Raw genomic sequence first — 56,393 nt, forward strand, 5'->3', positions numbered from 1 at the left:
TCGATCACCTCGAACCCCGCGCCCTCCATCATCATGGAGACGAGGTTCTTGCCGATGTCGTGGATGTCGCCCTTGACCGTGCCGATCACCATCTTGCCGATCTTGGGCGCGCCCGTCTCGACCAGCAGCGGCCGCAGGATCGCCATGCCGCCCTTCATGGCGTTGGCGGCGAGCAGCACCTCCGGCACGAACAGGATGCCGTCGCGGAAGTCGTTGCCGACGATACGCATCCCCTCGACCAGCGCCTTGGTGAGGATGTCGTAGGGCTCCCACCCGCGCTCCAGCAGGATGTTCACCGCCTCCTCGATCTCCTCCTTGAGGCCGTCGTAGAGGTCGTCCTGCATCTGCTGGACAAGCTCGTCGTCGTCGAGCGTGCCGAGATCGAGATCGTCGTCCTGGTCATCCGCCATGGGTCATCTCCTGCCGTCCTGCAGACGTACGTCCGCTTAGTTAGAGGGTTCCGGGGGAAATTTCCGCCATCGTGTGCGACATGGCCGCCAACGATTGCGACATGAAGGGGGCTGCCCTGCCGATCCGGGCCTTGGCTGCCGCTGCGGTATGCGTGCTAAATCGCGGAAAACCCCCACGGAGAGATACCCCATGCCGATTCCGCCCGCCCTGTCGCGCAACCTGGCCCTGCCCGCGATCGCCTCGCCCATGTTCCTCGTCTCGGGGCCTGAACTGGTGCTCGCGTCCTGCAACGCCGGCGTGATCGGCACGTTTCCGGCGCTGAACCAGCGCACGACGGAAGGTTTCGCCGAATGGTGCGACATCATCGAGGGCGGGCGCACGCCCGATGCCGCGGCCTGGGGCGTCAACCTGGTCGTCCACCGCAGCAACACCCGCATCGACGCCGACCTCAAGGTCGTGGCGGACAAGAAGGTGCCGCTGATCATCACCTCGCTTGGCGCGGTGAAGGAACTCGTCGACGAGGTGCACGCCTATGGCGGCGCGGTTTTCCACGACGTCATCAACCTGCGCCACGCGCGCAAGGCGGCGGAGGCGGGCGTCGACGGCCTCATCCTCGTCTGCAACGGCGCGGGCGGCCACGCGGGCACGCTGAACCCCTTCGCCTTCGTGTCGGAGGTGCGGCAGATGTTCTCCGGCACCATCGTGCTCGCGGGCTGCCTCAACACGGGCCGCGACGTCGCCGCCGCCCGCGTCATGGGGGCGGACTTCGCCTATCTCGGCACGCGCTTCATCGCGACGCAGGAGAGCCGCGGCCCGGACGACTACAAGCAGATGATCATCGAGGCGGAGGCCAAGGACATCGTCTACACGCCCGCCATCTCCGGCGTGCACGGCAGCTTCATGCGCCAGAGCATCGTCGAGGCCGGTCTCGACCCCGACAATCTGCCGGAGGGGCATCAGATCGACTTCAGCAAGGAAGGCCGGGAGGCGCGCGCCTGGAAGACCGTGTGGTCGGCGGGCCAGGGCGTCGGCGGCATCCACGACAACCCGACCACCGCGGAACTCGTCGCCCGCCTGAAAGCCGAGTACGATGCCGCAATCGCCGAGGCAGGGCGCCCCTTCTGAACCTGCGCCGACAGCCATTCAGGCCCGCCTGCGTCCGCGGCGGCGGCCGGCACGCGCCTCGTCGTCTCCCGCCGCGGGTGCGGCGCCGCCCGCGCGCGCAAGTTCGGAGATCTCGCCGAGCCGGGCTTCCACCTCCTCCGGCGTCGGGCGCGCGCCGGGCGTGTAGCCTTCGAGCGCGTCGCGCATCGCCTTCAGATGCTCGGGCTTCGTGCCGCAGCAGCCGCCGATGATCCGCGCGCCCGCGTCGAGCGCGAGGCGGGCATAGTCCGCCATCAACTCAGGCGTGCCGGTGTAGGCGATCTCGCCGTCGACGAACTTCGGCACGCCGCAATTGGCCTTGGCGACCACGACCGCCCCGGGCCGTGCGCTGGAGATGCCGAGCACGGTGCACACAAGCTCGCTCGCGCCCACGCCGCAGTTGGCGCCGATGGCGCAGGGTTCGGGGTGCAGATGGCCCGAAAGCTCCCCGAGCGCTGCGGGGGTGATGCCCATCATGGTGCGGCCGGCGGTGTCGAAGCTCATGGTCGCGACGATGGGAACGCCGGCGCGTGCCGCCCCTTCGATCGCCGCGCGGACCTCGTTCTCCGCCGACATGGTCTCGATCCAGAGCGCGTCCGCCCCGCCCGCCTTCAGGCCCTCCGCCTGCTCGGCGAAGGTTTCGACCGCGTCCTCGTAGGCAAGTGCGCCCACAGGCTCCAGCAGTTCGCCGGTCGGCCCCATGGAGCCCGCGACGACCACCGGGCGGCCGGCGGCGTCTGCAACCTTGCGGGCGATCGCAGCGGCGGCCGCGTTCAACTCGTGCACGCGGCCCTGCGCCTGGTGCAGCTTCAGCCGGTGGCGGTTCGCGCCGAAACTGTTGGTCAGGATGATGTCTGCGCCCGCCTCGACGAAGGCGCGGTGCAGCGCCTCGACGCGGTCCGGGTGGTCGACGTTCCAGAACTCCGGCGGGTCACCGGATTCCAGCCCCATCGCGAAGAAATTCGTGCCCGTCGCCCCGTCGGCCAGAAGCCAGGGACGTTCGTCGAGCAGCGTCTGCAAGAGCGAGGTCATGCGTCATCTCCTTGAAGATAACGATATGTAGAAAACTTTATATCCCCTTGCAACCGCTGTCTGCGCCCACGGCAGCGGCGGGAGCGTTAACCATACCAAATTGAATTAACTATATTTTCTGGTCCGAATCGGAGCAGGTGCCCCTTGCGGATCGTTTCATTTCGATTAAACTTTGATCGAATTCGGGACGGGGAAACGTGACGGCCAGCCATGACCCTCACATTGTTCGAACGGTTCTTGTGCCTTCAGGTCGGGTTTGCGCTCGATGCGCTGCTCGCCGCGCTGGAACGGCTCGCCTGAGGCCGCCCCGCCTCCAACCCCTCGCTTCACAAACTTCATGCCAGGTCAGTGAAGGCGCCCATGTACCGGGCGCTCCCCGCGCGCATAGGCCTGCACATAGCGCACCATGGAGGCGAGGCCGTTCGATCGCTGCGGCGTCAGGTGCTCGGTCAGGCCGAGCCTGGCAAGCGCGCCCTGCGCGTCGATTTCGAGGATCTCCGCCCGCGTCCTGCCGGAATAGAGCGCGAGCAGGATTGCCACCAGCCCGCGGACGAGATGGCTGTCTGAATCGCCCCGGAAGACCAGCACGTCGCGCGCCTCGTCGAGGTCTGCACGCAACCAGACCTGGCTGACGCACCCCTCCACCTTCGTTGCGTCCGAATGATCGGCGGGGTCGAGCGGCTCAAGCTCTTTCCCAAGCTCGATCACATAGCGGTAGCGGTCTTCCCAATCGTCGAGAAGTTCGAAGTTTTCGACCAGGTCGTCGAGTGTCGGCAGGCTGCTCATGGGGCGTGATGTAGCGGGCAGGACTGTCTGCGTCACCCCCTCCCGGACCTCCCGCCCCGATTTTTCGGGGGGATCCGCTTGACACATGGCCGCCCATCCTGACAATCTGCAAATGCAAACTCTTTGCAATATGGATTGAGCCATGCCCCTGCCCCGCCGCTACACGATTCCCGTATCCGACCGCAGATGGATACGCGACCTGACCGAGGCGGAGCGTCTCGTCATCTGGTCGATCCGCCGCTGGGCTTCTGGGCGCGAGCATTGGCCGCTCGTCTGGCGGGAGCATGGGAAGCTGCTGGGCGCCTATCACGGACATGCGACTCTCGCCGCCCTCGTCCGCTACCTCGGCGCGATCTGCAAGGATGCGGGCCGCACCGTCGGCCACCACGCCGCCTGCTGCCCTTGCGTGGGGCGGGACGAGGCGCTGATGCTCAGCCTCGCGGCCGCCGCGCACGCAGGACACCACGGCCTTGCGACTGCGCATGCCGCCACGCTCCTGTCCCCCGATGGCATGATCCTGGCCGACCGCACCCGCGCGGCGATTGCTGCCGGCGCCGCTCTCGCCGCGGCGATGGAGGCAGCGGGCTGGCCGCTCGCCTATCGTGGGGACTGGCGCGTGCGTGATATCGCCCCGGCCGGGAACCGCGACGCGGCCCCCTCGATCTCGGCCGACCCGCCGGTGCACACCGTCCCGCGCTTCCCACGCGCGTGACCCTGGCGGCCGGGGAAGGCTTCCTGTCCCCCTTCCCCGGCCGCGTTTCTCCTACATGCCCGCCTCGACGATGGCCTCGTAGGCCGGGGTCGTCAGGAAGGCCGGGAAGTCTTCCGCCACGCACATCTCGTGGAACAGCTCGATGGCGCGGTCGAACGCGCCGCCCGTGAAGCGCGAGGTTTCCTGCTTGTAGATCGTCTCGAAGAGCGAGGGCGAAAGCTCCACCCCGTCGTCGAAGCGCGCCTTGTGGCGAAGCTGCTGCCAGATCTGGGCGCGGCTGATCTCGGCCGTCGCCGCGTCCTCCATGAGGTTGTAGAGCGGCACGCAGCCAAGGCCCCGCAGCCATGCTTCGAGATATTGCAGGCCGACGCGGATGTTGGCGCGCAGTTCCGCTTCCGTCCGCGGCCCTTCCGGCAGCGCCAGCAGGTCGGCCGCACTCACCTCGACGTCGTGGCGCGGTTTCGCCGCAATCTGGTTGGCGCCGGGCATGATCTCGTCGAACACCGCCTTGGCGATGGGCACGAGCGCCGGATGCGCGACCCAGGTACCGTCGTGGCCGTCGGTCGCCTCGCGCGTCTTGTCGGCGCGCACCTTGTCCATCGCGGCCTTGTTCGCCGCCTCGTCGCCCTTGATCGGGATCTGCGCCGCCATGCCCCCCATCGCGTGCGCGCCGCGCCGATGGCAGGTCTTGATGCACAATTGAGAATAGGCGCGCATGAAGGGCTGCGTCATGCCAACCGCCGAGCGGTCCGGAAGCACGAACTCAGGTCTGTTCCGGAACTTCTTGATAAAGCTGAAAATATAGTCCCAGCGCCCGCAGTTCAGCCCGACGATGTGGTCGCGGAGTTCATAGAGGATCTCATCCATCTGGAAGGCCGCCGTGATCGTCTCGATCAGAACGGTGGACTTCACCGTACCCACCGGCAGGCCCAGATGCTCCTGCGCCATTGAGATCACGTCGTTCCACAGACGCGCCTCCAGGTAATGCTCCATCTTCGGCAGGTAGTAGTAAGGGCCGGAGTGCCCCTTCTTCAGCGCGGCGTGATTGTGGAAGAGATAGAGCGCGAAGTCGAAGATGGACCCTGAAACCCTTGATTTATCGACAAGAACATGCGCCTCGTCCAGGTGCCATCCGCGCGGACGGACCAGCAGGACGGCATGGTTCTCGTTGAGCTTGTAGGCCTTGCCCGTCACCTCGTCGGTGAAGTCGATCTCGCGCCGGTTGGCAGCGCGCAGGTTGATCTGGCCGCCGATCATGTTGTCCCAGGTCGGCGTCGACGCATCCTCGAAGTCCGCCATGAAGCACGACGCGCCGGAGTTGAGCGCGTTGATGACCATCTTGCGGTCGACGGGGCCGGTGATCTCGACCCGGCGGTCCTGCAGGTCCTCCGGAGTGCCGCGGATCGTCCAGTCGCCCTTCCGGATCTCCGCCGTCTCGGGCAGGAAATCGAGGCCCAGCCCGCGGTCGAGGTCGACCTGCCGGGCGGCGCGTTCGGCCAGCAACTCCTTGCGGGTGCCGTCGAAGGCGCGGTGCAACTTCGCCACCAGCTCCAGCGCCTCGCGCGTCAGGATGGTCTCGTAGCCGGGCTTGATCGGCCCCGTGATCTCCATGCCGTGCGGCAGGTCGAGCGTGCTCATGGACATGTCCTCCGTCCTGGGTCTTTAGGGCCGGTCGTGGCGGTGCCGGCGTTTCGCGGGAAAGAAGGAAACAGACCGGAGGCTTCTTTCCAAGAGCGAACGAATGCGAATGTTCTTCAACGCTGCGGAAACAATGCGGCCATGTCCCCGGCAGAGGTGGGAACGCCCGACAAGGCGGGCGCCCCGATCTCGCGCACCAGCTTCTCCACGATGGCGTTCGCAAAGTCCTCGTAATCGTTGGCAATCTCGGCAAATGCGCCGGGTCCGCCGATCACGTTGCCCCGATAGTAATAATAGAGGAAGCGGTCCTCGTTGAGGATCGGCAAACCGTTGATGCCGATGCCCTGCGCCACGATGGCATCGCGCACGCTGGCAACGTCGCCGCCCCGGTTCTCCCGCCCGTCGCCGGAAAGGTCGATCACCCGTCGTTGACCGTCGAAGCCGTTGCCCGCAAACAGGGCCGCCGCATGGGTCAGCGCCGCGGCAATCCCCGTCCCGCCGCCGATATACGCCCGCTCCAGCCCCGCAAGCCGGGCCGCCAGTGCCTCCGCATCCGCCTCCCCCCGCAAGTGCGTCCAGGCGATGGAGACGGTCTGCTCGCGGAAACCTGCCCATTGCGTCACCGCGATGGCGACGCCGCCCTCTCCCGCCCGGGCGATGGCCTGCTGCACGCGCGGATGGACAAAGGCGGCGGCGAGGCCGCGCGCCTGCAGGGCGAACTCCTCCGCGTTCACGCTCTCGGAGGTATCGAGCGCCAGCACGAGCTCCAGCGCGACCGGCGTCTCCGCACCCGCGGGCGCCACCCAGAGCCCGGCCGACACGCCAGCCGCGAGAAGACTGCGAAGGATACCCATGACGGAAACTCTAGGGCGCATGGGTGCCGCGGGCCAGATGGTGCGCGTGAGCCGTTGCCGTCGGCCCTCCGAATGGCTAGCTTTCGCGGGCGAGGGAGAACCGTCGCGCGCCCGCCGCGTGCCGCCGAACGAACAGCCCTGAGGGAGAGCAGATGACCACGTCCAGCCCGTACGACCTCGACCTGCCGAAGACGCCCGCGAACCATCAGCCGCTGACCCCGCTGAGCTTCCTCGACCGGTCCGCACGGGTCTTCCCGACGCACACGGCGGTGCTGCACGGCAACATGTCGATGACTTACGAGGAGTTCTACGTTCGCGCCCGCAAATTTGCGTCTGCGCTCACGAAAATCGGAATCGGCAAGGGCGACACGGTCACCGTGATGCTGCCGAATGTTCCCGCGATGCTGGAGGCGCACTACGGCGTGCCGATGACGGGCGCTGTGCTGCATTCCCTGAACACGCGCCTCGACGCGGACATCATCGCCTTCCAGCTCGACCATGCCGAGAGCAGGATCGTGATCGTCGACGGGGAGTTTTCGGAGGTGATGCGCGCCGCGCTCGCCAAGGCGAAGGTGCGGCCCATCGTGATCGACTACGACGATCCGGAGTTTCCGCAGGACGGATCCCGCATCGGCCAGCACGATTACGAGGAATTCATCGCAACCGGCGACGCCGACCACGAATGGGCGATGCCGGACGACGAGTGGGAGGCGATCAGCCTCAACTACACCTCCGGCACGACGGGCAATCCCAAGGGCGTCGTCTATCACCACCGCGGCGCGCACCTGATGGGCTATGCGAACGTGGCCGCTGCAGGGATCGGGCGGCATCCGGTCTATCTCTGGACCCTGCCGATGTTCCACTGCAACGGCTGGTGCTTCACCTGGACGATCGCGATGGTCGCGGGCACGCACGTGTGCCTGCGCCAGGTCCGCGCCGGCGCGATGTACGAGGCGATCGCGCGCCACGGCGTCACGCACCTGTGCGGCGCGCCCATCGTCATGTCGACGCTGCTCAACGCGCCCGACGAGGACAAGCAGCCACTTCCCCATCGCGTCCACTTCATCACCGCCGCCGCGCCGCCGCCGGAATCGGTGCTGGCGGGCATGAGCGACGCGGGCTTCGACGTGACCCACGTCTACGGCCTGACAGAAACCTACGGCCCTGCCGTCGCAAACGAGTGGAAGGCGGAATGGGACGCGCTGGAGCCCGACGCCCGCGCGACCCGCAAGGCGCGCCAGGGTGTGCGCTACACCGCGCTCGAAGGGCTGACCGTGATGGATCCCGAGACGATGGAGCCCGTGCCCGCCGACGGCGAGACGCTGGGCGAGGTCATGTTCCGCGGCAACATCGTGATGAAGGGGTATCTGAAGAACCGCAAGGCCACGGAGGAGGCATTCGCCGGCGGCTGGTTCCATTCGGGCGACCTGGGCGTCATGCACCCGGACGGCTACATCCAGCTCAAGGACCGATCGAAGGACATCATCATCTCGGGCGGGGAGAACATCTCCTCCATCGAGGTGGAGGACGCGATCTACAAGCACCCGGCCGTCGCCGCGGTGGCCGTGGTCGCCAAGCCGGACGAGAAGTGGGGCGAGACGCCCTGCGCCGTGATCGAGCTGAAGCCCGGCAAGTCCGCGACGCAGGAGGAAATCGTCGCCTGGTGCCGGGAGCGGCTCGCGCACTACAAGTGCCCGCGCCATGTGATCTTCGACGAATTGCCAAAGACTTCAACGGGCAAGATCCAGAAGTTCGCGCTGCGTGACAAGGTGAAGGGGGCGTAGGCCCCCTCTCTTCCGCCCCGCCTAGTCTTCCAGCTCCCACAGGACGCTGACGGATATGCCGAGCGTCTGCTCGCCGGGCGCGACGGGCGTGTCGGCGCGCATCGCCTCCGACGCCATGGCCATCGCGCGGTAGACGGGCTGCGGGCCGCCGCCGCGCGCCTCGTCGATCCGCAGCACCTTGCCCAGGCGCACGCCCGCGGCCTTCGCATAGATCTCCGCCTTGCGGCGCGCGTCCGCCACGGCCTCGGCGCGGGCGGTGTCGAGCAGCCTGTCCGCCTCCGACACGCTGAAGCTTATGCCGTGGATCGTGTTCGCGCCCGCCTCGACGGTCGCGTCGAGCACCTTGCCCACGCGGTCCATCTCGGTCACGCGGACCTGCACCATGTTGGAGGCGCGGAAGCCCACCAGGCGCGGCGGGCCGTTCCGCCCCTGCTGGTGCGGGTAGTCGTAGACCGGCTGCAGCGAGAGGCCCGTAGTGCCGATCTTCTCGCGCGCGACGCCCGCGGCGGTCAGCGCCTCGAACACCGCCGACATGCGGCGCGCATTCTCCGCCATGGCCGCCGCTGCCGTCTTGCCCTCCGCATCGACCCCAAGCGTCACGTCGGCGCGATCGGGCACGGCCGTGACCTCCGCCCGCCCCGTGATGGCGATCCGGCGGTCGTCGTCGTCTGCCAGCGCGGGCTGGACCGCCCCGAGGGTCAACAGCCCGAGGGCAAGCCCTGCGGCGAAGTGTCGGAACTGCATGACGGACATGGTCGGAACCTCCTTGCGACGGATACGGAACTGCGGGCAGTGTGACCGGCGCGTCCGGTTCTGTCACATCCCCCTTTGCAGGTGGCCGACGCTGACCGGCGGCAAGGGCGGCTTGCGGGCGAGGAGATGGCGGGAGCATGGCAGACACGGCCAACACGGCCAGTTCGGGCAGGCGCGACGGCATACTCGTCGCCCTGAGCCCCATTGTCTTCGTGCTCCTGTGGTCGACGGGTTTCATCGGCGCGCGCTATGCGATGCCCCATGCGGAGCCGATGACCTTCCTCACGCTGCGTTTCGTGCTGGGGGCGGCGCTGCTTGCGGCCTTCACGCTGGCGACGGGGGGCGGGTTCAGGCTCGGCCTGCGCGACATCGGGCACCTGGCCGTCGCGGGCATCCTGATGCAGGCGACCTACCTCGGCGGCGTGTTCGCGGCCATCGCGCATGGGCTGGAGGCGGGAACCTCGGCCCTCATCGTCGGCGTGCAACCGATCCTCACGGCCGCGCTGGCCGGCCCCCTGCTGGGCGAGCGGGTGCGGCCGATGCAATGGCTGGGCCTGGCGCTGGGCCTTGCCGGCGTGACCATGGTCGTGGGCGAGAAGCTGGGCGCAGGGCTCGGCACACCGCTCGCGGTCGGGCTCAACGTGCTGTCGTTGCTCGGCATCGCCATCGGCACCATCTACCAGAAGCGGTTCTGCCAGGACCTGCCGATGCGCGCCGGGATCGTCGTGCAGTTCGCGGCGGCCGCCCTGGCATGCGGGGCACTTGCCCTCGTCTTCGAGACCGGACGGATCGAATGGACGGGAGAACTGGTCTTCGCGCTCCTGTGGCTCACGCTCGTGCTGTCGCTGGGCGCCGTCAGCCTGCTCTATGTCCTGATCCGGCGCGGGGCTGCGTCGAACGTGGCCAGCCTCTTCTTCCTCGTGCCGCCCAGCACCGCGGCGATCGCCTGGCTCCTGTTCGCAGAGCGGATGCCGCCGCTTGCGCTTGCCGGGATGGGCGTCGCCGTGACCGGCGTGCTGGTCGTGACCCTCTCCCGGCGCGGCTGATCTCCTTTTGCGCGAGCCGTTAGCCCTCCATTAACGCTGTGAGGCGATCTTGGCCCACATGCAATCGTGCACATCCCGCGGAGGACTACCCATGCGCCGACTGTTGCCCGTCATCGGCATTCTCGCCAGCCTGGCCGCTGCGCCGGCCTTTGCCAACCGGATCGAAGTTCAGAACATTCCCGAAAAGGAAGTCGTCACCACCAACGCGCAGGGCGAGAAGGTCGTCACCCGCGTGCCGGCGACGCGGGTCGTGCCGGGTGAGGAAGTGATCTACACGATCCGCTACAAGAACGCCGGCGACAAGGCAGCCGAGAACATCGTCGTCACCAGCGCGGTGCCCGAGCAGATGACCTACCGCGACGGTACCGCGGAAGGTGCCGGCGCGACGGTGCTGTTCTCCGTCGACGACGGCCGCACCTTCGGGCCATGGAACACGCTGTTCGTCAAGGGCCCGGACGGCAAGGACCGCCAGGCCACCGCGGAGGATTACACCCACATCCGGTTCATCCTGACCACGCCGGTTCCGGCGGAGACGGCAGGCGCGGTTAGCTACCGGGCCGTATTGAACTAGACAGACCGCTGGTCCGGCGCCGCACGCGGCCTGCCCGGCGACATCGCTGGCCACCTGGATCTCAAGGGGCGCGACCGGTTTTCCGGCCGCGCCCCTTGCTTTTGTCCAGGCATGCCCGGCCAAGGCGTGCGGGCAGCCACCGGTCCGCGTGGCGCCTATACAACCTGACACATGTATGCACCTTTGAGTTGCAATTTTAGCCAAAAATAGCGCGTCCTTGAAACGAATCCCACGGAAGTAACGCTCTGTTTAAACTGCTCCCATACACCTGTGTGTCCCTGGAGGGCACTTAGAGGTGTGGAACATGTGCGAGTTGAGTTTTTCGGCCTTCTCCAAGGTCGCGTGCCGTGGGGCCCTTGCGGGCGGTCTCGGCATGGCGGGCATCCTGCTCGCCGCGTCTCCTGCGCTGGCTATCGGAACCGAAGCGGGCACAACCGTTTCGAACACGGTGTCGGTCGCCTACAACGTCGGCGGTGTCGCCCAGACGGCAGCCAACGACACGGCTGAGTTCGTCGTCGACCGGAAGATCGACGTTACCGTCGCGACCGCCGGCACCAACCAGGTGATCCCCGGCCAGACCGCGGAGGTCCTGGCCTACACGATCACCAACACCGGCAACGGCGAGCAAGGCTACGACATCGACGTCGCAGTCGCCGGCGGGGGCACGGCGATCGGCCTGACGCTCGGTGCAGGCGCAAGCCCGGCATCGGGCGAGTACGTCGTCTACGTCGACGCCAACGACAACGGCGTCTTCGATCCGGGCACCGACACGCAGTATGCGCCTTCGTCGGGCTCGACCACGCTGGCCTTCAACCTCGGCCACGCCACCAACACGACGAACTACGCGGCGTCGACGACCGTGTTCATCGTCGCGAACATCCCCGCCTCGGCAGCTGACGGCGCGATCGACACCTTCACGGTTTCGGCCACGACGCTCGACGTCGGGACGACCACGGTGACGACGGAGAGCGCCACGAACGACCTCGCCACCGAGGAAACCGTGTTCGCCGACGGCGCCGGCACGGCGGATGCGGCCACCGACGGTGTCCACTCCAACGAGGGCGTCTTCGAGGTGGTGACCGCCACGCTCGTCGTCTCCAAGACGATGCAGGTGATCAGCGAAAGCCCCTCGAACTGCGTGACCGACGCCGTCGTGGCGAGCCAGTACGCCCTGCCGGGCGCCTGCATCGAGTACACGATCACGGTGACGAACAACGGCACCGCGAACGCCGAGAACGTGGCCCTGACCGACGTGCTTCCCACGGAAGTGACGTTCTCGGGCTTCCACAGCTCGACCTCGACGTTCGACACCGGCCCGTCGGAAGCTGCCGGGACCGTCTCTGCGACGGCGAACAGCATCGCGTCGGGCGGCGGCAGCGTCCAATTGGTGATCCGGGCGCTGATCAACTGACGCCAGGCGCACTCCTGACCAACTGAAACAGGGGTGCGGGGAGGCAAGCCTTCCCGCACCCGCCTTGCGATGCAGCCCTTGCGGTGCACGGCGCGGCAAAGACCGCCGTGTGCGCCAACGGGAGAGGCATGCCCTGAGAGCCGCTTCGGCGGCACCACGCAGCGAGGCGCGATTTCCAAATGAAGCTTGCGGGCAACATCGGTGCGCTGATGGCGCGTGCCGCCCGGGCCATGGCCCGGGATTTCGCCTCGCGCGCGCCTGCGGGCACGCACGCGAAGGCGCCCGCACGCGCATGCCCCGCGCGGGCCCGCTTGTCCCGCCTGCTTCCGGTCCTGGCCTGCATCCTGCCGATCGCCCTGCCGGCCTGGACGGCCGCCGCGCCGGCGCTGCCGGGAACACGGGTCGAGAACACCGCCCGGGTGGACTTCGCGATCCGGGGCGAGGCGCAGAGCCAGGCCTCCAACACCGTCACCTTCACGGTGGTGCCGCCGCGCGCAGCGGCACGGATGACGCTGATGCGGCACAATCCGGCTGGCACGCCGGTCACCCTCGTGAACAGCAGCTACGCGACGGCGTTCGGGGGGACCGCTCCGACGGCGCCGTCCGTTCCGCTCGCAGGCGCCCCGGCCCTTCCCGCCACGCTCCCGCTGACGCCGACGAACGCGCTGTTCTCCGGCGACCTGCTCTTCATCCTCGTCGAGGACCCGAGCCGCAACCTCGATCCGGCCGGCACCGACACGGTACGCGTTGCGCTGAACGCGCGCGGCAGCGGTGACACCGAAACGCTGGAGCTTTACGAGACCGGCCCCGGAACCGGCGTCTTCGCGGGCTGGATCCCGGTTGCCGACGATCCCCTTGGCACCGGTTTCGACGGCACGCTCTCGAGCCCTCCGCACGGCACGGTCTCGGCAACCTACATCGATCCCTTCGACACGGCAGACATGGTCGAGGCTCTGGTGCTGGTCGATCCGTTCGGCCGGGTCTTCGACAGCGCCACGGGCCAGCTTCTGGACGGCGTGACGGTCCGCCTCGTCGACGCGATCACGGGCGCACCTGCCGCCGTGTTCGGCCAGGATGGCGTCTCGGCCTACCCCTCGACGGTCGTCACCGGCAGCGGCGCGACGGATGCGGGTGGCCAAACCTATGTATTCCCGCCGGGCGAGTACCTGTTCCCGCTGGTCGCGCCGGGCACCTACCGGCTCGAGGTCACGCCGGGTCCAGACCATGTGGGCCCCTCGACGGTGCCCGCCCCAGCACTTCAGCTTCTGCCCGGGGCACCCTACCAGATCGTTCCCGGATCGCGTGGCGATCCCTTCTCCATCGTGGCCGGCCCGGCACTCGAGATCGATATCCCCCTCGACCCCCGCCGCGCCCTCGTCCTCGCCAAGTCCGCTAGTGCCGAGGCCGCCGATGCGGGGGACTTCCTGTCCTACACCCTGCGGCTCACCAACAGCGACGCCGCGGACGCGGTGAATGTCGAGATCGCCGACACGCTTCCCTTCGGGCTTCGCTACCAGCACGGCTCGCTCGCGATCAACGGCACCCGGACCGGCAACCCGGCGATCGGGCCGGACGGACGCACGCTGACCGTCTCGCTGGCGCTGCTGCCTGCGGGCAACACGGTCGAGATCAGCTATGTGGCCGAGGTGACGGGCGCGGCACGCCCGGGAATGGCCATCAACCGGGCGACTGCGGCAGCCGACGCCGGGTTCCGCTCGAACGTCGCGACGGCGGCCGTGCGGATCCGCGACGACCTGTTCCGCTCGCAGGCCATCATCGCCGGGCGCGTCATGATCGATGCCTGCACGCCCGGCGATGCATGGCCGCGCGAGGTCGTGGCGACAGAAGGTCTCGGCGGGGTGCGGCTCTATCTCGAGGACGGCCGCCACGTCACGACCGACCGCGATGGCCTCTACCACCTGGAGAACGTCGGCCCCGGCACCCACGTCCTCCAACTGGATACTGCAAGCCTCCCGGATGGATATGAAGTCGTTTTTTGCGAGGAAAATTCGCGCTTTGCGGGCACACCCTACAGTCAGTTCATAGATGCGGCGGGCGGCAGTGTGTGGCGCGCGAACTTCCATGTCCGCCGCACGGCGCGCACGCCTCCGTCCGGGGCCGACAGCCGTCTGGCCGCGCTGATGGCCAAGACGGGGGCGGCGGCGCCCACCGCATCCGGCGCTGCACCCGCCGCCGCGCCGGCAAGGTCCGCAGGCGCGAAGTTGCATCCTGCACTGCGTCCGGACTGGATCGAGGGGCAGCCGGCAACGCCGGAATGGGTCTATCCCCCGGATGGCGAGACGCCGGCCATCCCCTCCCTCGACCTCGGCATCCGGCATGCCGCCGGCGACAAGGTGGCACTCACGCTCAACGGCACGCCTGTGCCGCGGCTGAATTTCGTCGAAACCGTCCGTGCCCGGTCGAGCACTGCGGCCATCAGCCATTGGCGGGGTATCGACCTCGTCGAGGGCAGGAACACAGTCATCGCTGTCGTCACCGGGCCTGACGGCACGGAGAAGATACGTATCGAGCGCCAGGTTCACTATGTGACTAAAGCCGCGCAAGCCCATGTCCTGATTGATCAATCCACGCTTGCAGCGGATGGCAGGACGGCGCCGGAACTGGTCGTCCGGATCACCGACCGTGCCGGGCGGCCGGTTCATGCCGGGCGGCTGATCGAGGTGGCGGTACTGCCGCCCTTCGCCATGCAGCGCGACGACGATCCGCTTGCCCGCATCCCGCGCGCCCCGGCGCAAGGGGCCAGCGCGGCCCGCGTGGCCGTGGGGACCGACGGGCTCGCGCGTATCCGGCTGCAGCCGACGCTCGCGACGGGCGAGGCCACGGTTCGCCTGACGCTGGACGGCGGCCAGAAGGATCTGAAGGCGTGGATCCGCCCGCAGGCCCGCGACTGGATCGTCGTCGGCCTCGCCGAAGGCACCCTCGCCCACACCACGGTGCGCGGGAACATGACCTCGCTCGCCGCGCTGGGCGGCCGCCAGGGCATGTCCGCGGACGGGCGGATCGCCTTCTTTGCCAAGGGCATGATCAAGGGCGAATGGCTGCTGACCGTCGCGCTCGACTCAGACAAGCCCCGGCGCAAGGCGGAGCGCGCGCTGTTCGGAGAGATCGACCCGAACGCCTATTACACCGTCTATGGCGACGCCTCGGAGGAAGGCGCCGAGGCGGAGAGCAGTTATCCGTTGTTCCTCAAGCTCGAGCGTGAGCAGTTCTACGCCCTGTTCGGCGACTACGACACCGGACTGGGCGCGACGGAACTCGCCAGATTCGAGCGGCGGCTTTCCGGCCTGAAGACAGCGTATGAGGACGAGAACGTCTCGCTCGTCCTGTTCGGGGCCGAGACCCGCCAGCGGTTCCTCAAGGACGAGATCCGCGCGAACGGAACCTGGGGTCCGTTCCGCCTCTCGGAGCGGCCGATCGTGCGCAACAGCGAGAGCGTGACCGTGGAGACCCGCGACCGGTTCCGCGCCGACACCGTGGTCGCGCGGCAGACGCTCACGCGCCACATCGACTATGACATCGACTATGACACGGGCGAGATACGCCTGCGCCGGCCCGTCCCGGCAACGGACGTCCAGTTCAATCCCAACATCATTATTGCGTCCTACGAATCGGATGGGACTGGAAAAAGCGGTCTTGTGTATGGCGGACGCGCAGCCGTCCGGCTGCTCGACGGATGGATCGAGGTCGGTGCGAGCTACCTGCACGAGGATGCCACCGCCAATGGCGCGGGACGCACCAGCGACCTGGGCGGAATCGACGTGACGGTGAACCTGGCGGAGGGCACGCAGCTGCGCGCCGAGGCCGCACGCTCCCGCGCGACGGGAGGCGGCCCCGCCAGCAACGGCGCTGCCTACCTGGCGGAAATCGCGCACGTGGATGCCGACGTCGCAGCACGCGCGTATGCCCGGCAGGAAGATGCGGGCTTCGGCCTGGGCCAGCAGACGGCCGCGACGGGCGGCAAGCGGCGTGTCGGGGCCGAGGCGAGCTATATCCTCGCCCGGCGCACCGATGCCGAGGACACGGTCCTTCCCGGCGTGACGCGGATCGAGAGCCAGGCCTATCGCGAGGAAGACCTGGCCACGGGCGCATCGCGCGGCGTCGTCGAGGCGACGCTGGCGCAGACCGGGCAGGGTTATGCGCTGAGCCTCGGGCTGCGCAGCCTGGCGGAAGGGCTGGCGGGGGGCCTGGACCGGCGCACGACCCAGTTGCTCGCGTCGGGCGAGATCGCCCTGTTCGAGCGGCAGCTGACCTTGCGCGCCGCCCATGAGCAGACGGTCGCAGGCGACGAGAGCGGCGACTTCCCGACCCGCACCCTGATCGGCGCGGACTGGCGCATCGCGCCAGGTGTCGTGCTCAGCGCCTCGCAGGAGATCCGGTTCGGGGCCGAGTTCGAAACGCTCAACACCAGTCTCGGCCTGACCGCCGAGCCCTGGGAGGGAGGGCGCATCTTCCTCGGCGGCGACCGGGCGTTCGGCGGCGCAGGCACCCGGCTGGGCGCACGGGCCGGGCTCGGCCAGACGATCGCGCTGGACGAGAACTGGTCGCTGTCGGGCGGCCTCGAACGCCAGCAGATCCTCGAGCGCAGCGGCGATGCCTTCGCCCTGCTCGACTTCGCACCCGACCAGCCGGCGGAGAGCTTCACCGTTGCGCACGCCGGGGTGTCCTTCCGCAACGATGACTGGACCATGTCGACCCGCGTCGAAGTGCGCGACGGGGAGCGGGAGCGGACCTATGGGCTTTCCGGCGCGATCGTCGGCGAGGTGAGCGAGGCGCTGACCGTCTCGGGCCTCGTCAACGCCACCTATGCGGACCGTGCGGGCGCGCCGGACACGACGCGCACGGACCTGCGCCTAGGCCTTGCGTACCGGCCGCTCGACGAAGGACCGATCCTGCTCGACCGCCTCGACCTCGTGCACGAGAAGGACGCAGCCGGCATCCGCCAGTTCAAGGTGGTGAACAATGCCGCGCTCAACCTCCGCCTCGGGCGGCGCCTGGAGGCAGCGCTGAGCCACGGTGCGAAATATGTCGAGACGGACGTCCTGGGAGCGACCTATTCGGGCTTCACGCATTATGCGGGCGGCGAGGTGCGCTTCGACCTGACGCGCCGTATCGATCTCGGGGCACAGGCGGCTGCGCTACACAGTGTCAACGCCGACACGGTCGACTATTCGGCCGGCGTGTCCGTGGGCGTGCAGGTTTTCGACAATGCGTGGGTGAGCCTCGGCTACAACGTGCTCGGCTTCCGCGACGAGGATTTCGCCGGCGCCGAGACGCGCGCCGAAGGGCCCTATGTCCGCTTCCGGCTGAAGCTGGACCAGCACAGCCTTGGGGGGCTGCTCGACAGATTCCTGGGGGAGTGAGGCACAGGCCGATGCCGGCGCTTCAGACGGCTGCGGGGCCCGCCACGACCTTCAGCGCGATGGTCGAGAAGCCGCCGAACAGCATCAGGCTGAGAGCGGCGGCGACGAGATAGGCGGACAGGTCCGCCTCCTGCTGCGGCGTCTCCGCCCCGAGATCCTCCTCGAGGAAAAGCGCGGTCAGCGTGCCCACGAACGTCGCCGTCATGGCGCTGGCAGCGAAGACGCTCGTCACGCCGAGCAGGAAGACGAGCAGCACGGGCACGCCCGGCGGGAGCAGCGGCAACGCCGTCACCAGCCAGCCCATGAAGCCGGCCATCGCCAAAGTTGCGGTGCGGTCCATCCGTACGCTCGGCATCGCGCCTTCCTCCCTCGCCGGGCAGGCTTCCGGGTTCGTGATCCGCGCAGTATCGGTCCCGCGGGTTAATGCTCTCTTTGCCATCCCGCCATCATGGCGCCCGCATTGGAGAAAAGGTTTGGCTTCCGCGCCCGCATGGGATGTATTTCAAAATCACGATCTCTGCTCGCGGGTCTTCATGCCGCCTACCCTCGCCTTCGCCCTCTGCCTTCTCGCGACGCTCGGGCCGTTGTCGGTGGACATGTACCTGCCCGGCCTTCCGGAGATCGGGCGAAACCTCGGCGCGGACGAAGGCGCGGTGCAGTTGACGCTCAGCGCCTATTTCATCGGCTTTTGCCTCAGCATGCTCGTCTACGGGCCGGTCTCGGACCGGACGGGCCGCAAGCCGGTGGTTCTCGCCGGGCTCGCGATCTTCACGGTGGCCGGGGCCTATTGTGCGTTCGCCGCGGATATCGGGCTGCTGACCGCTGGCCGCTTCCTGCAGGCTGTGGGCGGAGGGGCTGGCGCGGTCATCGCGCGCGCGATCATCCGCGACGTCAGCACCGGGGATCGGGCGGCGTCCACCATGTCGATGCTGATGGCGTCGGTTGCGCTTGCTGCCATTCTCGCACCCGTGATCGGGGGGTTCGTGATCGAGTTCGCCGGTTGGCGCAGCGTTTTCCTGATCCTCGCTGCCTGCGGTGCGGCGGCATTTCTCACGGTGCTCGCCCTCGTGCCGGAAACCCTGCCCCGCGAGCGGCGCCTGTCGGGCGGGATTGGCCGGGTGATCCGCGGATATGGCGACATCCTCCGGGACCGGCAGGTGATGACCTTCATCTGCGCCGGCGGCGCCGCCTATGGCGGGCTTTTCGCCTATATCTCCGGGTCCCCCTACATCTTCATCGAGCTTTTCGGCTTTGCGCCCCGCGACTACGGCCTGCTGTTCGCGGCGAACGCGATCGGCATCGGCATCTGCTCCATCCTCAACCAGCGCCTCGTTTGGACCGTCGGCTACCGGCGGCTGCTGACCGTCGGCTGCGGGATCATGGCGGCGTCGGGCCTGGTGCTTCTGGCAACCGCCACGCTCGAGATCGGGGGCGTCCTCGGCATCGCCCTGCCGATCGCCGTGTTCGTCTCCATGATGGGCGTCGTCGGGTCGGACGCCGTGGCGGGGGCGCTCGATCAGCATGCGGCGCGCGCCGGGGCGACGTCGGCTCTCTACGGCGCGATCCAGTTCGGCCTGGGTGCGGTCGGCGGCACGCTTGTGGGCCAATTCTACGACGGAACGCCCGTCCCGCTTGCGGCGGTGATGTGTGCGGCGGGTCTGCTGGCGCTTCTGGCAGAGCGCGCCGCCCCGCACGTCCGGCTCGCGGTGCCTCCGGCGGCCGGCGTGTGAGCCCCGCACTCCCCGGCGGCGGATCCCGCCACCATATTCCCCGCATGAAGCGGACCCTGTGTGCCATTCTTGCCGCAAGCTTCCTCCTCGGTGCGCCACGCCCCGGGGCAGCCGAGGGTGTCCGCTGGTGTGCCCCGGTCGCCCCCGATCTCGCCGCAGCGGGGTGGGAAACCCTGACCTTCGACGGCAAGCGGCCGAACCGCTTTGCGGGCACCCCCGAAGGCACGCTGGAGGTCGCGGGCGACGGCACGGTTTCCTTCCTCTTCGCGCCCGTCCCGGCGGATGCCGGAGCGAACGCGCAGGTTCTGCGCTGGTCCTGGAGGGCCGAAGCTGCCGCGCCGCCGACGGATCTCGCCGCAAAGGGCGGAGACGACCGCACGCTGGCGCTCTATGTGGCGTTTGCCTGGGACCCGGGTGCGGCCACGTTCGGCGAGATGCTGCGCCGCCCGCTGGTCGAGATGCTGCAAGGGCCCGACGCGCCCGGCCGCATCCTCGCCTACACCTGGGGCGGGACGCAGCCGCGCGGTGCGCGCTTCGAAAGTCCCTATGCGGCGGGCTCGTCGGAGGTCGTCGTGCTGCGGACGGCCAGCGCCGAAACGGGTAGATGGCACAGCGAAGAGGTCGCCCCGCAGGCAGACTACGTGCGTGCCTTCGGCGGCAGCGCGCCGCCCGTGACGCAGATAGCTGTCGTCTCCGACAGCGACGATACCGGCAGCGAGGTGCGCGCGGCCGTCAAGGACGTCTGCCTGGGACCCGGCTGAGCTGCACGCCGGTCAGCCGCGCCAGGTGCGCACCGGTCCGACGTCGAGATGCACGAAATCGGAGCGCGGGTAAAAACCGACGCCGCCTCGCTCCATCGCCAGCGCGGCCTTGCGAACCATCGCCGTGCTCCGCCCCGGAAGACGCAGGTCGGACGCGAGCCCGCGCATGTGCAGGCTGTTCTTCGCCACCTTGCGCGACTTGCTGCGCAGCATGCTGTTGGTTTGCGGCGAGCGGTAGCCGCCGAGCACGGCATACGCCTCTCGCGTGTCGAGAAGCTTGCGCAGGTCGTGCAGCAGGTCCACAAGCTCCGGCGCCATCGGGACCGCCTCGTCCGTGCGGAAATCCCGCATCAGGTGGCTGACGGCGTCGAGCCCCTCGTCGATGTATTGCCCCTCGGCCCAATAGACCGTGTTGACGGATTCGCCCGTGTGCAGATGACGCAGCGCGATGCGCTTTTCGCCGGTGCCACGTACGATGCGCGGCGCATCTGGAAGCGCCGGCTTGGCGCGCGGCACCGTGCTCTCGCCCGAACGCAGGACGGTCGTCGTCCATGCCGCGGATGCAGGCGTCGCGCCCAGCGCGCCGAGCCCTGCCAATCCTGCCAGGATGCCGCGCCGCGAGAAGGTTCGCGCAGAAACGGTCAGGCCGTCCGCGGAATGGGACGGCGTTTGAATGTCGGTGTGATGATGATGGGTGATGTGCTGATGTTCGGAATCACATGCCCCGCACATGCGGTTTCCCCTGCCTGTTTCGCCGATCCTGCCAGCCTGTGAACGGGTTTCCCGTCCGTCCACGACCCCTCGTCGCGGAAGGCTAGCGATACATGCAGGAAATTCAAGCCGCGATTTGGTTAAGACGGGGTGAGGAGAGAGGGTTAATCTCCCCGGCCCCGCCACTTCCATTGCGGGCCGCGGCCGAGAGCCCCGTGCCTGCTAGTCGAAGCGGCGCGCGAGTGCGTCGATCAGGCGCGCGTCGCGGCTGTAGATATCCTCCCGGAAGGCAAGCTGACCATCCCCGGCCACCCAGGCCGTACGGTAGACGAGCGAAACCGGCACCGCGCGCGTCAGCCCGACCGTGCGTGTCATGTCCTCTGCGAACAGGGTGTCGATCTCCTCCGGCGCAAGGCGGTCGCCGAGCAGCCAGTAGGCGAGCTCCCGCGGCTTGGCCACGCGCACGCAGCCGGAGCTGAAGGTGCGTTTCGGCTTCCAGAACAGGTTCTTCGTCGGCGTGTCGTGCAGGTAGACCGCGAACCTGTTGGGGAACATGAATTTCACCGAGCCCAGGGAATTCGCCGGCCCGGGCGCCTGCTCCAGACGGTAGCGGAAATTGCCCAGACGCACGCGCGACCAGTCGATCGCCTGCGGATCGACGACCGGCGCATCCGGCGCCCAACCGTCATAGACCGTGATGCCCTTCTTCGCGATATAGAGCGGGTCGCGGACCATCGCCGGCGCGATGTCCTTCACGGCGATGGACGTCGGCACCGTCCACGTCGGGTGGAATTCCAGATAACGGATCCGGTCGTGAAAGAGCGGGGTCGCACGCTCTTCCCGTCCGACGATCACGTCCATCTCCAGCACCGCCGCCCCGTTCTCGAAGGCGGCGAGGTGATAGGCCGGTACGTTCACGAGAATCTGGCGGGGATGCTGATCCTCCGGCTGCCAGCGCTCCCGCTCGAGATTTGCGACGACCTGCGCGATGCGTGCGTCCCGCCCGACATTGAGCGCGGCAACGGTGCGCGGGCCCACCACGCCATCGACGCCGAGGCCGTGACGCGACTGGAAGCGGCGCACGCTCTCCTCCAGGGCGGGATCATAGCTCAGCAGTGCGGCCGCCTCCCGCTCGCGCATGGCGGCGTCCGGCTGGGGTGCGTCTGCCGCCGGGGCCGCCTGTTCGGCATAGGCGACCTGGAGGCGCGGCCCGGCCAGAGGCATGTCGGCGGCATGGTCGCCGAGCCAGATCAACCGCTCGCGGATCGCCGGGATCCGCGCATCCACATCGCCCGGATGCAGGGACGGCCCCTCCGGCACGGCGGGCGGCTCCTGCTGCGGAAGCGCGCGGACGAGCGCCAGCGCGTGGACGAGATTGCGGTAGGCGGGTGTCTGCGGCGGCAGATCCGCGAGCCCCCGCGCCGGCGCGTCCGCCACCCGCGCCATCAGTGCCGGCAGGTCGATCGTCTTCGGCGCGATCTGGGCGTCTTCGTCGTTGCGGTGTTCAGGGACGACGCCCGTGCGCACATCCCGCGCGTAAGCCATGAGCGCGCGGGCCACCACAAGTTCGGCAAGCATCTGCCGGTCGGCGCCCATGCCGCTGTCGCTGGCGATATCCTCCGGCAGAGCATAGGCGGAGGGGGCAAGCCCCTGGCGGTCGGCGGCGGCCAACGTGCGCGCGATCGCCAGCCCGGCCGGGGACAGGCCATAGGGCGTGGTCCACGCGGGCCGGAACTGCCGCGCGGCATAGAAAGCGCGCAGGTCGGAGAGCACAGCACGCTCGGCGCCCGCACCGGCGCGTGTCAGTTCGCCCGCAAGGCGTGCCGCGACGGGATCGGATTCGCCGGCTTGCGCCTCTCCGCTGGTGGACGGCGGCGTTTCCGCCGCCGCCGCATAGCCCGCGATGAGAAGTGGGGCCAATGCCACCAGCACGAGCAGCGCGCTGCGCACGAAGCGCCACGCAATGCTTTCGCCTGCTGCAACGCGGGGCGAACGTTCCTGCCCCATGACATCCGATGCCGACATACCTACATGCTCCCGTCTGAACGCCGGTCGTCCGCCTGTCCCGCTGCGGAACATGGCGACCGGCGGCAGACACCCGCAAAGCAAGCCGCGCGCCAAGGCGATTCCCGCCCGTTTGACGGCAGTTTGCCACAAGGCCCGCCCGCCGCGCAGCCGGGGGAGGTACCGGATGCGGCGAGGTGTGATGCTTCTGCCACTGCACATCCCGGGGAAAGCCGCGCGCCGGGGCTACCGTTCCACGTTTGCCTGAGTTACAAGCCCGCACCATGACTGCACCGCTGACAACACTAAGCCCGGAAGAAGAATCCGCCCTGCCGCCAGAGGTGCGCCGCAGGCGGACCTTCGCGATCATCTCGCATCCGGACGCCGGCAAGACAACGCTGACGGAAAAGCTGCTGCTCTACGGCGGCGCGATCCAGCTTGCGGGCGACGTGCGTGCGCGCGGCGAGCGCCGCCGCGCCACCTCGGACTGGATGAAGATCGAACAGGAACGCGGCATCTCCGTGACCGCGTCGGCGATGGCCTTCGACTATGAGGGTCACATGATAAACCTGCTCGACACACCGGGCCACGAGGACTTCTCGGAGGACACCTATCGCACGCTGACCGCCGTCGACAGCGCGGTCATGGTGATCGACGCCGCCAAGGGGATCGAGCCGCAGACGCTGAAGCTGTTCGAGGTCTGCCGCCTGCGCGACGTGCCGATCATCACCTTCGTCAACAAGATGGACCGCGAGGCGCGCGACCCGTTCGAGATCATCGACGAGATCCAGGAGACGCTGGCGCTCGACGTCACACCCGCGTCCTGGCCCATCGGCATGGGGCGCGAGTTCCTCGGCGCCTACGACATCCTCAACAAGCGCGTGATCCTGATGGACCGCGCCGGCCGGCACGAACGGCAGGAGGGCATCCAGGTGTCCGGCCTCGACGACCCGAAGCTCGCGGACCTGATCCCTCCGGACAAGCTCGCCACTCTGAAGGAACAGATCGAGATGGCGGAGGGGCTGCTGCCCCCCTTCGACATGACCGCCTACCGCGAGGGGCACCTGACGCCGATCTATTTCGGCTCGGCGCTCTGGAGCTTCGGCGTGAAGGAACTGCTCGACGGCCTCGTGCGCTTCGCCCCGCCGCCGCGCCCGCAGCCAACCGCGACGCGCGCGGTCAACCCGGGCGAGGACAAGGTCACCGGCTTCGTCTTCAAGATCCAGGCGAACATGGACCCCAAGCACCGCGACCGCGTCGCCTTCGTGCGGCTGGCGAGCGGGCACTTCAGGCGGGGCATGAAGCTTCTGCACGTGCGCGCGGGCAAGCCGATCGCGGTATCGAGCCCGATGCTCTTCCTCGCCCAGGACCGCGCGACCGCGGACGAGGCGTGGGCAGGCGACATCATCGGCATCCCGAACCACGGAACGCTCAGGATCGGCGACACGCTGACCGAGGGGGAACAGCTTCAGGCCGTCGGCATCCCCTCCTTCGCGCCGGAGGTGATGCAGGTCGTGCGCGCCGACGACCCGCTGAAGGCCAAGCACCTGCAGAAGGCGCTCACACAGTTCGCAGAGGAGGGCGCGGCCTCCGTATTCAAGACGGAGATCGGCGGCACCTTCGTCGTGGGCGTCGTGGGCATGCTGCAGTTCGACGTTCTGCGCGAGCGTATCCGGCAGGAGTACGACATTCCCGTGCGGTTCGAGCCCGCGCCCTATACCGCCGCGCGCTGGATCGACGGCGAAGACCCGAAGCACGTCGAGGAGTTCAAGGCCCGCCACAAGGGCAACCTCGCGGCCGACCACGCCGGGGCGCCGGTGTTCCTCGCCCGATCGAGCTGGGACCTGACGAAGGTCGAGCGGGACTGGCCCGACATCCGTTTGCAGAAGACGCGCGACCACACCGGCTGACGCCGGCCCGCCCGGCTTCTACCCGGACGCCTGCGGCAGGAAATTATCCCCGCGGGCGACGGAACCGGTATGCTGTGCGCGTGTTACGGGAACACCCCGGTGAGGCACCGCGCGAAAGGGAGACCGCCCATGCAACCGATCGCCGCCATCCGTTCCGCGACCGTGCCGGTCGCCGCCGCGCTGCTGGCGCTGCTGCTGGCCGCCTGCGTTCCGACCGCGCGCCCCGGCACGCCTTTGCCCCAGCCGCAGCCGCGCGGTTTCGTGATCGAGGGTGAGCTTGGCTACCGGGAGCGTATCGCCCTTCCGCCGGGCGTGACGGCGCTCGTCACGCTGACGGAGGAGCGCACCGGCCGCGTTGTCGCGGAACGGCGCTGGCGTCCAGGCCGGCAGGTTCCCCTGCCCTTCGCGCTGGAGATCGACCCGGCACGTCTCGACCGCGATGCCTTCTACGTGCTCGAAGGCGGCATCCTCGAGAACGGAGGCGCGATCTGGATCACCGACGAGATCCCGGTGGAGTTCGGCCGCGCAGCCACCCGCGGGCGCATCGACGTCGGCACGCTGATGATGGAGCGCCCGCTTCCCGGCGGCTTCGCGAGCCTGATGCGCTGCGGCGCGGACGAGGTGCGCATCGCCTCGGGCCGCGACCGGCTTCTGATGACGCACCGCAACCGCACGTACGAGATGGTGCGTGTGCGCAGCGGCTCGGGCGCGCGCTACGAGGCCGTGAACGATCCCTCCACGACCTATTGGAGCAAGGGCGAGCGCGCGACCGTTGCCATCCGCGGGCGCACCCTGCCCGAATGCACGATCGTCCGCGACGACGCACAAGCCTCCGTGAGCGGCCCCGCGCTGCCCTTCCGCGCACAAGGCAACGAGCCGGGGTGGACGCTCGACATCACCCGGCGCGGCATGACCTATTCAGGCGACTACGGCCAGACGCGCGTCTCGACCCCGCTGCCGGAGCCTGTGCGGATTCGCGGCGGCGTGCGCTACACCGCGCGGACGGAGGCGGGCACCCTCTCCGTCAGCATCCTGGAGCGCGCCTGCAACGACAGCATGAGCGGCATGCCCCACCCCTACTTCGTGCGCGTCGCAGTGAACGGCCGCTGGCACGACGGCTGCGGAGGACGCCCGATGGACCTTCTGACCGGCGACTGGATCGTGACCGAGCTTGCCGGGCGCGGCGTGTCGGCGAGTGCGCAGGGCACCATCAGCTTCGGCACGGACGGCCGCGTCTCGGGCCGCGCCTTCTGCAACCGCTACAATGGCAACTACCGCCTGACGGGCGAGACGCTGACCTTCTCCCGCCTCGCGGCGACGAAGATGGCCTGCCCGCCCGCGCAGATGGATCTCGAATCCCGCTTCTTCGGCCTACTGGGAGAGGTGCGCCGCTTCGGCATCGCCAGCAATGGCGCGCTGGTCCTGCATACCGACGGCGGCGGGCGCATCGTGGCGCGCCGCGCGGACTGAAGCCTGCGTCAGCCGCCGTCGCCGGGCGGTTTTCCGCGCAGGCTCTTCACCGCGCCGCGCTTCTTCTTCGTTTCGATGCGGCGGCGCTTGGAGCCGAGCGTCGGCCGCGTCGGCACCCGCCGCTTGGGTCGTTCCAGCGCGCGCAGGATCAGGGCCTTGAGGCGTTCGCGCGCGGCTTCCCGGTTGCGGGGCTGGTCGCGGTGCTCCTTCGCCTGGATGACGATCACCCCCTCCTTCGTCGCCTTCTGACCCGCGAGCCGCAGCAGCCGGGGCACCGCCCAGTGCGGCAGTCCCGTGTCGGCGCGCACGTCGAAGCGCAGTTCGACCGCGCTCGCGACCTTGTTCACGTTCTGCCCGCCGGGCCCGTCGGCGCGCACGAAACGCTCCTCGAGCGCCGCCTCGTCGATCACGATCTCGTCATTGATACGCATGGCCTCGTCCCGCGCGGGAAGTGTCCGTTTTCAAGCCTCGCGCGCGACACTACCATCCCGGCAGGATCCGCGTCAGGGAGTGAAGGGCATGAGCGCAGATACCGAATCCCCCTCCGGCACCGGCCCGCGCCGCGTGGTGGCGTGGGACCTGCCGACGCGGCTTTTCCACTGGGCGCTCGTCGCCTGCATCGCCGTTTCCTGGTTCTCGATCGAGACGGACCGCACCGACCTTCACGTCCAGGCGGGCTATGTGGCGCTGGGCCTGATCGTCTTCCGGATCATCTGGGGCATCGTCGGCAGCCGCACGGCCCGCTTCGCCGACTTCGTACGCTGGCCGGGGGCGGCACTTGCCTATCTGCGCGACACGTTCGCCGGACGGGCGCGGCGCAGCCTGGGACACAACCCGGCGGGCGGCTGGTCGGTCGTCCTGCTGCTGGGGCTGGTGGGCGCGCAGGCCACGCTCGGCCTGTTCGCGAACGACGACATCTTCACTGAGGGACCGCTGGCAAAGTACGTCTCGGGCGCGACCTCCGACCTTGCGACCGAGATCCACGAGACCCTGTTCAACGTGCTGCTCGCCTTCATCGCGCTGCACGTTATCGTGGTGATCGCCTACAGGCTGAAGGGCGAGAACCTGATCGCGCCCATGGTCACGGGCCGCAAGTCGTGGGACCCGCAAAAGGACGGCGAGGCACGTCAGCGCCTCGCCCCCCTGTGGCTCGCGGCCGCGGCGGCAGGATGCGCCGCGGCCCTTGTCTGGTATGTCGTGACGCAGCTCTAGGAGCGAAGGCCGCCCCTACTTCGTCCGGTAGTCGTCGTGGCACGCCTTGCAGGTACCGCCGAGCGCCTTGAGCTGCTCGCCCCCGGCATTGCCCGCCTCTGCCGCCGACGCGAGGTTGCGGGCCGCGACGACGAGGTTTTCCATCTTGCCCTCGAAACCCGCCCAGTCGGTCCAGATCGCCTCCGTCGCGGTTGTCTTCTCCGCGCCCTGGCCGTGCGTGTTCTGGCGGAACGCCTCGAGCGCCGTCATCGCCGACATGTAGAGCGCGGGCGCATGCTTCTTCAGGTCTTCCGCCGTGCCGGCCTTGCCGGTGATGATCGCGGCGGACGCCTTGGTGTGGCCGCCGATCGCCTGCATCACGGCCTTGCGGTACTTGATCGCCTCGTCCGGCTCGGCCTCGGCGAGTGCGACACCCCCCGCAAACGGCACGAGCATCGCACCGGCAATCGCAAGTTTTGTCCACATGCGCATGGATGGCTCTCCCTTTCCCCTGTCAGGCGGCCGGATTCGGACCGCACCCGATGAAAACGCTAGCAGCACCAATCCATTCCCGCCGGTTCACATTTCCGTGAGGTGAGACGCAGCGCCCGCAGCCGACAGCGCTTGAGTTGCGTCGCGCGCGGGGCTACATCCGGCGGATCATGGCACCACCCCTTCTCCAGCTTCGCGGCCTCGGTCTCAGTTTCGGCGGCAAGCCGCTGCTCGACGGCGCCGACCTTTCGGTCGAGCCGGGCGCGCGCATCGGCCTCGTCGGGCGCAACGGGTCGGGAAAGTCGACGCTGCTGAAGATCGCAGCGGGCCTCGTCGACGCGGACGCGGGCGAGGTGTTCCGCGACCCCAAGGCGACGATCCGCTATCTGCCGCAGGAGCCGGACCTCAAGGGCTACCCGACCGTCATCGCCTATGTCACCTCCGCGCTGGGCCCGGTGGACGATCCCTCGCGTCCCGCGATGCTGCTGGAGGCGCTGGGCGTCGACGGCAACGCCGACCCGAAGACACTGTCGGGGGGCGAGGCGCGCCGCGCCGCGCTGGCCCACGTCCTTGCGCCCGATCCTGACGTGCTGCTACTGGACGAGCCGACGAACCACCTCGACCTCCCCGCCATCGAATGGCTGGAAGGGGAGCTTGCGCGCGCCCGCGCGGCCATCGTCCTCATCAGCCACGACCGCCGCTTTCTGGAGCGTCTGACGAGGGCGACCGTCTGGCTCGACCGCGGGCAGACCCGGCGCATGGAGCAGGGCTTCGCGGGGTTCGAGGACTGGCGCGACCAGGTGCTGGCGGAGGAGGAGCGGTCCGCCCACAAGCTCGACCGCAAGATCGCCATGGAGGAGGACTGGGTCCGCTACGGCGTCACCGCGCGGCGCAAGCGCAACATGCGCCGGATGCGGGAGTTGCAGGACATGCGCACCGCCCGGCGCGAGATGCGGCGCGCGCAAGGCACCGTCGCCTTCTCGACCGCGGATGCCGAAACCTCCGGCAAGCTGGTGATCGAGGCCGAGGGCATCTCGAAAAGCTGGCCGGGCGTCGACGGCGCGCCCCTCGCCGTCGTGCGCGACCTCAGCCTGCGCGTGATGCGCGGCGACCGGCTGGGCATCGTCGGCCCGAACGGCGCGGGCAAGACGACGCTGCTGAACCTTCTGACCGGCGCGCTCGCCCCCGACGAGGGCAAGGTGAAGCTCGGCACGAAGCTGGAGATCGTGACCCTCGACCAGCGGCGCGAGAGCCTTGCGCCCGACACGACGCTCGCCGACGCGCTGACCGGCGGGCGCGGCGACCAAGTGGCGGTCGGCGGCGAGATGCGGCACGTCACGGGCTATCTCAAGGACTTCCTGTTCCAGCCGAACCAGGCGCGCCAGCCCGTGAAGTCGCTGTCGGGCGGAGAGCGCGGGCGGCTGATGCTGGCGCGCGCGCTGGCGCGCCCGGCGAACCTTCTGGTGCTGGACGAACCGACGAACGACCTCGACCTCGAGACGCTGGACCTGCTGCAGGACCTGCTGGCCGAGCATCCGGCGACCGTGCTGCTGGTCAGCCACGACCGGGATTTCCTCGACCGCGTGGCGACGTCCGTGCTGATGGCGGAGGGGAACGGGCGCTGGGTCGAATATGCAGGCGGCTATTCCGACATGGTGGCGCAGCGCGGCGCGGGCGTGACGGCGAAGGCCGCTCCCCGGGACTCAGGGCGCGAGACTGGGCGCGACACCGCCGCCCGGGCCGAGCAGGCGGCGGAGCGTCCCCGCGAGAAGCCGCGCACGGCGAAGCTCAGCTTCAAGCAGAAGCACGCGCTGGAAACGCTTCCCCGCCGAATCGAGGCGTTGCAGGCGGAAATCGCGGCCCTTCAGACGGCGCTGGCCGACCCCGCCCTCTTCACCCGCGACCCGGACGGCTTCGCGGCGAAGTCGAAACGGCTGGAGGCCGCCCAGACCGACCTCGACGCCGCCGAAACCGAGTGGCTGGAACTGGAACTCCTCCGCGAGGAGATCGGGGGGTAGGGTCCAGTCCTAGCCCGCAGCGGCTGAGGGTCTGCGATGAAGAAGGAAAACGCCTCCAATCCCTGCGATCACGAGTCCCAGCGGCACAGCTTCATTCACGCGTCCAGGAACGGTCGATTGATCGAGCACCCACAAACCTCGCGTTTCGCAGGGGGCGCCTGCCGCAGATGGACAAATCTGCCCAGGAAATTCGTCAGACTCGAAATAGGAAATCGACCAGATAGGCGTGCCGGAACTTGCCATTATGAGAGTGCCGAAATCCGCCGAGAACAGAATGCTCCCCTGAAGAAGGGGGTCAAAAACGCCAGAAAACTGAAAGTCCCCGGAACCGTTCGAGGCAGAGTGAGAGAAAACCTCATCGCCAGGAGCAAGTCCGCCAATGCAGCCAGTAAACAGCCCCGCACAGTCACCCCTATAAGTACTCTCCGAGCGAAAGGTGAACTGGAGGACGGGCGATATGTCGATTGGTACGGCAAGCGCAGGACTACCGGAGATCGAGACAGCCCCACTGCCTGAAAGCCATGCAGCATCGGAGATTTCAATCTGCCCAGTCATGGGCCCATAGCGCGCATCCGTATCAATTTCCTGCCAGTTGTAGATAACACCAGCCTGAACGGAACCTGCACAAAATGCAGAAGCCATCGATGCTGCGCAAAGAAAGGCGTACTTCAGCATATGTTCTCCTCCCACAAGGCCTACCCTTGTGGGCAAGCAACATTCGCGCCAATTCGTTAATCATATTTTGCCCGAGAAATCAGAACCCCGAGCCGACAGGAAAGCTAGAATGATAAAGACGCCTTACAGCGAGTAGAAACTCATTACACCTCAACGCAGAAGGGGCTCAGCCTCCCCGGCCAAGCCCCTCGTTCGCTCTGCGGTTGCGTGCGTGCGGGCGGGCGTGCGCGCCCCGCGAGAGTGACGCCCGCCGCCGCGCCTAGTCCTTCACGTCGGCCGCGACCTTCATGGAGACGATGCGGTCCGGATCGGTGACGAGGCCGTTCTGGCGGCTGTCGCCCTTCTTGATCTGGTCCACGTGCTCCATCCCCTCGACCACCTGGCCCCAGGCCGTGTACTGGCCGTCGAGCCAGTCGGCCTTCTGGAACACGATGAAGAACTGGCTGTTCGCGCTGTTCGGGTTCTGCGAGCGCGCCATGGAGAGCACGCCGCGGTCGTGCTTCACGTCGTTGAACTCGGCCCGCAGGTCCGGCAGGTCCGACCCGCCCATGCCCGTGCCGGTCGGGTCGCCCGTCTGCGCCATGAAGCCGTCGATCACGCGGTGGAACACGATGCCGTCGTAGAAGCCGCGCCGCGCCAGCGTCTTGATCCGTTCCACATGGTTCGGGGCCTTGTCGGCGAACAGCTCGATCACGACGCGGCCGGTCTTCAGTTCGAGGTAGATCGTGTTTTCAGGGTCTTTCATCTGGAATGCCTCCGCAGCGGTAACGGTTAGAAACATGAACGCCGCGAGGGCGGACACGAGGGACTTCATGCTGGGCAACTCCCGGCTGTCAGGGGGATGGCGTCATCTCTGCGCCGCGACGCGGGCCGTCAGGGCCTCGGCCACGGCGGGCGTGACGAAGTTGGACACGTCCCCGCCCAGCCGCGCGATCTCCTTCACGAGGCGCGAGGCGATGGGCTGGTACTTCACGTCGGCCATCAGGAACACCGTCTCGATGTCGTCGTTGAGATAGGAGTTCATGCCGACCATCTGGAACTCGTACTCGAAGTCGGAGACCGCGCGCAGGCCCCGCACGATGGATTGGGCCCCCACCTCCTCCGCGAAGTGCACGAGCAGGTTGTCGAAGGGCCTGACCACGATCTCGCCCCGCCCGTCGCCGGAATAGGGCTTCAATTCCTGCTCCACCAGGGCCACGCGCTCCTCCAGCGTGAAGAGCGGCCCCTTGTCCCGGTTGATCGCCACCCCGATCACCAGCCGGTCGAACATCTTGGCCGCGCGGGCGATGATGTCGATGTGGCCGAGGGTGATCGGGTCGAAGGTTCCCGGGTAGAGGCCGATCCGCATGGTGTGTCGCATCCCTTCCTTGGTGTGTGCCCCGGGGCGGTTCAGTCGCCGCCCTCTTGAGGTCCGTCCCCCGCGGGGGGGCCGTCGTTCGCGGTGGGCGCTGGCGCATCGCCGTCCCCGCCGCCGTTCTCGTCGTCCTCGTCGTCGTCCGCACCGCTCTCGGCGAGGCGCGCGACGGAAACGACCTGCTCATCCGGTCCGGTGCGGAAGACGGTCACGCCCGCCGCGCCGCGGCCCTGGATCGAGATGTCGGAGACGCGCGTGCGGATCAGCTGGCCCGCGTTGGAGACGAGCACGATCTCGTCCGTCGGCTCCACCCGGAAGGCCGCCGCGACCGTGCCGCGGCCCTTGCCCCCCTCCGCCGACGCGGGGAAGAGCTGCACGCCCTGCCCGCCCCGCCCGATGGTCCGGATGCGGTGCGCGGACACGCGCTTGCCATAGCCCTTGGTGGAGATGACGAGCACGAACTGTTCGAGCGCCGACAGCTCCGTATACCGCTCCATCGACAGGGACACGGCCTCGCCGCCCGCGCTCTCGTCCTCGTCCATCGCCTCCTCGACCGCCTCGGCACCGTCGCGCAGCGTCGCGCTCGCCTGCCGGAAGTAGGCATCCCGCTCCGCCACCTCCATCTCCACGTGGGAGAGGACGGTGAGGCCGATCACCTCGTCCCCCTTGGCGAGCCTGATGCCCCGCACGCCGGTCGACTCGCGGCCCTTGAAGACGCGCACGTCGGTCACGGGGAAGCGGATCGTGCGCCCGAGGCGCGTGGTGAGCAGGCAATCGTCGTTCTCGGTGCAGATGCGCACGGAGATGAGACGCTCCCCCTCGTCCAGTTTCATGGCGATCTTGCCGTTCGAGCGGACGTTCACGAAGTCCGACAGCTCGTTGCGGCGGATGTTGCCGCGCGAGGTGACGAAGACGACGTGCAGGCTGCCCCAGTCTTCCTCCGGCCGGTCGACGGGAAGAACGGTCGCGATGCTCTCCCCCTCCGACAGCGGCAGGAGGTTGACCATCGCCTTGCCGCGCGATTGCGGCGTGCCGATGGGCAGGCGCCAGACCTTCAGCATGTAGGCCATGCCGGCGGTGGAGAAGAACAGCACCGGCGTCAGCGTGTTGGCGACGAAGATGCGGGTGACGAAATCCTCCTCCCGCGTCGCCATGCCGGAACGCCCGCGCCCGCCGCGCTTCTGCGCGCGGTAGGTGTCGGCGGGAACGCGCTTGATGTAGCCGCCGTGCGTCACCGTGACGACCATGTCCTCCGGCGCGATCAGCGACTCGTCGTCAAGCTCGCCCTCGATGTCGAGGATCTCGGTCTTGCGGGGCGTGGCGAAGGCGTTGCGGATCTCCATGAGTTCCGAGCGGATGATCTCCATGACGCGCACGCGCGAGCGCAGGATGTCCAGATAGTCGGCGATCTTCTCGCCCAGCTCGGTCAGCTCGTTGCCGATCTCGTCGCGGCCGAGCGCGGTCAGGCGCTGCAGGCGCAGGTCGAGGATCGCGCGGGCCTGCTCCTCCGACAGGCGGAACGTGCCGTCGTCTTCGAGCTTGTGGCGCGGGTCGTCGATCAGGCGGATGAAGGGGATCATCTCGCCCGCGGGCCAGGCGCGCGCCATCAGCTGCTCCCGCGCGGTGGCGGGATCGGGCGCGGCGCGGATGAGGCGGATCACCTCGTCCACGTTCGCCACCGCGACCGCGAGGCCGACGAGCACGTGGGCGCGGTCGCGCGCCTTGTTGAGCAGGAACTTCGTGCGGCGTGCGATCACCTCCTCGCGGAAGGTGAGGAAGGCCATGAGCAATTGCTTGAGGTCGAGTTGCTCCGGCCGTCCCGCGTTCAGCGCCAGCGCGTTCACCCCGAAGGTCGTCTGCAGCTGGCTGTAGCGGAACAGCTGGTTCAGCACGATCTCGGCATTGGTGTCGCGCTTCAGCTCGACCACCACGCGGATGCCGAGACGGTCGGATTCGTCGCGCAGGTCGGAGATGCCCTCGACCCGCTTCTCACGGACGAGTTCCGCGATCTTCTCGACCAGCGAGGCCTTGTTCACCTGGTAGGGGATCTCGTGGACGATGATCGCCTCGCGGTCCTTGCCCACCTGCTCGATCGAGGTCTTGGCGCGGATGGTGACGGAGCCGCGGCCCGTGTGAAACGCCGCGCGGATGCCCGCCCGGCCAAGGATGTAGCCGCCGGTCGGGAAGTCCGGCCCCTGCATCAGCTCCATCAGCTCGTCGATCTCGGTCTCCGGCGCCTCGATCAGGCGGATGGCGGCGTCGATCGTCTCGCCCAGGTTATGCGGGGGAATGTTCGTCGCCATGCCGACGGCGATGCCGCCCGCACCGTTGACGAGAAGGTTCGGATAGCGCGCCGGAAGCACCGTCGGCTCCCGGTCCTGGCCGTCGTAGTTCGGCTGGAAGTCGACGGTCTGCTTGTCCAGGTCCTCGACCAGCGCGCCCGCGGGCCGCGCCATGCGCACCTCGGTATAGCGCATGGCGGCTGGCGGATCGCCGTCGACCGAGCCGAAATTGCCCTGCCCGTCGATCAGCGGGACGCGCATGGAGAACGCCTGCGCCATCCGCACCAGCGCATCGTAGACCGCCTGGTCGCCGTGCGGGTGATACTTACCGATGACGTCGCCGACGACGCGCGCGGACTTGCGGTACGGCTTCGACCAGTCGTAGCCGTTCTCGTACATGGAATAGAGGATGCGCCGGTGGACGGGCTTGAGGCCGTCGCGCGCATCGGGCAGCGCCCGGCTCACGATCACGCTCATCGCGTAATCGAGATAGGAGCGCTTCATCTCCTCCTCGATCGTCACCGTGCCCGCGGCATGGCGCGGCGGTTCGGGGGTGTCTCCGGCGGGCGGTACCGTCGTCTCGTCCAAGGGGGGTGCTCTTCTTCCTGAAACGTCGCAAATCGGGCCCGGGAACCGCGGATTTTGCAGATGCGAAGCGCGCGCCCGGAATCGACGTCCGTTATAGAGTGTCGGCGTATGCGCCGCAATCTCGGCAGGCCACGCGGGCACCGCGCGCGGCCCCGCAGCAGGACGATGGCAAGACGCGGCGCCCCCCCGGACGCTTTACCGAACCCGCCGCATCGCGTAACTCTCCGCGCGGTTGAGTCTTCAGCACTGGGGAGTGCATCATGAGCGGTATCGACAACGATGGGGCCGCCCCCGCCGACTGGCAAGGTGTGTCCGGGGATGCGCCGGAGGCGTTCGGCAACGAGCTGACGATTGCGCAGGAAACCGGCAATGCCGGCTGCCGCCCGATGACCTGGGGCGAGCGTGCGCAGAGCGGTGCACTGCACGGCGGCGGGCTTGCGGGTTCCGTCGGCCTTGGCGTCGGCGGGGCGATGGTGATGCAGAACGCCCTGCCGGGACTGATCGGCGGCGGACTGGGCGACGACGACGGCGGCGGACGTAACGCGCTTCAGAACACCTCTGCAGTGCTGTTCGGCACTGGCCTCGTCATGGTGGGCCAGGGCGTGAGATACGGCGTGGAGAACGCCCGCGCCCTGCGCAACGAGACCTTCAATCCGGACACGCAGGTCTGCCAATAGGTGATATTTGTATTTTAATTTCTACTTTGGATTGCATTTACAGTCAGAATGAACAACATTCCCTAGCGTTAACTTAAAGCACTGGGGAGTGCATCATGAGTGGTATCGATACCGGCGGGGCCGTGCCCGCCGACTGGCAAAGCGCGTCCGGAGATGACCCGGAGGCGTTTGGCGGCGAGATGACTGTGGCGCAGGCACATGTCCATGACGGCGGCCTTGGCTGCCGGCCGATGACGGCGCAGGAACAGGCCGTTGACCTGGCGGGACATGCCGGGAACATGGGAATCGGCTTGATCGAAAGCCAGGTGGGACAGGTCGTGACCGGCGTCGGCGCAACCGTCTACATGGGCGGCGCGGCCGGTGGCGACGATCCCATGGCGCGCGGCACCCGCGATCTCGGCGCCGCGATGGTTTCCGGGGGTGTCGGCCTCATTATCGACGGCGGGCAGCGTGTCGTGAACTCGGCAATCGACCTCCGCAACGGTGCCCTCAACCCGAACGCCCAGATCTGCGACTAGGCGGCCCGGTCCGTCGGCCGGCCGCACGAAAAAGGCGGCGCCCCGTGGGGTGCCGCCTTTTCCGATTTCTCAGACTGGCCCCGTCCCGTCAGAACGGCCCGTCAGAACGGGATGTCGTCGTCGAACTCCTCGCCGCCGCGGGGTGCGCCGCCCCCGCCGCCGCCGCGCGGGCCACCGCCACCGCCGCCGCCGCGCCCGCCGCCATAGCCACCGCCGGAGCCGGAGCCGTAGTCGTCACCGCCGCCGCCGCCAGAACCGCCGCCTTCGCCGCGTCCGTCGAGCATGGTCAGCGTGCCGCCGAAGTTCTGGATCACCACCTCGGTCGTGTACCGGTCCTGACCCGTCTGGTCCTGCCACTTGCGGGTCTGGAGTGCCCCCTCGACATAGACCTTGGAGCCCTTGCGCAGATACTGCTCCACCACGCGGCACAGGCCTTCGGAGAAGATCACGACATTGTGCCACTCCGTCCGCTCCTTGCGCTCGCCCGAGTTGCGGTCGCGCCAGGTATCGGTGGTGGCGATGCGCAGGTTGGCGATCGGGCGCCCGTCCTGGGTGTGCCGGATCTCCGGATCCCGCCCGAGATTTCCGATCAGCATGACCTTGTTGAGACTTCCCGACATGTGCCGTTCCTTGCGCTTAACGATTCCGGACGCCGGACCTTAGACCAAGGGGCTGGCCCGGCCAACCGCGCCGAGCGCGCAGCCCCCGCCTATCCACAGCCCAGCAGGCATCCGGCGCGTCCGAGACCTCGCATGCGGGCATATGTTCTGTCAATGTTCACGCAGGCGGGCTCGCGGCGGGGCTTGATTCCCTCCGCCCCTCGTCGCACACGGATGCGGGGCCTACATGAGAGCCGGCGACCGGGATCCCCGGGACCGGACAGGAGACAGGCATGAACAAGTCGATCACGATCCGCGGCGCGCGCGAGCACAATCTGAAGAACGTCGACCTCGACCTGCCGCGCGACCGCCTGATCGTGTTCACCGGACTGTCGGGCTCGGGCAAGTCGTCGCTCGCCTTCGACACGATCTACGCCGAAGGCCAGCGCCGCTATGTCGAGAGCCTGTCGGCCTATGCGCGCCAGTTCCTCGAGCTGATGCAGAAGCCCGACGTCGACCATATCGAGGGGCTGTCGCCCGCCATCTCCATCGAGCAGAAGACGACGAGCCGGAACCCCCGCTCGACCGTCGGCACGGTGACGGAGATCTACGATTACATGCGCCTTCTCTGGGCGCGGGTGGGCGTGCCCTACTCGCCCGCGACCGGCTTGCCCATCGAGAGCCAGACCGTCAGCCAGATGGTCGACCGGACGATGGCGCTGGGCGAAGGCACGCGGCTCTACCTGCTCGCGCCCATGGTGCGCGGCCGCAAGGGCGAGTACCGCAAGGAGCTGGCGGAGCTTCAGGCCCGCGGCTTTCAGCGCGTGAAGATCGACGGCCAGTTCCACGACGTTTCCGAGGCGCCGGCGCTCGACAAGAAGTTCAAGCACGACATCGACGTCGTGGTGGACCGCATCGTCGTGAAGGAAGGGCTGGAGACGCGGCTCGCGGACTCCATCCAGACCGCACTCGGCCTCGCCGATGGAATCGCCGTCATGGAGTTCGCCGACCGCCAGACCGACAAGGGCGAGCCGGAGCGGCTGATCTTTTCGGAAAAATTCGCCTGCCCAGTCTCGGGCTTCACCATCGAGGAGGTGGAGCCGCGGCTCTTCTCCTTCAACAACCCGTTCGGCGCGTGCCCCACCTGCGACGGGCTCGGCACGCAGCTCGTCTTCGACGAAAACCTTATCGTGCCGGACGAGAGCCTGCCGCTGCGGGAGGCCATCGCCCCCTGGTCGCGGTCGGGTACCGCCTCGCCCTATTACATGCAGACGCTCGACTCGCTCGCGCGGCACTACAAGCTGTCGGTCCGCGACCCGTGGAACGATCTGCCGGAGCATGTGCGCCACGCGATCCTCTATGGCACGGGTACCGACGAGGTCACCTTCACCTATGACGACGGCCTGCGCCGCTACCAGGCGAAAAAGCCGTTCGAGGGCGTGCTGACGAACATCGAGCGGCGCTGGCGCGAAACCGAAAGCGCCTGGGTGCGCGAGGAGCTTGAGCAATACAAGTCGAACGCCCCGTGCGAGGCGTGCGGCGGCCACCGGCTGAAGCCCGAGGCGCTGGCGGTCAAGATCGACGGCCGCCACATCGGGGAGGTGACGCAACTGTCGATCCGCGCCGCCAAGGACTGGTTCGACGCCCTTCCGCCGAAGCTGACCGACAAGCAGGCGGAGATCGCCCAGCGGATACTGAAGGAGATCCGGGAGCGTCTGGGCTTCCTCGACAATGTCGGCCTCGAATACCTCACGCTCTCGCGCGCGGCGGGCACGCTGTCGGGCGGCGAGAGCCAGCGCATCCGCCTCGCCTCGCAGATCGGGTCGGGGCTGACCGGCGTGCTCTACGTGCTCGACGAGCCGTCCATCGGCCTGCACCAGCGCGACAATGGCCGCCTGCTGCAGACGCTGAAGGGCCTGCGCGACCTCGGCAACACCGTCATCGTGGTGGAGCATGACGAGGAAGCCATCGTCACCGCCGACCACGTGGTCGACATCGGCCCCGGCGCGGGCGTCCACGGCGGGCAGATCATCGCGGAGGGCACGCCGGACGAGATCATGGCGAACCCGGCCTCGCTGACCGGGCAATATCTCATCGGACTGCGCCAGGTGCCGATCCCGAAGACGCGGCGCAAGCCCAAGGCGAGAAAGACGCTGCGGGTCGTGGGCGCACGCGGCAACAATCTGCGCGGCGTGACGGCGGAGATCCCGCTCGGCCTCTTCACCTGCATCACCGGCGTGTCGGGGGGCGGGAAATCCACGCTGACCATCGAGACGCTCTACAAGGCTGCGGCGCGCAGGCTCAATGGCGCGCGCGTGAACGCCGCCCCGCACGACGCGATCGAGGGGCTCGAATACCTCGACAAGGTCATCGACATCGACCAGAGCCCCATCGGGCGCACGCCGCGGTCGAACCCGGCGACCTACACCGGCGCGTTCGGCCCCATCCGCGACTGGTTTGCGGGGCTCCCGGAATCCCAGGCGCGCGGCTACAAGCCCGGGCGCTTCTCCTTCAACGTGAAGGGCGGGCGCTGCGAGGCGTGCCAGGGCGACGGCGTCATCAAGATCGAGATGCACTTCCTACCCGACGTCTATGTCCAGTGCGACGTCTGCAAGGGCAAGCGCTACAACCGCGAGACGCTGGAAGTGACGTGGAAGGGCCGGTCCATCGCCGACGTGCTCGACATGACGGTCGAGGACGCGGTGGACGTGTTCAAGGCGGTGCCCGCGGTGCGCGAGAAGATGGAGACGCTGGCGCGCGTCGGCCTCGGCTACATCAAGGTGGGCCAGCAGGCCACCACGCTTTCAGGCGGCGAGGCGCAGCGCATCAAGCTCGCCAAGGAACTCTCGCGCCGGGCGACGGGGCGCACGCTCTACATCCTCGACGAGCCGACGACGGGCCTGCATTTCGAGGACGTGCGCAAGCTGCTTGAGGTGCTGCACGAGCTTGTCGACCAAGGCAACACGGTCATCGTGATCGAGCACAATCTGGAGGTCATCAAGACCGCCGACTGGCTGGTCGACCTCGGCCCCGAGGGCGGAACGGGCGGCGGGGAGGTCGTTGCGGCAGGCACGCCGGAGGAGGTTGCACGCGCCGAACGCTCCCATACCGGGCGCTACCTGCGCGACATTCTTTCCAAGGGAGGCGTGAAGACGCTCAAGGCCAGCGCCTAAACCACACGCGCTCTACAGCAGATTGTGTTGCAATATGGGACAAAATGAGTTAACGTCCCAGTTAGCGACATAATGTGGAGGGCGCAATGTACGACCTGCATTCCACTCAACCGGTGTTCGTCCCGATCCAGGCGGATGACTTGCCGGGTGCCTTCTCCCTCGACCCCGATGCGGCGGGGACGGGGGGCGCGACGTCGGCGGGCGGCGGGCTCCAGATCGCCTCGTCCGGCACCGCCGCAGGGGCAGGGCTCATCGCCGCGAACACCTCCCCACCTTTTGTGGACCAGGACATCGCGTTCCCCCCGGCCCTCAACCCGTCCGTCGACGCGATATTCGGTGCAGGCTACACCGCCGGGCTTCCCGGCGGGACGGCTGGCCTGAGCTATGGGGACTATTTTCAACAATGGAAGCCTTCCACGGACTTCGGAACGGCGGGGCTGAACCAGGCGACAGGCCAGGCCGCCGCCTTCGTCAATCTCGATGCAATGCCGCAGCTTGCCCAGATCACCGGCCTGTCGGTCCAGCAAGCGACCGATCTCGCCGCCAGCAATGAGGTCGCGGCAAAGCTTGTCTATGGGGACCCGAACCTCCCGAACGATGACGTGACGGTGGAGGTCATCGCCGAGGCCGTCACCTGGCACGCGGGCAACACACAGTTCGACGGCCGGTATACGCCGGTCGGACTGAACAACATCATCATCGGCGCCTTCTCACCGAACGCCAACGCCGGATACCGGGAGTTCGCCGAGATCGCAATTCCCGCGCTCGGCCAGTATGCGCTGGACAACGGCCTCGGCGTCGGGACGGTGGAGGAACGCGGACAGGACTTCCTGCAGCTGCTGGCGGGGGCCGCAGTCATGCCGAACGGCCAGTACAACTCCTCCAACATGACGTGGGACAATCTGACCTCGTACGTCGAGAACCTGCAGGGTGTAGACGACGGCGAAGCCTTCGTCCGCGGCATGGGCCAGGCCCTGGGGGCTGCCTTTGCCCAGGCTGCGCAGCAGAGGATCGGGAACTGAACGGGACGCGGCGTTCCCGCCCCCTTGACCGGGACCCGGCGTTGGCGCACATCCTCGGCCCATGGAACCGATCCACATCATCGGCGGCGGGCTCGCGGGCTCGGAAGCCGCCTGGCAGGCGGCGGAGGCAGGCGTGCCCGTCGTCCTCCACGAGATGCGGCCCGTGCGCACCACGGACGCGCACCAGACGGACCGTTTCGCGGAGCTTGTCTGCTCCAACTCATTCCGGTCCGACGATGCAGACCATAACGCCGTCGGCCTGCTGCACGAGGAGATGCGGCGCGCGAACTCCCTCATCATGGCGATGGGAGACCGGCACAAGGTGCCCGCGGGCGGCGCGCTCGCCGTCGACCGGGAGGGGTTTTCGGAGGCCGTGACGGCGGCGCTCACGGCTCATCCCAATGTGACACTGGTGCGCGAGGAGGTGGCGGGCCTGCCCCCCGAAGACTGGTCGAGCGTGATCGTGGCCACGGGCCCCCTCACCTCGCCCGCGCTGGCCGCCGCGATCCGCGACCTGACCGGCGAGGGGGAGCTGGCCTTCTTCGACGCCATCGCGCCCATCGTCTACAAGGAGTCCATCGACTTCGGCGTGGCGTGGTTCCAGTCGCGCTACGACAAGGAAGGCCCCGGCGGCACGGGCAAGGACTACATCAACTGCCCGATGAACCGGGAGGAGTACGACCGCTTCCTCGACGCGCTGATTGCCGCGCCCAAGACCGAGTTCAAGGAGTGGGAGAAGGACACGCCCTATTTCGAGGGGTGCCTGCCCATCGAGGTGATGGCCGCGCGCGGGCGCGACACGCTGCGCTACGGGCCGATGAAGCCCGTGGGTCTCGACGATCCGCGCACGGGGCGCTGGCCCTATGCCGTGGTGCAGCTGCGCCAGGACAATGCGCTGGGCACGCTCTACAACATGGTCGGCTTCCAGACGAAGCTGAAATACGGCGCGCAGACGGAGGTGTTCCGCCTCATCCCGGGGCTCGAGAACGCGGAGTTCGCGCGCCTGGGCGGCATCCACCGCAATACCTTCATCAATTCGCCGAAACTGCTCGATGGGCGCCTGCGGCTGAAGGCAAGGCCATCCTTGCGCTTCGCGGGCCAGATGACCGGCTGCGAGGGCTATGTGGAATCCGCCGCGATGGGCCTGCTCGCGGGCCGGTTCGCGGCGGCCGAGCGCAAGGGCGAGACGCCCTCGCTCCCGCCGGCCGAGACCGCGTTCGGTGCATTGCTCGGCCACATCACGGGCGGGGCGGCGGCCGAGACCTACCAGCCGATGAACGTCAATTTCGGGCTGTTCCCGCCGCTCGACGGCCCGAAGATCAAGGGCAAGCGGGACCGGGCGAAGGCCTACTCCGCCCGCGCGCGCGCCGCGCTGTCAGACTGGCTGGGCGCAGGCGAAGCGGCCGCCGCGGAATGACGCCTCAGTAGCGGCCGCCGAGCGCGCGCAGGAACAGGCGCAGGGTCGCGCCCGCCCCCGGTTGCACGTCGGGGCTGGCGAACGGGTCGCCGCCGTCGCGCATCAGGCGGGCGAGATGCGTTTCCGCCAGCGTCAGGGGCAGCAGTGCAGGTACGGCGGCGCGCGGCATCCGGCGTGCGGAAACACGGGCACGCGCCGCGTGGGCCATCGCACAGTCGAGCACGTCGCGCACGACCGGGGCGGCGCCCGACCGGGTTTCGGCGCCGAACAGCACATGCGGGTCGATGTCGTGGCGGGCGAAGAGATCGGCCGGCAACACGATGCGGCCCTGCGCAGCGTGGACCGGAACGGCACGCGCAATTCCGATCAGGGCGAAGGCCGTTCCGGCGGCACGGGCGGCGGCCTCCCCCTCCTCGTCGAGACCGGGCGCGAGCGCGCGGGCCGCGAGGACATGAAGCCCGCCGGAGGTCGCGTCCGCATAGGCTTCGAGCGCGGCAAGCGTCTCGTGCGGGCGGTCCTCAAGGTCCGCCTCGCGCGCGTCGATCAGCGCGTCGAACGCCTCCCGCGGCAGATCGGCCGCGCGGATCGTGCGGGCCAGCGCCTCGGCCACCGGATGACGGCGGACCGGACCGCCCGCGAACGCCTCCTCCACCGCCTCGCGCCACCATTGCAGGCGGATGTGGCCGATCATCGCTTCGGACACCGCCTCGCGCGTGCGCGCAACCTCGAGATTGAACGCATAGAGCGCCAGAAGATGCGCGCGCCCCCCCGGCCCCGCAAACAGCGCGCCGCGATAGCGGTCGGGATCCCCGGCCCGCACCGTCGCGTCGAGGTCGTCCGCCGCATCCGCGTGGTCATGCGCGTGTGTCACCGTCACTCCGTTCACCAACTGCCATGCCCCGTCAGATAGGCGGGCGGATGCGAAACGCCCAGCGCGGCCCTCTCGTTGCATGGCCGCCTTTCGCGCGCAAGCGGACTTCCATGCGCGCCCGGCTGTGCTACATGTCGTGTCGTGTCCGGGGCGGGGATACCGGCGCGCGCGGCGTCGGGCCGATGCGCTTCCTTGCCCCGCGCCCGTGCGGACGCGGCCTTGGCTGGCAAGGATCCTCCGGCGGGTCCGACGCGTTACGAGACCCAAGGGGTCCGGGGATCAGCGGCTGTCGTACGCGCCCCCCGGCTCCGCCACAACGAATTGACCGCAAGAACCAGGAAAGGACAGGACATGGCGATCGAGCTTCCCCCGCTGCCCTATGCGAAGGACGCGCTGGAGCCGCACATCTCGGCCAACACGCTCGACTTCCACCACGGCAAGCACCACAACACCTATGTTGTGAACCTGAACAAGGCGATCGACGGCACCCCGATGGCGTCGAAGTCGCTGGAAGAGATCATCAAGGCGTCCTGGGCCGAGAAGAACATGGGCGTGTTCAACAACGCCGCCCAGGTCTGGAACCACACCTTCTACTGGAACTCGATGAAGCCCAATGGCGGCGGCAAGCCGACGGGCGACATCGCCGCGAAGATCGACGCCGACTTCGGCTCCTACGAGAAGTTCGCCGAGGAGTTCAAGGCGGCGGGCGCGACGCAGTTCGGTTCCGGCTGGGCGTGGCTCGTGCTCGACGGCGGCAAGCTGAAGGTCACCAAGACGCCGAACGCGGAACTGCCGATGACCTCGGGCGCGACCGCGATCCTGACGATGGACGTGTGGGAGCACGCCTATTACCTCGACTACCAGAACCGCCGGCCTGACTACATGTCGACCTTCCTCGACAAGCTGGTGAACTGGGACTTCGCGAACGCGAACCTGAAGGCGGCCTGATCCCCTTCGAGGGATCGCTGCACGGTCGAAACCTGCAAAAGGGGCGGCTGCCGTCGGGCACCGCCCCTTTCGCATGGATCTGGGCGCTGTGGAGACGCGGCTCAGGCGCGGGCGAAACGCTCCTCCGCGATGCGGTCGGCGATGTCGGAAGTGGCACGGCCTTCCCGCTCCGCCCGCGCGAGGATCTCCCCGACCGTGTCCGCAATGCGGGCGCGGCGGGCGTCGGCCTCCGCTGCGTCGTAGCCCAGCGCGGTGCGCGCCACCTCGATAAGCCCGCCGGCGTTGGCCAGATAGTCGGGCACATAGACGACGCCGCGGGCGCGCAAGGCCTCCCCGTGCCGTGCCTTCGCAAGCTGGTTGTTGGCCGCCCCGCAGACGAGGCGGACGCGCAACTCAGGGATCGTCGCATCATCGAGGCCGGCGCCCATCGCGCACGGTGCGAAGATGTCGGCGTCGGCGCGGTGGATCGCGTCCGGGCTCGCGCGGGTCGCCCCTGTCTCCACCGCCACGGACTGTGCGCGATCGGTGTCGATGTCGGAGACGACGAGACGCGCCCCCTCCACCGACAGCATCCGGGCTAGGCTCGCCCCCACATGGCCGAGGCCCTGGATCGCAACCCGCACGCCGTCCATGCAGTCGCTGCCCGTCATGTGCCGCCACGCCGCCTTCATGGCAATCAGGACGCCGGCCGCTGTCTTGGGACTGGGGTCGCCGACCCCGGCAGAAATCCCGCCGACATGGGACGTCTGGGTACGCACGGCGTCCATGTCCTCGACCGTCGTACCCACATCCTCCGCCACGATGTAGCGTCCGCCCAGCGCATCGACCGCACGGCCGAAGGCGCGGAAGAGTTCGGGCGACTTGTGCCGCGCGGGATCGCCAAGGATCACCGACTTGCCGCCGCCCAGTGCCAGGCCCGCCAGCGCGGCCTTGTAGGTCATGGCGCGCGACAGACGCAATGCGTCGGCGATGGCGTCCGCCTCGTGCGCGTAGGACCACATGCGACAGCCGCCGAGCGCTGGCCCCAGCGAGGTATTGTGGATCGCGACGATCGCGCGCAGCCCCGTCGCCGCGTCTGTCACGAAGATCACGCGCTCGTGCCCGTCGAAATCGGGGGCCGTGAACAGGGTCATGGCCGCGCCCTCCTCGCCCATCGCTGCGGAATATGGCACAGGAGGCAAGCGTGCGGCCGAATCCGCCCCTGGGGCAAGGCCCGGGAAAACCCGGTCAGGCGACCGCGATCAGCGCGGCGGCGACGCGCCGGGCCTCGGACAGCAGCACATTGTAGGTCCGGCAGGCCGCACCGGTATCCATGAACTCGACGCCGATCCCCTGCGCCTCCAGGTCCGCGACGACGTCCGGCGCAGGCCGCGCGATCCGCGCGCCCGTGCCGATCAGCAGCACGTCGACGGCGTTGCTGCCCGATGCCCCTGCCTCACGCACGGGCGCAAGACTTTCAGCCGTAAGCCCGCCCAGATCTGCGATCCCCCACGGCAGGATACCGGACGGAAGCAGCAGCAGCGAACCCTCGTGGAAGGTGCCCTGGATGCGGAACCCGCCGTCTCCGTACCCGTCGACGGGCGGCTGGCCGGAGAAGACGAGCTCTTCGAGACGGATCGACATGTGCGCCTCCGTGGCCAGCCTGGTCGTCAGGCGCTGGCGCCCTTCGTCGTCTTGCCCGCGCCCTCCCCGCTCCAGTCGCGGCGCACGCCCAGGTACTTGAGCGTCGGCGAGGCGATGAAGATCGAGGAATAGGTGCCGATCACAATGCCGAAGATCATCGCGAACACGAAATTGTGGATCACCGGACCGCCGAAATAGAACAGGGCAAGCAGCGCCAGCAGCGTCGTGCCCGAGGTCACGAGGGTGCGCGACAGCGTCTCGTTGATCGAGAGGTCGATCAGCTCCGGCAGGTCCATCTTCTTGTACTTGCGGAGATTCTCCCGAATCCGGTCGTACACGACGACCGTGTCGTTGATCGAGTAGCCGAGAATGGTCAGCAGCGCGGCAACGATGGGCAGGCCGAACTCCAGCTGGAAGACCGAAAATATGCCGAGCGTCAGGATCACGTCGTGGGTCAGCGACGCGACCGCGCCTACCCCGAACTGCGTGTCGAACCGCAGCCAGATGTAGAACAGCATCGCGATGACGGCGACAACGACCGCGAGCACGCCGTCGAACACGAGCTCGTCGCCCACCTTCGGCCCCACGACCTCGACCCGGCGGTAGGAGACGCCCTCACCGAACCGCTCACCCAGCGCGGCGCGAACCTCGGTCACGACGGCCTGCTGGGCAGCGTCCCCGCCCGGCTGCTCCGCCACGCGGATCAGCACGTCGTTGGCGTTGCCGAACTCCTGCACCTGGACCTCGCCGAGGCCCAGGCCGCCCATCACCTCGCGCACGGCGCCAAGGTCGGCGGGCTCCTCGAAGCCGATCTCGATCATCGTGCCGCCCTGGAAGTCGATGCCGAAATTGAGGCCGATGGTCGCGACCGCGCCGATGGACGCAATCACGAGAAGCCCCGACGCCAGGAAGAAGGCGCGCGCGAACCGCATGAACGGAATGTGCGGTATCTTGCCGGAACGGTGGAACCAGGCCATGCGGGCCGTCTCCTCAGATTGCAAGGGTCTTGGGGCGCGCGCGGCGCACCCACAGGGCCACCATAAGGCGGGTCAGCATGACGGCAGTGAACACCGAGGTGATGATGCCGATCCCCAACGTGACGGCGAAACCGCGCACCGGGCCGGAGCCCAGCTGGAAGAGGATGGCAGCGGCGATCAGCGTGGTGACGTTGGCGTCGATGATCGTGCCGAACGCGCGCTGGTAGCCGGTGTCGATGGCGTTCACGGGACTCTTGCCGTTGGCGAGCTCCTCCCGTATCCGCTCGAACACGAGCACGTTGGCATCGACCGCCATGCCCATCGTCAGCACGATGCCCGCGATGCCGGGAAGCGTCAGCGTCGCGCCCAGCGCCGACAGCGCGCCCACGATGAGCACCAGGTTCACGACCAGCGCCAGCGCCGCGAAGATACCGAAACGCGCATAGTAGATGGCCATGAAGGCGATGACCGAGACGAACCCGACGACGGCGGCCACCTCGCCCGCCTCGATCGAATCCTGGCCGAGGTCGGGACCGACGGTCCGCTCCTCCACGATCACGAGCGAGGCAGGCAGCGCGCCCGCCCGCAGCAGGATCGCGAGGTTGTTCGCGCTCTCGAACGTGAAATTGCCGGTGATGATGCCGTTGCCGCCGAGGATCGGGCTCTGGATCACCGGCGCGGAGATCACCTTGCCGTCGAGCACGATGGCGAAGGGCCGTCCGACATTGGCGGTGGTCACGTCGCCGAACTTCTTGGCGCCCGCGCCGTCGAAGCGGAAGCCAACCGCGGGCTGGCCGCCCTGATCGGTCGTCGGGAAGGCGTCGACAAGGCTTTCGCCCGTCACCAGGGCTCGCTTCTCCACGACATATTGCTGGTTGTAGCCGTCCTGGGAAGGCACGACCATCCCGCTCGGCGGAACGTTTCCGGCGGCGATATCCTGCGGCGAAACGCCCACGTCGACGAGATGGAAGGTCATCTTCGCCGTCTCGGTGATGATCTGCTTGAGGCCCGCCACGTCACGCAAGCCAGGCACCTGCACGAGGATGCGGTCGGAGCCCTGGCGCTGGATCGTCGGGTCGAGCGTGCCGAGCGCGTCGATCCGGCGCCGCAGCACCGTGATCGCCTGCGCGACCGTGTTGGCGGCCCGCTGCTCCTGCGCCGCCTCGGTCATCACGATGCGGACGAGCGTGCTCTCCTCGACCGAAACCTCGAGATCGGGACCGCCGCCGATTCCGGCCATGCCGGTGTCGACCGTGCCGATCAGGCCACGGATGCGGGAAAGCGCGGTGTCCATCTCCGCCTGGTCGCGGATCCGGACGACCACCGCCCCGTCGACAACACGCAGCGCGGTGTAGCCGATGCTCGGCGTCTGGCCGCGCAGCACGTCGCGCACGTCGTCGCGCACCGTCTCCAGCCGGTCGAGATAGACCTCCTCGACATCCAGTTCGAGCAGCAGGTGCGCGCCCCCCTGCAGGTCGAGGCCGAGGCGCACCTGGTCGCTGGGCACGGCATCGGGCAGGCTGTCGAGCACCGAGCGCGGCAACACGTTCGGCAAGGCGAAGATCAGACCCGCGAGACAGACCGCGAGGATCGTGAGGATCTTCCAGCGTGCGAAATAGAGCATGGACTAGCGGCCCGACCCTGTTGGACGATTGCGCAGAGGCATGTGGCCAGCATGCACCGGCCAGACAAGCCGGGGATTACTTTTCCGCCGGCTCGCCCTTGGAGACGACGTCGGCGACGGTCGAGCGCACGATCCGCACCCGCACGCCGTCGGCGAGTTCCACCTCCAGCTCACCGTCGTCCACGACCTTGGTCACCTTCGCGAGGATGCCGCCGCCGGTCACGATCTTGTCGCCGCGGCGCACCGCCTCGATCTTCGCGCGATGCTCCTTCATCCGCTTCTGCTGCGGACGGATGAGCAGGAAATAGAAGATCGCGATGATCGCGATGATGAAGGGAAGCTGAAGGAGAAAGGCGTCTGCTCCGCCCCCACCAGCGGCCTGGGCATATGCCGGCGTCACGAACATCAGGAAACCCTCGGAATCTGGTTGGCATGGCGGCGCGGCGCATGCGGCGGACCTGCCGCCGGTACGGCCCCGCCGCAAAGTGTGCGGACTATACCGGGCGACCCCAGGATTGCAAGGGATGCAAGGCCCCCTGCGCCCTCGCGAACGCCCGCGGCACTTGCGCACAGGCTACCCCGGTCCTAAACGGGGGACCGAACCCAGAAGACGAGCGCCCCATCGAGGAGAGCCCGTGCCGATGACCGTTTCCGATCCGCTCGCAGCCGACATCGCCCGCATCGCCGACGCGCTGGAGCGGCTGGCTCCGCCCGCCCCGCCGGTCGTGGACCTTGCCGCCGCCGACGCCTTCGTCTGGCACGCCGGGCCCGACTGGCTCGAACCCGTCGCAAAGGTGAACCGGGTCGACATGTCCCTGCTGCACGGCATCGACCGGATGCGCGATGCGCTCTACGAGAACACGCAGCGCTTCGCCGACGGGTTTCCGGCGAACAACGCCCTGCTCTGGGGTGCGCGCGGCATGGGGAAAAGCTCGCTCGTCAAGGCGATCCATGCAGAGCTTCTGCGCGACCGTCCGGGCCGCCTCGTGCTTGTCGAGATCCACCGCGAGGATCTCGTCAGCCTGCCCCGCCTGATGAAGGCGATCCGCGGCCTCGACCGCCGCTTCATCGTTTTCTGCGACGACCTGTCGTTCGATTCCGACGACACGACCTACAAGTCACTCAAGGCCGCGCTCGACGGCGGGATCGAGGGCCGGCCGGAGAACGTCGTGTTCTACGCCACCTCGAACCGGCGGCATCTCATGCCGCGCGACATGATGGAAAACGAGCGCTCGACCGCCATCAACCCGTCGGAAGCGGTGGAGGAGAAGGTGTCGCTCTCGGACCGCTTCGGCCTCTGGCTCGGCTTCCACAATTGCGGTCAGGACGAGTTCCTGGCGATGATCGAGGGCTATATCGCCCACTATGACATCGACGTCCCGCGCGAGACCTGGCAGCCGGAAGCGCTGGAATGGGCGATGACGCGGGGCGCGCGTTCGGGCCGCGTCGCGTGGCAGTTCATCACCGACCTCGCGGGACGCACCGGCACCCGGCTCGGCTGAGCCGGGTGCCAGCGACATTTTTCAGCCGTTGCCGCGCGCCGCGCCGCCGCCCGCAACCGGGCGCTGCTCGAGGAAGGGCACGGGATCGAGCGCGACCGTGCCCTTGCGGATCTCGAAGTGCACCTGCGGCTCGCTGACGCCGCCGGTCGTGCCCGCCAGCGCGACGACCTGGCCCTTGCGGACCGTCTGGCCCTTCTGGACGAGCAGTTCCTTGGCATGGGCATAGGCCGTGACGTATCCGCCCCCGTGCGAGACGAGGACGAGGTTGCCATAGCCCGCAAGCTCGTTGCCGACATAGACGACGCGCCCGTCTTCCGCCGCGCGGATGCGCGTTCCTTCCGGGACAGCGATGTTCACGCCGTCGTTGCGCCGTCCGTCGGGCGTCGGGCCGAAGCCCGCGAGCACCGTTCCCTCGACCGGCCACGCGAAGGAGGGCGAGTCGCTGGCAGCCGGCGCATCGTTGCGCTCGGGGTAGGTGGGCGTCTGCTCGCGCGGCGCGACGGCAGCGACCTGCTGCTGCGCCGGGGCCGCACGCTCGACCGGTGCCACGGGGGCCGCGGCGCGCTGAGGCGCAGGGGCAACGGCGACACGCTCTTCCCGCGCGGCGGGCGCTGCAGGAGCCGGCACCGCTGCCGCGGGCTTCGCACGCGGCGTGGCCGCTGCGACGCGGGCGGGCGCGGGCTCGGCCGGTGCGGCATCGCGCGCGGCGGTATTCTCCCACGCGGAACCGCGCAGCGCGTCGGGCGCGCGGGCCACCTTCCGCTCCGCCGGGGCGCGGGTCTGCACCGCTGCAGAGGGCTGGGTAGAGGGCCGGGGCGCCGAAGCGACCGCCGTACCCGTCCCGCCGGAGGGCGCGACCTTCAGGGTCTGCCCGACGCGGATCGCCTGCGACCGGCTGATGGCGTTCCAATCCTCCAGACCGTCGACGCGAACGCCATAGGTCCGCGAAATCGAGAACAGCGTGTCGCCGGGCGCGACCGTATGCGTCGCGGCACCCGAAACGCGCGTGGCTGCCGGGGCGGCTGCAGGTTCGCGCGCCGGCGCCGATGCCGATGGCGTGCGGGCGGCATATTGGGCACGCCTTTCTGCAAAGGTACGGGGCTCCGCCTCCCGGGGCGCCTCGGCACGCGGCGCGGGTGCATCCAGGCGGCTGACCGCCACCGGCTCCGGCGCGGCAATGCGGGAGACCTGCACGTCGCCTGCCGGCGCTGGCGGATAATAGGCCTCCGGCTCCTGCCAGCTGCGCAGCGGCTGCGCCGGGGCGGAGGACGCCATGCGCGTCGGGCTATCCATGTAGGCGTTGCCCTTCACGATGGGCGCCGGCGTGCTGCGCGCGCAGGCCGCAAGGCCGACACACAGGCCGGCAACGGCAACGCCGCGCAGAAGCGTGCTCAGGCGGGGCCGCGCGCTATCCCTCGCGGGCGATTCCGGAAACGAGCGGGACGAAGCGAACCGGCAGTAGGTCTTCATGGCGAATCCCCGTATCATCCTTTGTCACACGGACGAGGACCTGATGGTCCGAATCACGTCCGACGGGAATCACCATGATGCCGCCAATTTTCAATTGGTCCACAAGTGTTTGAGGAATTTCCTCCCCGGCGGCGGTAACGATGATGCGGTCGAAGGGCGCCTGCTCGGGCCAGCCCAGCATCCCGTCGCCGATCTTGCTCACCACCGTGTGCAGTTCCAGCGCCTCGAACCGCGCGCGCGCCTCGCGCAGCAGCGTCGGGAACCGCTCGACAGTGTAGACGCGCCTGCACAGGCGCGCCAGCACCGCCGCCTGGTAGCCCGAGCCGGTGCCGATTTCCAGCACGCGGTCGCGCGGCCCGACCTTCAGCGCCTCGGTCATGAAGGCCACGACATAGGGCTGGCTGATCGTCTGTCCGAACTCGATGGGCAGGGCCAGATCGTCATAGGCCTTGTCGGCGAAGGTACCCGGCACGAAGAGATGCCGCGGCGTCGCCTCCATCGCGTCGAGCACGCGCTTGTCGCGGATCCCGGCGCGGATCAGGCCGAGGATCAGCTTGGCGCGTTCCTCGTCGGTCGAGGGGACGGGGTTGCCCATGGGGCCTCCAGAGGGTTCAGCCGATGGCCTGCTCGAAATGCGCGGCCACCGACCGCTCGGTCAGGTCGAGGTGCAGCGGCGTGACCGAGATCGCGCCCTGGTAGACGGTGTTGAGGTCGGTCCCCTCGCCCGGCTTGCTCTCCACCCGGCGGAAACCGAGCCAGAAGTACGGCACGCCGCGCCCGTCCTGCCGCTCGAGGATATGCAGCGCGGACTGGTCACGCTGCCCCTGGCGGGTGACCTTGATGCCCGCGACGCCGTCGGGGTGCACGTCGGGAAAGTTGATGTTGACGAGCACGTGCGCGGGCCAGCCCGCGTCGACGAGCTTCTTCACCAGCGGCGCGCCGTGCGCCTCCGCCGTCCCCCACGGAACGGTGCGGTTGTTGATGCCCCACGCCTGCGACAGCGCGATCGAGGGCACGCCGAGGATCGTGCCCTCCATGGCCGCGGCGATGGTGCCTGAATAGGTCACGTCCTCCGCCATGTTCTGGCCGCGGTTGACGCCCGACAGGATCAGGTCGGGCTTGTGATCCTTGAGGATGTGCTTGACCGCCATCATCACGCAGTCGGTCGGCGTGCCGAGCACGGCGTAGCGCCGCTCCTCCACCTGGCGCAGGCGCAGCGGCAGGTGGAGCGTCAGGGAGTGCGAGGCGCCAGACTGCTCCGTCTCCGGCGCGACCACCCAGACATCGTCGGAAAGCTGGCTGGCAATCGCCTCCAGCACCTTCAGGCCGGGCGCATGGATGCCGTCGTCGTTGGTGAGGAGGATCCGGCACCCGGGGAGAAGTTTCGTCACGGTTCTATCCTTTGCATCCCGCCCATGTAGGGTCTCAGCGCCTCGGGCACCGTCACCGAGCCGTCGGCGTTCTGGTAGTTCTCGAGCACGGCGACGAGCGTGCGCCCGACCGCGAGGCCGGAGCCGTTCAGCGTGTGCACGAATTCCGTCTTCTTGCTGTCTGCGGCGCGGACGCGCGCGTTCATCCGCCGCGCCTGGAAGTCGCGGCAGTTGGAGCAGGAGGAAATCTCCCGGTAGGTATCCTGGCCGGGCAGCCAGACCTCGATGTCATAGGTCTTGGCGGCCGAGAAGCCCATGTCGCCGGTACACAGAACGATCACGCGATAGGGAAGCCCCAGCGCCTGGAGGATGCCCTCGGCACAGGCCGTCATGCGCTCATGCTCGGCCTCGGAGGCGTCCGCCGTCGTGATCGAGACAAGCTCGACCTTGGCGAACTGGTGCTGGCGGATCAGGCCGCGCGTGTCCTTGCCGGCCGCCCCCGCCTCCGCCCGGAAGCAGGGCGTCCACGCGGTCAGGCGCATCGGCAGGGCCGCCTCGTCAAGGATCTCCTCGCGCACGAGATTGGTCAGCGGCACCTCGGCGGTCGGGATGAGCCAGCGCCCGTCCGTCGTGCGGAACAGATCCTCGCCGAACTTCGGAAGCTGGCCGGTGCCGAACATGGTCTCGTCGCGCACCATGAAGGGCGGGTTGACCTCCATGTAGCCGTTCTCGTCCGTGTGGCGGTCGAGCATGAACTGCGCAAGCGCGCGTTCCAGCCGGGCGAGCGGCCCTGTGAGCACCGAGAAGCGCGCGCCCGACAGCTTCGACGCCCGCTCGAAATCCATGTGCCCCAGCGCCTCGCCGATCTCGAAATGCTGCTTCGGCGCGAAGTCGAAGGTGCGCGGCGTGCCCCAGCGGCGCAATTCCACGTTCTCGCTCTCATCGGCGCCTTCCGGCACGTCGGACGCGGGAATATTGGGCAGCGTGGCAAGCACCTGGTCGAGCGCGTCGGTGGCCGCCTTCGCCTCGTCCTCGGCGGCCTGCATGTCGGTCTTGAGGGCCGTCACCTCCGCCATCAGGGCCTGGGCGCGCGCCTCGTCCCCCTGCCCCTTCGCCTGGCCGATCTCCTTCGACGCGGCGTTGCGGCGGGTCTGCATTTCCTGCGCCCGCGCGATCAGGGACCGGCGGCGGTCGTCCATGGAGACGAGGTCGGCGGCGCGCGCCTCTGCCCCGCGCGCGGTCATTGCGGCGTCGAAGGCGTCGGCGTTCTCGCGAATCCAGCGGATGTCGAGCATGGAATCGGCACTCCGGTCCGGTTGAAGGCGGGGCCGATATACGACGCGCGCCGCGCATCCGTCCAGTGAGGCGGCGCGGGGCCGGTTGCCCTACCCCTCCGCCTCCTCGGCGGCGCGGGCGGCGGCCTGCTTGCGCTCCGTCCGGGAGACGGCCCAGACCGAGAACTCGTAGAGCAGGATGATCGGCAGCGCGAGGCCGATCTGGCTGATCGGATCGGGCGGCGTGAGGATGGCGGCGGCCGCGAAGATGCCAACAACGGCGTACTTGCGCCCGCGCTTCAGCCCGTCGGCCGAGGTGAGCCCCACCCGCGCCATCAGGATCAGCAGGATCGGAAGCTGGAAGCTGATCCCGAAGGCCAGGATCAGCGTCATGACGAGCGAGAGGTACTCGCTGACCCGCGTTTCCAGCTGGATCGGCAAGGGCGTGTCCTGTCCGGTCGTCTGGAAGCTCAGGAAGAACTCCAGCGCCAGCGGCATGATGAGGAAGTAGACGAGGCTCGCCCCGATCAGGAACAACACCGGCGTCGCCAGCAGGAAGGGCAGGAACGCGCGCTTCTCGTGGCTGTAGAGGCCCGGCGCCACGAATGCCCAGATCTGGTTCGCGATCATCGGGAAGGCGAGGCAGAACCCGCCGAACAGCGACAGCTTGAGATAGGTGAAGAAGGCTTCCTGCGGCGCGGTGATGATCATGCGCGCCTGCTCTCCGCCATAGGCGTTGGCGAGCGGCTGCGCGAGAAAGCCGTAAATGTCCTCGGAGAAGTAATAGCAGACGACGAACGCCACCGCGAGAAACGCCATCGCGCGCATCAGCCGCTGGCGCAATTCGATCAGGTGCTCGATGAGCGGGGCGCGCGAGGCGTCGATATCATCCTCGCTCACAGCCATGCCCCCCGAACCAGACCGTTCATCCGCGTTCGCGCTCCACCTCTGCCGCCGCGGGCGCGGGCTTTTCACCCTGCTCCGCCGCCGCCGGCACGGCAGCTGTCTCCCCGACCGGTTGCTCCGCCGCAGCCTTCGCCGCGGGCGCCTTTTCGTCCGCGTCCGCCGCCGGCGTTGCGGCAACGGCCTTCGGCTTCGGCGCCGACGAGCCGGAGGTCGGGTCCATGCGGGTCATCTGCTCGACATCCTTGCGGATGGACGTCAGCTCCTCGTCGCGCACCATGTCCTCGATGCCCTGCTGGAACTCCGACGCCATGCGCTTGGCCTTGCGGATCCACTGGCCGACGCTGCGCATCAGGCGCGGAAGGTCCTTCGGTCCGACGACGATGATCGCCACGACCGCGATGACGAGAAGCTCAGACCAGCCGAGATCGAGCATGACAGCCCATCACAGGACCCGATTGGAAAGGCGGAGCGCGGAAGACGCGCCTCAGCTTCCCGTCGTGGTCTTGTCCTTTTCCGGCGTGACGTCGATCGTCGAGGCGGACTTGTCTTCGACGGGCTTCTTGGCGACTTCGGTGTCGTCGTCGTTCATGCCCTTCTTGAAGCTCTTGATGCCCTTGGCGACGTCGCCCATCAGATCGGAGATCTTGCCGCGGCCGAACAGCAGCACGACCAGAAGCGCGACGATCAGGATCTGCCAGAAGCTGATACCCATGTTCTAACTCCATTCCGGCGCCGGTCCTGTCGGCGGACCGTTCGCGCCACTCCCTGCATCCCAATTACCTAGTCACTTCCCTGCGCGGACGCAAAGACAAATGCGCCCTCGGGATCGATGCGAACCCGCGCCCGCCCGCCGATGTCCACCGGCGCGCGACCGGGAACGAGCGCCTGCACGCGGACGGCGTTTCCGGGCAGCGCAAGCTCCGTCAGCGTCTCGTGCCCCATGAAGCGGGCGGCCGTCACCTCCGCCGCGATCCCATCGCCGCTCTCGTCGGTATCGATCAGCACCGCCTCGGGGCGCACGCACACGCGCACGCGCGCGCCGTCTGCCATCTCGCCGGCCGGCACGGGACCTGCCGGCGTCATCGCCATGCCGCCCGTCACCCGCACCTCGAACTCGTTGAGGTCACTGAAGAAATAGGCCGCGTCGCGGTCGACCGGATCCTCGTAGATCTCCAGCGGCGTTCCGGCCTGCACCACCTGGCCCGCGCGCATCAGCACGATGCGGTCGGCGACGCGCAGCGCCTCCTCCGGCTCGTGCGTGACGAAGAGCGTGGCCGCGTCCGCCGCCTTCAGGATCGCGATGGTCTGGTCGCGCACCTGGTCGCGCAGGCGCCGGTCGAGGCCGGAGAACGGTTCGTCCATCAGGATCACGCCGGGGCGCGGCGCAAGCGCGCGGGCGAGCGCGACGCGCTGCTGCTCGCCGCCCGACAGCGTGTGCGGCCATGCCTTCGCAAGGTGGGAGAGTCCGACGAGGTCCAGCACCTCCGCCGCGCGGGCCGCACGCTCCCGGCCCGACATCCGCGTCAGGCCGAAGGTCACGTTGCCGGTCACGTCGAGGTGCGGGAAGAGCGCGAAGTCCTGGAACATCAGGCCCACCCCCCGGTCCTCCGGAGGTACGAAGAGGCCCCGCCCGGCGACGAGGCGTCCGTCGATGTAGACTTCGCCCGCGTCGGGCCGTTCGAGCCCGGCAGCGATCCGGAGCGTCGTCGTCTTG

The 56,393-nt window shown here is 68.4% G+C and carries 50 protein-coding genes (2 of these 50 only partly in view); 20 read left to right on the plus strand and 30 right to left on the minus strand.

Annotated elements, in window-relative coordinates:
* Positions 1–410: the 5' portion of a corrinoid protein gene (locus NJQ99_RS05870; RefSeq protein WP_269331855.1), read on the minus strand. Its footprint begins 298 nt before the window's first position; the window shows 410 of its 708 coding nt (coding positions 1–410); the start codon lies at positions 408–410; the stop codon falls past the left edge of the window.
* Between the two features lie 190 nt (positions 411–600).
* Between NJQ99_RS05870 and NJQ99_RS05875 the strand changes: the two genes are divergently transcribed.
* Positions 601–1,536 (plus strand): NAD(P)H-dependent flavin oxidoreductase, encoded by a 936-nt coding sequence (locus tag NJQ99_RS05875; protein ID WP_269331856.1) that lies wholly within the window; start codon positions 601–603, stop codon positions 1,534–1,536.
* 18 nt (positions 1,537–1,554) lie between these two features.
* Here NJQ99_RS05875 and bmt read toward each other — a convergent pair whose 3' ends face one another.
* Positions 1,555–2,586 carry a betaine--homocysteine S-methyltransferase gene (gene bmt, locus NJQ99_RS05880; RefSeq protein WP_269331857.1) on the minus strand — a complete coding sequence of 344 codons (1,032 nt, stop codon included), beginning with the start codon at positions 2,584–2,586 and terminating at the stop codon, positions 1,555–1,557.
* 345 nt (positions 2,587–2,931) lie between these two features.
* A complete protein-coding gene (locus NJQ99_RS05885; RefSeq protein ID WP_269332087.1) occupies positions 2,932–3,363 on the minus strand; it encodes a SufE family protein in 432 nt (143 codons plus the stop codon).
* A gap of 151 nt (positions 3,364–3,514) precedes the next feature.
* On the opposite strand from NJQ99_RS05885, the gene NJQ99_RS05890 reads away from it, so the two are divergent.
* Positions 3,515–4,084, plus strand: coding sequence for a hypothetical protein (locus tag NJQ99_RS05890; protein ID WP_269331858.1), 570 nt, complete (start codon positions 3,515–3,517; stop codon positions 4,082–4,084).
* Positions 4,085–4,135: 51 nt separating this feature from the next.
* On the opposite strand, the gene aceB is transcribed toward NJQ99_RS05890, so the two are convergent.
* Complete coding sequence (aceB, locus tag NJQ99_RS05895; RefSeq protein WP_269331859.1) at positions 4,136–5,722, minus strand: malate synthase A; 1,587 nt, start codon at positions 5,720–5,722, stop codon at positions 4,136–4,138.
* 116 nt (positions 5,723–5,838) lie between these two features.
* A complete protein-coding gene (locus NJQ99_RS05900; protein ID WP_269331860.1) occupies positions 5,839–6,576 on the minus strand; it encodes a DUF1194 domain-containing protein in 738 nt (245 codons plus the stop codon).
* 152 nt (positions 6,577–6,728) lie between these two features.
* On the opposite strand from NJQ99_RS05900, the gene NJQ99_RS05905 reads away from it, so the two are divergent.
* Positions 6,729–8,360 carry an acyl-CoA synthetase gene (locus tag NJQ99_RS05905; RefSeq protein WP_269331861.1) on the plus strand — a complete coding sequence of 544 codons (1,632 nt, stop codon included), beginning with the start codon at positions 6,729–6,731 and terminating at the stop codon, positions 8,358–8,360.
* A 21-nt stretch (positions 8,361–8,381) separates the two neighbouring features.
* Here the strand turns inward: NJQ99_RS05905 and NJQ99_RS05910 are convergent, their stop codons facing one another.
* Positions 8,382–9,113, minus strand: coding sequence for an SIMPL domain-containing protein (locus NJQ99_RS05910; RefSeq protein ID WP_269331862.1), 732 nt, complete (start codon positions 9,111–9,113; stop codon positions 8,382–8,384).
* A gap of 137 nt (positions 9,114–9,250) precedes the next feature.
* Between NJQ99_RS05910 and NJQ99_RS05915 the strand changes: the two genes are divergently transcribed.
* The 4 genes from NJQ99_RS05915 (at position 9,251) to NJQ99_RS05930 (ending at position 17,522) form a co-directional block, all read left to right on the plus strand.
* Positions 9,251–10,159 (plus strand): DMT family transporter, encoded by a 909-nt coding sequence (locus NJQ99_RS05915; RefSeq protein WP_269331863.1) that lies wholly within the window; start codon positions 9,251–9,253, stop codon positions 10,157–10,159.
* 91 nt (positions 10,160–10,250) lie between these two features.
* Positions 10,251–10,730 carry a hypothetical protein gene (locus tag NJQ99_RS05920; protein WP_269331864.1) on the plus strand — a complete coding sequence of 160 codons (480 nt, stop codon included), beginning with the start codon at positions 10,251–10,253 and terminating at the stop codon, positions 10,728–10,730.
* Between the two features lie 304 nt (positions 10,731–11,034).
* The gene (locus tag NJQ99_RS05925; RefSeq protein ID WP_269331865.1) at positions 11,035–12,141 is read left to right on the plus strand and encodes a hypothetical protein; all 1,107 of its coding nucleotides are present in this window, start codon (positions 11,035–11,037) and stop codon (positions 12,139–12,141) included.
* Positions 12,142–12,320: 179 nt separating this feature from the next.
* Positions 12,321–17,522 carry a hypothetical protein gene (locus tag NJQ99_RS05930; RefSeq protein WP_269331866.1) on the plus strand — a complete coding sequence of 1,734 codons (5,202 nt, stop codon included), beginning with the start codon at positions 12,321–12,323 and terminating at the stop codon, positions 17,520–17,522.
* A gap of 22 nt (positions 17,523–17,544) precedes the next feature.
* Here NJQ99_RS05930 and NJQ99_RS05935 read toward each other — a convergent pair whose 3' ends face one another.
* Positions 17,545–17,877, minus strand: a complete 333-nt coding sequence (locus tag NJQ99_RS05935) for a hypothetical protein (protein WP_269331867.1) — start codon at positions 17,875–17,877, stop codon at positions 17,545–17,547.
* Positions 17,878–18,055: 178 nt separating this feature from the next.
* On the opposite strand from NJQ99_RS05935, the gene NJQ99_RS05940 reads away from it, so the two are divergent.
* Both NJQ99_RS05940 and NJQ99_RS05945 read left to right on the plus strand, forming a co-directional pair.
* On the plus strand, positions 18,056–19,252 hold the full coding sequence (locus NJQ99_RS05940; RefSeq protein WP_269331868.1) for a Bcr/CflA family multidrug efflux MFS transporter: 1,197 nt from the start codon (positions 18,056–18,058) through the stop codon (positions 19,250–19,252).
* 44 nt (positions 19,253–19,296) lie between these two features.
* Positions 19,297–20,013, plus strand: coding sequence for a DUF3047 domain-containing protein (locus NJQ99_RS05945; RefSeq protein WP_269331869.1), 717 nt, complete (start codon positions 19,297–19,299; stop codon positions 20,011–20,013).
* A 12-nt stretch (positions 20,014–20,025) separates the two neighbouring features.
* Here the strand turns inward: NJQ99_RS05945 and NJQ99_RS05950 are convergent, their stop codons facing one another.
* Both NJQ99_RS05950 and NJQ99_RS05955 read right to left on the minus strand, forming a co-directional pair.
* Positions 20,026–20,745 carry a YcbK family protein gene (locus NJQ99_RS05950; protein WP_269331870.1) on the minus strand — a complete coding sequence of 240 codons (720 nt, stop codon included), beginning with the start codon at positions 20,743–20,745 and terminating at the stop codon, positions 20,026–20,028.
* A gap of 201 nt (positions 20,746–20,946) precedes the next feature.
* On the minus strand, positions 20,947–22,749 hold the full coding sequence (locus tag NJQ99_RS05955) for a L,D-transpeptidase family protein (RefSeq protein WP_269331871.1): 1,803 nt from the start codon (positions 22,747–22,749) through the stop codon (positions 20,947–20,949).
* A 263-nt stretch (positions 22,750–23,012) separates the two neighbouring features.
* Between NJQ99_RS05955 and NJQ99_RS05960 the strand changes: the two genes are divergently transcribed.
* Positions 23,013–24,638, plus strand: coding sequence for a peptide chain release factor 3 (locus NJQ99_RS05960; protein WP_269331872.1), 1,626 nt, complete (start codon positions 23,013–23,015; stop codon positions 24,636–24,638).
* 129 nt (positions 24,639–24,767) lie between these two features.
* Entirely contained in the window at positions 24,768–26,108 is a 1,341-nt protein-coding gene (locus NJQ99_RS05965; protein ID WP_269331873.1) for an META domain-containing protein, read from the plus strand.
* 8 nt (positions 26,109–26,116) lie between these two features.
* Here NJQ99_RS05965 and arfB read toward each other — a convergent pair whose 3' ends face one another.
* Positions 26,117–26,539 (minus strand): alternative ribosome rescue aminoacyl-tRNA hydrolase ArfB, encoded by a 423-nt coding sequence (arfB, locus tag NJQ99_RS05970; RefSeq protein WP_269331874.1) that lies wholly within the window; start codon positions 26,537–26,539, stop codon positions 26,117–26,119.
* Positions 26,540–26,627: 88 nt separating this feature from the next.
* On the opposite strand from arfB, the gene NJQ99_RS05975 reads away from it, so the two are divergent.
* Positions 26,628–27,320 (plus strand): cytochrome b/b6 domain-containing protein, encoded by a 693-nt coding sequence (locus tag NJQ99_RS05975; protein ID WP_269331875.1) that lies wholly within the window; start codon positions 26,628–26,630, stop codon positions 27,318–27,320.
* 15 nt (positions 27,321–27,335) lie between these two features.
* On the opposite strand, the gene NJQ99_RS05980 is transcribed toward NJQ99_RS05975, so the two are convergent.
* Entirely contained in the window at positions 27,336–27,791 is a 456-nt protein-coding gene (locus tag NJQ99_RS05980) for a c-type cytochrome (RefSeq protein WP_269331876.1), read from the minus strand.
* Between the two features lie 170 nt (positions 27,792–27,961).
* Between NJQ99_RS05980 and NJQ99_RS05985 the strand changes: the two genes are divergently transcribed.
* Positions 27,962–29,809, plus strand: a complete 1,848-nt coding sequence (locus tag NJQ99_RS05985) for an ABC-F family ATP-binding cassette domain-containing protein (protein WP_269331877.1) — start codon at positions 27,962–27,964, stop codon at positions 29,807–29,809.
* Positions 29,810–29,818: 9 nt separating this feature from the next.
* Here the strand turns inward: NJQ99_RS05985 and NJQ99_RS05990 are convergent, their stop codons facing one another.
* The 4 genes from NJQ99_RS05990 to gyrA form a co-directional block, all read right to left on the minus strand.
* A complete protein-coding gene (locus NJQ99_RS05990) occupies positions 29,819–30,484 on the minus strand; it encodes a hypothetical protein (protein WP_269331878.1) in 666 nt (221 codons plus the stop codon).
* A gap of 259 nt (positions 30,485–30,743) precedes the next feature.
* On the minus strand, positions 30,744–31,229 hold the full coding sequence (locus tag NJQ99_RS05995) for a peptidylprolyl isomerase (protein ID WP_269331879.1): 486 nt from the start codon (positions 31,227–31,229) through the stop codon (positions 30,744–30,746).
* A gap of 102 nt (positions 31,230–31,331) precedes the next feature.
* Complete coding sequence (coaD, locus tag NJQ99_RS06000) at positions 31,332–31,832, minus strand: pantetheine-phosphate adenylyltransferase (protein WP_269332088.1); 501 nt, start codon at positions 31,830–31,832, stop codon at positions 31,332–31,334.
* A 41-nt stretch (positions 31,833–31,873) separates the two neighbouring features.
* Positions 31,874–34,708 carry a DNA gyrase subunit A gene (gene gyrA, locus NJQ99_RS06005; protein WP_331283269.1) on the minus strand — a complete coding sequence of 945 codons (2,835 nt, stop codon included), beginning with the start codon at positions 34,706–34,708 and terminating at the stop codon, positions 31,874–31,876.
* 260 nt (positions 34,709–34,968) lie between these two features.
* Between gyrA and NJQ99_RS06010 the strand changes: the two genes are divergently transcribed.
* Together NJQ99_RS06010 and NJQ99_RS06015 are read left to right on the plus strand one after the other, a co-directional pair.
* The gene (locus NJQ99_RS06010) at positions 34,969–35,385 is read left to right on the plus strand and encodes a hypothetical protein (protein ID WP_269331880.1); all 417 of its coding nucleotides are present in this window, start codon (positions 34,969–34,971) and stop codon (positions 35,383–35,385) included.
* Positions 35,386–35,480: 95 nt separating this feature from the next.
* Positions 35,481–35,903, plus strand: a complete 423-nt coding sequence (locus tag NJQ99_RS06015) for a hypothetical protein (RefSeq protein WP_269331881.1) — start codon at positions 35,481–35,483, stop codon at positions 35,901–35,903.
* A gap of 101 nt (positions 35,904–36,004) precedes the next feature.
* Here NJQ99_RS06015 and NJQ99_RS06020 read toward each other — a convergent pair whose 3' ends face one another.
* A complete protein-coding gene (locus NJQ99_RS06020; protein WP_269331882.1) occupies positions 36,005–36,523 on the minus strand; it encodes a single-stranded DNA-binding protein in 519 nt (172 codons plus the stop codon).
* Positions 36,524–36,795: 272 nt separating this feature from the next.
* Here NJQ99_RS06020 and uvrA point away from each other — a divergent pair, with 272 nt between their 5' ends.
* The 3 genes from uvrA (at position 36,796) to trmFO (ending at position 42,114) form a co-directional block, all read left to right on the plus strand.
* Positions 36,796–39,675, plus strand: a complete 2,880-nt coding sequence (gene uvrA, locus NJQ99_RS06025) for an excinuclease ABC subunit UvrA (protein ID WP_269331883.1) — start codon at positions 36,796–36,798, stop codon at positions 39,673–39,675.
* A gap of 86 nt (positions 39,676–39,761) precedes the next feature.
* Positions 39,762–40,697, plus strand: coding sequence for a hypothetical protein (locus NJQ99_RS06030; protein WP_269331884.1), 936 nt, complete (start codon positions 39,762–39,764; stop codon positions 40,695–40,697).
* A 61-nt stretch (positions 40,698–40,758) separates the two neighbouring features.
* Positions 40,759–42,114 (plus strand): methylenetetrahydrofolate--tRNA-(uracil(54)-C(5))-methyltransferase (FADH(2)-oxidizing) TrmFO, encoded by a 1,356-nt coding sequence (gene trmFO, locus NJQ99_RS06035; protein ID WP_269331885.1) that lies wholly within the window; start codon positions 40,759–40,761, stop codon positions 42,112–42,114.
* 4 nt (positions 42,115–42,118) lie between these two features.
* On the opposite strand, the gene NJQ99_RS06040 is transcribed toward trmFO, so the two are convergent.
* Positions 42,119–42,985 (minus strand): phytoene/squalene synthase family protein, encoded by an 867-nt coding sequence (locus NJQ99_RS06040; protein ID WP_269331886.1) that lies wholly within the window; start codon positions 42,983–42,985, stop codon positions 42,119–42,121.
* A 351-nt stretch (positions 42,986–43,336) separates the two neighbouring features.
* Here NJQ99_RS06040 and NJQ99_RS06045 point away from each other — a divergent pair, with 351 nt between their 5' ends.
* Positions 43,337–43,933 (plus strand): superoxide dismutase, encoded by a 597-nt coding sequence (locus NJQ99_RS06045; protein ID WP_269331887.1) that lies wholly within the window; start codon positions 43,337–43,339, stop codon positions 43,931–43,933.
* A 101-nt stretch (positions 43,934–44,034) separates the two neighbouring features.
* Here the strand turns inward: NJQ99_RS06045 and NJQ99_RS06050 are convergent, their stop codons facing one another.
* From NJQ99_RS06050 to yajC, 5 genes are all read right to left on the minus strand, one after another.
* Complete coding sequence (locus NJQ99_RS06050) at positions 44,035–45,066, minus strand: Leu/Phe/Val dehydrogenase (protein WP_269331888.1); 1,032 nt, start codon at positions 45,064–45,066, stop codon at positions 44,035–44,037.
* A 94-nt stretch (positions 45,067–45,160) separates the two neighbouring features.
* Positions 45,161–45,556, minus strand: coding sequence for an Mth938-like domain-containing protein (locus tag NJQ99_RS06055; protein WP_269331889.1), 396 nt, complete (start codon positions 45,554–45,556; stop codon positions 45,161–45,163).
* A 26-nt stretch (positions 45,557–45,582) separates the two neighbouring features.
* Positions 45,583–46,533 carry a protein translocase subunit SecF gene (gene secF, locus NJQ99_RS06060; RefSeq protein WP_269331890.1) on the minus strand — a complete coding sequence of 317 codons (951 nt, stop codon included), beginning with the start codon at positions 46,531–46,533 and terminating at the stop codon, positions 45,583–45,585.
* Between the two features lie 13 nt (positions 46,534–46,546).
* Positions 46,547–48,157 (minus strand): protein translocase subunit SecD, encoded by a 1,611-nt coding sequence (gene secD, locus NJQ99_RS06065; RefSeq protein WP_269331891.1) that lies wholly within the window; start codon positions 48,155–48,157, stop codon positions 46,547–46,549.
* Positions 48,158–48,233: 76 nt separating this feature from the next.
* Positions 48,234–48,563: a preprotein translocase subunit YajC gene (gene yajC / locus NJQ99_RS06070; RefSeq protein WP_269331892.1), complete on the minus strand. Its 330-nt coding sequence runs from the start codon at positions 48,561–48,563 to the stop codon at positions 48,234–48,236.
* Between the two features lie 235 nt (positions 48,564–48,798).
* Here yajC and NJQ99_RS06075 point away from each other — a divergent pair, with 235 nt between their 5' ends.
* On the plus strand, positions 48,799–49,659 hold the full coding sequence (locus NJQ99_RS06075; RefSeq protein WP_269331893.1) for an ATP-binding protein: 861 nt from the start codon (positions 48,799–48,801) through the stop codon (positions 49,657–49,659).
* 21 nt (positions 49,660–49,680) lie between these two features.
* Here NJQ99_RS06075 and NJQ99_RS06080 read toward each other — a convergent pair whose 3' ends face one another.
* The 8 genes from NJQ99_RS06080 to NJQ99_RS06115 all read right to left on the minus strand — a co-directional run.
* Positions 49,681–51,129, minus strand: coding sequence for a peptidoglycan DD-metalloendopeptidase family protein (locus tag NJQ99_RS06080; RefSeq protein WP_269331894.1), 1,449 nt, complete (start codon positions 51,127–51,129; stop codon positions 49,681–49,683).
* Complete coding sequence (locus NJQ99_RS06085; protein ID WP_269331895.1) at positions 51,068–51,724, minus strand: protein-L-isoaspartate(D-aspartate) O-methyltransferase; 657 nt, start codon at positions 51,722–51,724, stop codon at positions 51,068–51,070. Before NJQ99_RS06085 ends, NJQ99_RS06080 begins: the two co-directional genes overlap by 62 nt.
* 16 nt (positions 51,725–51,740) lie before the next feature.
* Positions 51,741–52,520: a 5'/3'-nucleotidase SurE gene (gene surE / locus NJQ99_RS06090; protein ID WP_269331896.1), complete on the minus strand. Its 780-nt coding sequence runs from the start codon at positions 52,518–52,520 to the stop codon at positions 51,741–51,743.
* Entirely contained in the window at positions 52,517–53,794 is a 1,278-nt protein-coding gene (gene serS / locus NJQ99_RS06095) for a serine--tRNA ligase (RefSeq protein WP_269331897.1), read from the minus strand. Before serS ends, surE begins: the two co-directional genes overlap by 4 nt.
* A gap of 90 nt (positions 53,795–53,884) precedes the next feature.
* Complete coding sequence (gene tatC, locus NJQ99_RS06100; protein WP_269331898.1) at positions 53,885–54,673, minus strand: twin-arginine translocase subunit TatC; 789 nt, start codon at positions 54,671–54,673, stop codon at positions 53,885–53,887.
* 25 nt (positions 54,674–54,698) lie between these two features.
* The gene (gene tatB / locus NJQ99_RS06105; protein WP_269331899.1) at positions 54,699–55,112 is read right to left on the minus strand and encodes a Sec-independent protein translocase protein TatB; all 414 of its coding nucleotides are present in this window, start codon (positions 55,110–55,112) and stop codon (positions 54,699–54,701) included.
* A gap of 51 nt (positions 55,113–55,163) precedes the next feature.
* On the minus strand, positions 55,164–55,391 hold the full coding sequence (locus NJQ99_RS06110; RefSeq protein WP_269331900.1) for a twin-arginine translocase TatA/TatE family subunit: 228 nt from the start codon (positions 55,389–55,391) through the stop codon (positions 55,164–55,166).
* A 68-nt stretch (positions 55,392–55,459) separates the two neighbouring features.
* On the minus strand, positions 55,460–56,393 hold the 3' portion of the coding sequence (locus NJQ99_RS06115) for an ABC transporter ATP-binding protein (protein ID WP_269331901.1). Its footprint extends 137 nt past the window's final position; only the last 934 of its 1,071 coding nucleotides appear in the window; its start codon lies beyond the right edge, outside the window — the gene reads right to left on this strand; it ends in the stop codon at positions 55,460–55,462.

The sequence above is a fragment of the Futiania mangrovi genome (genome assembly GCF_024158125.1).
GTDB classification, from domain to species: domain Bacteria; phylum Pseudomonadota; class Alphaproteobacteria; order Futianiales; family Futianiaceae; genus Futiania; species Futiania mangrovi.

Bases quoted from the DNA above. Each gene is read 5' to 3' on its own strand.
- NJQ99_RS05995 (WP_269331879.1), bottom strand. From the start codon at position 31,229: ATGAAAGACCCTGAAAACACGATCTACCTCGAACTGAAGACCGGCCGC.
- NJQ99_RS05955 (WP_269331871.1), bottom strand. From the start codon at position 22,749: ATGTCGGCATCGGATGTCATGGGGCAGGAACGTTCGCCCCGCGTTGCA.
- aceB (WP_269331859.1), bottom strand. From the start codon at position 5,722: ATGAGCACGCTCGACCTGCCGCACGGCATGGAGATCACGGGGCCGATC.
- NJQ99_RS05950 (WP_269331870.1), bottom strand. From the start codon at position 20,745: ATGTGCGGGGCATGTGATTCCGAACATCAGCACATCACCCATCATCAT.
- NJQ99_RS05875 (WP_269331856.1), top strand. From the start codon at position 601: ATGCCGATTCCGCCCGCCCTGTCGCGCAACCTGGCCCTGCCCGCGATC.
- NJQ99_RS06030 (WP_269331884.1), top strand. From the start codon at position 39,762: ATGTACGACCTGCATTCCACTCAACCGGTGTTCGTCCCGATCCAGGCG.
- NJQ99_RS05945 (WP_269331869.1), top strand. From the start codon at position 19,297: ATGAAGCGGACCCTGTGTGCCATTCTTGCCGCAAGCTTCCTCCTCGGT.
- secD (WP_269331891.1), bottom strand. From the start codon at position 48,157: ATGCTCTATTTCGCACGCTGGAAGATCCTCACGATCCTCGCGGTCTGT.
- NJQ99_RS05920 (WP_269331864.1), top strand. From the start codon at position 10,251: ATGCGCCGACTGTTGCCCGTCATCGGCATTCTCGCCAGCCTGGCCGCT.
- NJQ99_RS06080 (WP_269331894.1), bottom strand. From the start codon at position 51,129: ATGAAGACCTACTGCCGGTTCGCTTCGTCCCGCTCGTTTCCGGAATCG.
- NJQ99_RS05985 (WP_269331877.1), top strand. From the start codon at position 27,962: ATGGCACCACCCCTTCTCCAGCTTCGCGGCCTCGGTCTCAGTTTCGGC.
- NJQ99_RS05890 (WP_269331858.1), top strand. From the start codon at position 3,515: ATGCCCCTGCCCCGCCGCTACACGATTCCCGTATCCGACCGCAGATGG.
- uvrA (WP_269331883.1), top strand. From the start codon at position 36,796: ATGAACAAGTCGATCACGATCCGCGGCGCGCGCGAGCACAATCTGAAG.
- NJQ99_RS05940 (WP_269331868.1), top strand. From the start codon at position 18,056: ATGCCGCCTACCCTCGCCTTCGCCCTCTGCCTTCTCGCGACGCTCGGG.
- NJQ99_RS06075 (WP_269331893.1), top strand. From the start codon at position 48,799: ATGACCGTTTCCGATCCGCTCGCAGCCGACATCGCCCGCATCGCCGAC.
- NJQ99_RS05990 (WP_269331878.1), bottom strand. From the start codon at position 30,484: ATGCTGAAGTACGCCTTTCTTTGCGCAGCATCGATGGCTTCTGCATTT.
- NJQ99_RS06085 (WP_269331895.1), bottom strand. From the start codon at position 51,724: ATGGGCAACCCCGTCCCCTCGACCGACGAGGAACGCGCCAAGCTGATC.
- NJQ99_RS06020 (WP_269331882.1), bottom strand. From the start codon at position 36,523: ATGTCGGGAAGTCTCAACAAGGTCATGCTGATCGGAAATCTCGGGCGG.
- NJQ99_RS06110 (WP_269331900.1), bottom strand. From the start codon at position 55,391: ATGGGTATCAGCTTCTGGCAGATCCTGATCGTCGCGCTTCTGGTCGTG.
- coaD (WP_269332088.1), bottom strand. From the start codon at position 31,832: ATGCGGATCGGCCTCTACCCGGGAACCTTCGACCCGATCACCCTCGGC.
- secF (WP_269331890.1), bottom strand. From the start codon at position 46,533: ATGGCCTGGTTCCACCGTTCCGGCAAGATACCGCACATTCCGTTCATG.
- NJQ99_RS06010 (WP_269331880.1), top strand. From the start codon at position 34,969: ATGAGCGGTATCGACAACGATGGGGCCGCCCCCGCCGACTGGCAAGGT.
- NJQ99_RS05930 (WP_269331866.1), top strand. From the start codon at position 12,321: ATGAAGCTTGCGGGCAACATCGGTGCGCTGATGGCGCGTGCCGCCCGG.
- NJQ99_RS05975 (WP_269331875.1), top strand. From the start codon at position 26,628: ATGAGCGCAGATACCGAATCCCCCTCCGGCACCGGCCCGCGCCGCGTG.
- arfB (WP_269331874.1), bottom strand. From the start codon at position 26,539: ATGCGTATCAATGACGAGATCGTGATCGACGAGGCGGCGCTCGAGGAG.
- NJQ99_RS05965 (WP_269331873.1), top strand. From the start codon at position 24,768: ATGCAACCGATCGCCGCCATCCGTTCCGCGACCGTGCCGGTCGCCGCC.
- trmFO (WP_269331885.1), top strand. From the start codon at position 40,759: ATGGAACCGATCCACATCATCGGCGGCGGGCTCGCGGGCTCGGAAGCC.
- NJQ99_RS05900 (WP_269331860.1), bottom strand. From the start codon at position 6,576: ATGGGTATCCTTCGCAGTCTTCTCGCGGCTGGCGTGTCGGCCGGGCTC.
- NJQ99_RS05905 (WP_269331861.1), top strand. From the start codon at position 6,729: ATGACCACGTCCAGCCCGTACGACCTCGACCTGCCGAAGACGCCCGCG.
- serS (WP_269331897.1), bottom strand. From the start codon at position 53,794: ATGCTCGACATCCGCTGGATTCGCGAGAACGCCGACGCCTTCGACGCC.
- bmt (WP_269331857.1), bottom strand. From the start codon at position 2,586: ATGACCTCGCTCTTGCAGACGCTGCTCGACGAACGTCCCTGGCTTCTG.
- NJQ99_RS05960 (WP_269331872.1), top strand. From the start codon at position 23,013: ATGACTGCACCGCTGACAACACTAAGCCCGGAAGAAGAATCCGCCCTG.
- NJQ99_RS05915 (WP_269331863.1), top strand. From the start codon at position 9,251: ATGGCAGACACGGCCAACACGGCCAGTTCGGGCAGGCGCGACGGCATA.
- yajC (WP_269331892.1), bottom strand. From the start codon at position 48,563: ATGTTCGTGACGCCGGCATATGCCCAGGCCGCTGGTGGGGGCGGAGCA.
- NJQ99_RS05925 (WP_269331865.1), top strand. From the start codon at position 11,035: ATGTGCGAGTTGAGTTTTTCGGCCTTCTCCAAGGTCGCGTGCCGTGGG.
- NJQ99_RS05935 (WP_269331867.1), bottom strand. From the start codon at position 17,877: ATGCCGAGCGTACGGATGGACCGCACCGCAACTTTGGCGATGGCCGGC.
- NJQ99_RS05910 (WP_269331862.1), bottom strand. From the start codon at position 9,113: ATGTCCGTCATGCAGTTCCGACACTTCGCCGCAGGGCTTGCCCTCGGG.
- NJQ99_RS06015 (WP_269331881.1), top strand. From the start codon at position 35,481: ATGAGTGGTATCGATACCGGCGGGGCCGTGCCCGCCGACTGGCAAAGC.
- tatB (WP_269331899.1), bottom strand. From the start codon at position 55,112: ATGCTCGATCTCGGCTGGTCTGAGCTTCTCGTCATCGCGGTCGTGGCG.
- NJQ99_RS06045 (WP_269331887.1), top strand. From the start codon at position 43,337: ATGGCGATCGAGCTTCCCCCGCTGCCCTATGCGAAGGACGCGCTGGAG.
- NJQ99_RS06055 (WP_269331889.1), bottom strand. From the start codon at position 45,556: ATGTCGATCCGTCTCGAAGAGCTCGTCTTCTCCGGCCAGCCGCCCGTC.
- NJQ99_RS06050 (WP_269331888.1), bottom strand. From the start codon at position 45,066: ATGACCCTGTTCACGGCCCCCGATTTCGACGGGCACGAGCGCGTGATC.
- NJQ99_RS05980 (WP_269331876.1), bottom strand. From the start codon at position 27,791: ATGCGCATGTGGACAAAACTTGCGATTGCCGGTGCGATGCTCGTGCCG.